This window comes from Pseudomonas sp. AK-TSAG1-1 (genome assembly GCF_056821665.1).
Map to the genome: position 1 here is coordinate 2,559,720 of NZ_CM165965.1, position 57,671 is coordinate 2,617,390.

The following is a 57,671-nucleotide window of genomic DNA, read 5'->3' on the forward strand; positions in this document are numbered from 1 at the left end:
AGCCTGAAGTTCCTTGAGCAAATCGAGGATTTTCAGCTGAACGGTCACGTCCAGCGCAGTGGTCGGTTCATCGGCGATCAGCAGTTCCGGCTCGTTGGCCAGCGCCATGGCGATCATCACCCGCTGGCGCTGGCCGCCGGACAATTCGTGGGGCAGGGCCTTGAGGCGCTTGTGCGGCTCGGGGATGCCGACCATATCCAGCAGCTCCAGCGTGCGCTTGGTCGCGACTTTGCCGCTCAGGCCCTTGTGGATGCCGAGGATCTCGTTGATCTGCTTCTCGATCGAGTGCAGCGGGTTGAGCGAGGTCATCGGCTCCTGAAAGATCATCGCGATCCGGTTGCCACGGATGTGGCGGATGGTTTTCTCGCTCAGCCCCAGCAGATTCTGCCCGGCGTAATTGATGCTGCCGGCCGGATGCCGGGCCATCGGGTAGGGCAGCAAACGCAAGATCGAGTGCGCAGTCACCGATTTGCCCGAGCCGGACTCGCCGACCAGTGCCAGGGTTTCGCCGCGTTTGATGTCGAAACTCACGCCTTCGACCACGCGATGCACGCGCTCGCCGAAACCGAATTCGACGGCCAGGTCGCGCACTTCGATCAGATTGTCCTGATTCATTTCACTTCCTCGGGTCGAAGGCATCGCGAGCGGACTCGCCGATAAACACCAGCAGGCTCAACATCAGGGCCAGCACGGCGAACGCGCTCATGCCCAGCCACGGCGCTTGCAGGTTGGATTTGCCCTGAGCCACCAGTTCACCCAGCGACGGACTGCCGGCCGGCAAGCCGAAGCCGAGGAAGTCCAAAGCGGTGAGGGTGCCGATGGCGCCGGTGAGGATGAACGGCATGAAGGTCATGGTCGAGACCATCGCGTTAGGCAGGATGTGGCGGAACATGATCGCGCCGTTGCGCATGCCCAGCGCCCGTGCGGCGCGCACGTATTCGAGGTTGCGCCCACGCAGGAACTCGGCACGCACCACATCGACCAGGCTCATCCACGAGAACAGCAGCATGATCCCCAGCAGCCACCAGAAATTTGGCTGGACGAAGCTGGCCAGAATGATCAGCAGGTACAGCACCGGCAACCCCGACCAGATCTCCAGAAAGCGCTGCCCGGCCAGATCGACCCAGCCGCCATAGAAACCCTGCAAGGCCCCGGCAATCACGCCGATGATCGAACTCAATACCGTCAACGTCAGGGCGAACAGGACCGAAATACGGAAGCCATAGATCACCCGTGCCAGCACGTCACGGCCCTGATCGTCGGTGCCCAGCAGATTGTCTGCCGAGGGTGGCGCGGGTGCCGGGACTTTCAGGTCGTAGTTGATGCTCTGGTAGCTGTAGGGAATCGGCGCCCACAAGACCCACGCATCCTTGGCCTTGAGCAGTTCGCGGATGTACGGGCTCTTGTAGTTGGCTTCCAGCGGGAATTCGCCGCCGAAGGTGGTTTCCGGGTAGCGCTTGATCGCCGGGAAGTACCAGTTGTTGTCGTAGTGCACCACCAGCGGTTTGTCGTTGGCGATCAGCTCGGCGCCCAGGCTCAGCCCGAACAGGATCAGGAACAGCCACAGCGACCACCAGCCACGCTTGTTGGCCTTGAACAGTTCGAACCGGCGGCGGTTGAGAGGGGACAGGTTCATCTCAATGCTCCCGGCTGGCGAAGTCGATGCGCGGATCGACCAGGGTGTAGGTGAGGTCGCCGATCAGTTTCACCACCAGCCCCAGCAGGGTGAAGATGAACAGGGTGCCGAACACCACCGGGTAATCGCGATTGATCGCCGCTTCGAAACTCATCAGGCCGAGCCCGTCGAGGGAAAAGATCACTTCCACCAGTAACGAGCCGGTGAAGAAAATGCCGATGAACGCCGACGGGAAACCGGCAATCACCAGCAGCATGGCGTTGCGGAACACGTGGCCGTAAAGCACGCGATTGCGCGTCAGGCCTTTGGCCTTGGCGGTGACTACGTACTGTTTGTTGATCTCGTCGAGGAAGCTGTTTTTGGTTAGCAGGGTCATGGTTGCGAAGTTGCCGATCACCAGCGCGGTCACCGGCAGCGCCAGGTGCCAGAAGTAGTCGAGGACCTTGCCGCCCAGGCTCAGCTCATCGAAGTTGTTCGAGGTCAGCCCGCGCAACGGGAACCAGTCCAGATAACTGCCGCCGGCAAACACCACGATCAGCAGGATCGCAAACAGGAACGCCGGAATCGCATAACCGATGATGATCGCCGAACTGGTCCAGACGTCGAAGTGACTGCCATGCCGCGTGGCCTTGGCGATCCCCAGCGGGATCGACACCAGGTACATGATCAGCGTGCTCCACAGCCCCAGTGAGATGGAGACCGGCATCTTTTCCTTGATCAGGTCGATGACCTTGGCGTCGCGGAAGAAGCTGTCACCGAAGTCCAGCTTCGCGTAGTTCTTGACCATGATCCACAGGCGTTCCGGGGCCGACTTGTCGAACCCGTACATGTGCTCGATTTCCTTGATCAGCGCCGGGTCCAGGCCTTGCGCGCCGCGATAGGCGGAACCGGCCACCGAGACCTCGGCACCGCCACCGGCGATGCGGCTGGTGGCGCCCTCGAAGCCTTCGAGCTTGGCGATCATCTGCTCCACCGGGCCGCCGGGCGCGGCCTGGATGATCACGAAGTTGATCAGCAGGATGCCGAACAGGGTCGGGATGATCAGCAACAGTCGCCGAAAAATATACGCCAGCATCTGATTACTCCGTGCCCACAGGGTCGGCTTGCAGTTTGGTTTCGACTTCTATGGCGGGTTTCGCGTCGGGCTTGACCCACCAGGTGTTAATCCCGATGTCGTATTTGGGCGAGACTTTCGGGTGACCGATGTGGTTCCAGTAGGCCACGCGCCAGGTCTTGATGTGCCAGTTGGGCACCACGTAGTAACCCCATTGCAGCACCCGATCCAGCGCCCGGGCATGGGCCACCAGGCTGTTGCGCGAATCGGCGTTGATCAGGTTTTCCACCAGATGATCGACGATCGGGTCCTTCAGGCCCATGGTGTTGCGGCTGCTCGGTTTGTCGGCGGCGGCGCTCATCCAGAATTCGCGCTGCTCGTTACCCGGCGAGTTGGATTGCGGGAAGCTGCCGACGATCATGTCGAAGTCCCGCGAGCGCACGCGGTTGATGTACTGCGAAACGTCGACGCGGCGGATCACCAGATCGATGCCGAGGTCGGCGAGGTTACGCTTGAACGGCAACAGCACGCGTTCGAATTCGGTCTGCGCCAGCAGGAATTCAATGACCACCGGTTTGCCCGTGGCGTCGACCATTTTGTCGTCGACGATCTTCCAGCCGGCCTCTTGCAGCAGTTGATAGGCCTCGCGCTGCTGGGCGCGGATCATGCCGCTGGCGTCGGTCTTCGGGTTCTCGAACGCTTCGCTGAACACCTGGGCCGGGAGCTTGCTGCGAAACGGTTCGAGGATCGCCCGTTGTTCGGCGTCCGGCAGGCCGGTGGCGGCCATTTCCGAGTTCTCGAAATAGCTGCGGGTGCGAAAGTAGGCACTGTTGAACAGTTGTTTGTTGGTCCATTCGAAATCGAACAGCAGGCCGAGCGCCTGACGCACGCGCACATCCTGGAACACCGGGCGGCGCAGGTTGTAGACAAAGCCCTGCATGCCGGTCGGGTTGCTGTTGGCGATCTGTTCCTTGATCAAGCGACCTTCGGTGACCGCCGGAATGTTGTAGGCGTTGGCCCAGTTCTTCGCGGTCATTTCCAGCCAGTAATCGAACTGGCCGGCCTTCAGCGCTTCGACGGCGACGGTGTTGTCGCGGTAGTAATCGGTGGTCATCACGTCGAAGTTGTAGAACCCGCGATTGACCGGCAGGTCCTTGCCCCAGTAGTCCTTGACCCGCTCATAACGCACCGAGCGCCCAGCCTTCACGTCGGCGACCTTGTAGGGGCCGCTGCCCAGCGGAATCTCCAGGTTGCCCTTGGTGAAATCGCGAGTGGCCCACCAGTGCTTCGGCAGCACCGGCAACTGTCCGAGAATCAGCGGTAACTCACGATTGTTGTTGTGCTTGAACTTGAACAGGACCTTGAGCGGGTCTTCGGCGATGGCCTCTTCGACATCGCTGTAGTAGCCGCGAAACAGCGGCGAGCCGTCCTTGGTCAGGGTCTGGAAGCTGAACACCACGTCTTCGGCGCGCACTGGATGGCCGTCATGAAAACGTGCTTCCGGGCGCAGGTAGAAGCGCACCCAGCTGTTGTCCGGGGCTTTTTCGATTTTGGCGGCGATCAGGCCGTATTCGGTGAACGGTTCGTCGAGGCTGTGCTTGGTCAGGGTGTCATAGATCTGCCCGACGTCATCGGCCGGTACACCTTTGCTGATGAACGGGTTGAGGCTGTCGAAGCCGCCGAACCCGGCCTGACGGAAGATCCCGCCCTTGGGCGCGTCGGGGTTCACATAGTCGAACTGCTTGAAATCGGCCGGGTATTTCGGCGGCTCGTTGTACAGGGTCACGGCGTGTTGCGGGGCGGCGCAGGCCAGCCCGGCGAACAGCAGACCGCTGGCCTGCACGAGCAGGGCGCGGATGGGCTTCATTTATTGTTCTCCGAAGATTTCAGCCACCACGCGCTCAGGCCCAGGGTGTAGGGCGGCGTGGTAACGAAAGCCAACCGGTTGCGGTAGGCCAGTCGGTGATAATTGAGGTACCAGTTGGGAATGCTGTAGTGCTGCCACAGCAGCACGCGGTCGAGCGCCTTGCCGGCGGCGACCTGTTCATCGCGGGTTTGCGCGGCGAGCAGTTGTTCGAGCAGGTGATCGACCACCGAGTTGGCGATGCCGGCGTAATTCTTGCTGCCTTTGACCCCGACCTGGCTGGAATGGAAGTACTGCCATTGCTCCAGACCCGGGCTGAGGGTCTGGTTGAGCGTCATCAGGATCATGTCGAAATCGAACTGGTCCAGACGTTGTTTGTACTGGGCGCGATCCACCGTGCGCAGGCGCGCATCGACGCCGATGCTGTTGAGGTTCTCGATGTACGGCTGCAGGATCCGCTCAAGGTTCGGATTGACCAGCAGCAACTCGAAACTCAGCGGCTGTCCTGCGGCGTTTTGCAGACGCTGGCCGTTGAGTTTCCAGCCGGCTTCGGCGAGCAATGCCAGCGACTTGCGCATGGTTTCCCGCGGGATGCCGCGACCGTCGGTTTGCGGCAACGTGAACGGCTCGGTGAACAGCTTGGCCGGCAGTTGCTCCTTGTACGGCTTGAGCATCAGCCATTCATGCCCGACCGGGAGCCCCGTCGCGCAAAACTCGCTGTTGGGGTAATAACTGGTGGTGCGTTTGTAGGCGTCGCTGAACAACGCGCGATTGGTCCACTCGAAGTCGAACATCAGGCCCAGCGCCTCGCGAGTCTTCACATCGGAAAACGTTGCGCGGCGGGTATTCATGAACAGACCCTGGCTCTGGGTCGGGATCTGGTGCGGGATCTGCGCCTTGATCACTTCGCCACGGCGCACGGCCGGGAAGTTGTAGCCGTTGGCCCAGTTCTTTGCCTGATGTTCGATGTAGATGTCGAATTCACCGGCCTTGAACGCTTCGAAGGCGACGTCGCTGTCGCGGTAGAACTCGACCTCCATGCGATCAAAGTTGTACTTGCCGCGATTGACGGCGAGGTCCTTGCCCCAATAGTCCTTGACCCGCTCGAAGATCAACTGGCGACCTGGCGTTACCGAGGTGATGCGGTACGGCCCGCTGCCCAGCGGCGGTTCGAAGGTGGTGGCCTTGAAGTCGCGACCTTTCCAGTAATGTTGTGGCAGCACCGGCAGCTCGCCCAGACGCAGGATCAGCAGCGGATTGCCCGAGCGCTTCATCACGAACCGAATGCGTTGCGGGTTGAGGATGTCGACGCGTGAGACTTCCTGCAGGGCGGTACGGTACAGCGGATGACCTTCCTTGAGCAGTAACCGATAGGAGAACGCCACGTCGTAGGCGGTGATCGGCGTGCCATCGTGAAAGCGCGCCTCTGGGCGCAGGTTGAACACCACCCAGCTGCGATCTTCGCTGTATTCCACCGATTGTGCGATCAGGCCATAGCTCGATGCCGGCTCGTCACCAGACGGCGAATACTGGCCGGTGCCGACCATCAGCGGTTCGTTCAGTTCGTTGATGCCGTACTGCAGGAAGTTCGGTGTAGTGACCGGGCTGGTGCCCTTGAAGGTGTACGGATTGACCGTGTCGAAGGTGCCGAACGCCATCACCCGCAACGTACCGCCCTTGGGCGCTTGCGGGTTGACCCAGTCGAAGTGGGTAAATCTGGCCGGGTACTTGAGCGTGCCGAACTGCGCATAACCATGACTTTCGGTAATCGTCGCGCTTGCGGGTGAGCTCAAGGCCAGGCTGATCAGGAGCAGGAGGAGGGGACGCTTCAAGTCAGATCCGGTCCAGGCGGCTTGGGCTTTGTGGGCCGTACAGTAACAGCTTGTCTGGACAGGAAAAAGACAGCGGTTTAATGCGCTGTTAATCGTGTTCTATCGCTTTTGCTTTTGTGGGAGCCAAAAGCAAAAAAAGCCCCTGAATGTCAGGGGCTCTTCTGTCAGTGCGGCTGGTAAACCGTGAGCATCTGCCCAGGTTTCAACGCCTTGCCGGCACCCGGGTTCCAGCGCTTGAGATGCTGCATCTCGACGTTGAAACGCTTGGCCACTACGTACAGGGTGTCGCCACGCTTGACCTTGTACTGGGTCTGCTGCTGGCTGTCGGCCTTGCCTTTGGTCTTGCTGTTGGCGGCGATCACCGTGTTGACCCGGCCACCGCTGCGCGCCGGGGTGCGCTTGGTGGTGTCCTGCATCACCAGGGTCTGGCCGACCTTGAGGTTCTTGCCAGTCAGCTTGTTCCAGCGCTGCAGATCCTTGACTTCGACCTTGTTGGCCTTGGCGATGGAGCCGAGGTTGTCACCGCGTTTGACCCGGTAGGCGCGCTTGAGCTTCGCCACTTCGCTTGGGTCGGCGCCGTCGAACACCGGCTTCAGCGAACGCGGACTGATCAGTTCTTCAGGCCGCATGGTCTGCAGGCTGGCGGTCAGCAGTTGCGCCTTGGACGTCGGCACCAGCAGATGCTGAGGGCCATCGACGGTGGTGCGTTGCTTGAACGCCGGGTTGAGCTGGAACAGTTCGTCTTCGTCGATGTTGGCCACTGCCGCGACCTTGGACAGGTCCATGCGCTGGTTGATTTCGACGACCTGGAAGTACGGTTCGTTGGCGATCGGGTTGAGGTTCACCCCGTAGGCTTCCGGGGCCAGCACCACTTGCGACAAGGCCAGCAGTTTTGGCACGTAGGCCTGGGTTTCCGCCGGCAACGACGACAGGTTCCAGTAGTCGGTGGGCAGGCCGAGCTTCTCGTTGCGCTCGATGGCGCGGCTGACGGTGCCTTCACCGGCGTTATAAGCCGCCAGGGCCAGCAGCCAGTCACCGTTGAACATGTCGTGCAGACGGGTCAGGTAATCCATCGCGGCGGTGGTCGAGGCGGTGATATCGCGACGGCCATCATAAAAACGGGTCTGGCGCAGGTTGTAGTAGCGGCCGGTGGACGGGATGAACTGCCACAGGCCCGACGCGTCGGCCCGGGAATAGGCCATCGGGTTGTAGGCGCTCTCGATCACTGGCAACAGGGCCAGTTCCAGTGGCATGTTGCGCTCTTCAAGACGCTCGACGATGTAATGAATGTAGAGGCTGCCACGTTCGCCGGCGTTCTCGAGAAAGGACGGGTTGCTGGCAAACCACAGGCGCTGTTGCTCGATGCGCGGGTTCACGCCCAGGCCGTCCTGCAGCTGGAAACCGCCGCGCATGCGCTCCCAGATGTCCTGAGGCACCTGTGGGCTTGGCTTTTCAGTCAGCCAGATCGGCTTCTGCTTGGCTCGCGCAGCAATGTTCGGCGTATGGCTCGCTTCAGTCTGCGGAGCATGGCTGGAGCAGCCCGCCAGCGTGGCGGACACAGCCACCGCGATGGCTTGCGCCAAGCGGGTCAACGTGTCTGAATTGACGGACTTACGTATGGATGACGACATTGGCTGGAAGTAAGTTCCGGGCAAAAATGTCGGGCGATTCTAGAAAGCGCACCCCCTGCGGTCAACCATTCAGAATTTTTGTACCGAGTGGTGAGTCACTTAGAACGTATCTTTCCAGGCCCGCAGAGCCGCAAAAACCTCACTCGGCGCCCGGTTTTGAGCGCCTGCCCGTTCGTCCACTTTTTGTGTAACCAATGTTTCAGCGGTGCGCAAAAACGGATTGGTGAGCTTTTCCAGGGCCAGGGTCGAGGGCAGGGACATGACGCCTTTCTCGCGTTTTTCGCTGACCTCTTTCAGACGGGCGGCGATGTCCGGGTTGCTCGGTTCGACCGCCGCGGCAAACTTCAGATTGCTCAGGGTGTATTCATGGGTGCAATACACCAGCGTATCCTCGGGCAGGGCGGCGAGACGGCTGAGCGACTGGTGCATTTGTTCCGGCGTGCCTTCGAACAAGCGTCCACAGCCGGCGGCGAACAGGGTGTCGCCGCAAAACAGCAGGCCGTGGTGGTAATAGGCGATGTGGCCGAGGGTGTGACCCGGCACCGCATAGACATCGAAGTCCCAGCCGAGGACGCTGACCGTGTCGTTGTCCTGGAGCGCCACGTCGCGCCCCGGAATGTTCTCGCTGGCCGGGCCGTAGACTTTGGCGCCGCTCGCCGCTTTCAGACGCTCGACGCCACCGACGTGATCATGGTGGTGATGGGTAATCAGAATGTCGCTCAGCACCCAGCCCGGGTGCGCGGCCAGCCAGGCCTGCACCGGCGCGGCATCGCCCGGGTCGACCACGGCGCAGCGCTGGGTGCGGTGATCCTGTAACAACCAGATGTAGTTGTCGGTGAACGCGGGCAGGGCACTGATCTGTATCATCGTCGGAATTCGCCAAGCGGAAAACATTGGCGCATCTTAGAGCTTCTAGCGGCGTTGGAGAATGACATGACCGATAAAGCGTTCGCTCAGGCCGATCCCGACTGGCTGGCGTTGATCGGCGCGGCCCGTGAATGGCTGGCCGGCCCGCTCGGGCAATTTCTGCTGGATGAAGAACGGCGCATGCTCGAAGACGAGTTGGGCCGCTTCTTCGGCGGTTATCTGGTGCATTACGGACCCTCGGCCCAGACCCCGCCGTCAGCGCCGCAGGTGCAGCGCAACGTGCGCCTCGGTGCGCCGTTGCCGGGTGTGGAGATCGTCTGCGAGGAGCAGGCCTGGCCGTTGAGCGAGCACGCCGCCGACGTGGTGGTGTTGCAGCATGGCCTGGATTTCTGCCTGTCGCCCCACGGTTTGCTGCGTGAAGCGGCGAGCAGCGTGCGGCCCGGCGGGCATTTGCTGATCATCGGCATCAATCCTTGGAGCGCTTGGGGGCTGCGTCATGTTTTCGCCCACGACGCCTTGCGCCAGGCGCGCTGCATCTCGCCGTCACGGGTGGCTGACTGGCTTAATCTGCTGGGCTTTGCGCTGGAGAAACGCCGCTTCGGGTGCTATCGTCCGCCGCTCGCGTCGCCCAAGTGGCAGGCCCGACTGGCCGGCTGGGAACGCAAGGCCGGTGACTGGCAACTGTCGGGCGGCGGCTTCTATTTACTGGTCGCGCGCAAGATCGTGGTCGGCCTGCGTCCGGTGCGTCAGGAGCGCCGCGAGCCGATGGGCAAGCTGATTCCGCTGCCGATGGCCAAGGTCAACCGCCGTCGTATCGAACCGTAAACCTTCTTTTTATAGTGGCCGGACTTGCTCCGGCCGCGGCCATCGTCGATCCGTGATTGACGGGGCCAGGCATTTTTCTGGATAGAGTGGCATGAGCGAAAGCGTCGATAGCGTAGAACTGTTCACTGACGGCGCCTGCAAGGGCAATCCCGGCCCCGGCGGCTGGGGCGCCTTGCTGGTGTGCAAGGGCGTCGAAAAGGAACTGTGGGGCGGCGAAGCCAACACCACCAACAACCGCATGGAACTGCTCGGCGCCATTCGTGGCCTCGAAGCCTTGAAGCGGCCGTGCGAAGTGCTGCTGGTGACCGACTCGCAATACGTGATGAAGGGCATCAACGAGTGGATGGCCAACTGGAAAAAACGCGGCTGGAAAACCGCAGCCAAGGAGCCAGTGAAAAACGCCGACCTGTGGAAAGAGCTGGACGAGCAGGTCAACCGGCACAAGGTCACCTGGAAGTGGGTGCGCGGGCACATTGGTCATCACGGCAACGAGCGGGCTGACCAGTTGGCCAACCGGGGTGTTGACGAAGTACGCGGTTACAAGCAGAGCTGATTCCCTCCATTGCACCGAGTCGTGGCCTTCGCGAGCAGGCTCGCCCCACATTGGAATGCGGTTACCTGTGGGAGCGAGCCTGCTCGCGAATGGGCGCGATACGGTCTGACTGAAACACCCCGCCGAGCGTGTTAACATCGCCGCCTTTGCACGATTGACCCCGTTGAGAATTGAACACTGATGGCCACCAGATCCGTTGTACTCGATACCGAAACCACCGGCATGCCGGTGACCGATGGTCACCGGATCATTGAAATCGGCTGTGTCGAACTGATCGGTCGGCGCCTGACGGGCCGGCACTTTCACGTTTATCTGCAACCGGATCGCGAGAGTGACGAGGGCGCGATCGGCGTCCACGGCATCACTAACGAGTTTCTCGTCGGCAAGCCGCGCTTCGCCGAAGTGGCCGACGAGTTCTTCGAGTTCATCAACGGCGCGCAGCTGATCATCCATAACGCGGCGTTCGACGTTGGCTTCATCAACAACGAATTCGCTCTGATGGGCCAGCACGATCGTGCTGACATCACGCAGCACTGCAGCATCCTCGACACCCTGATGATGGCCCGGGAACGTCACCCGGGGCAGCGCAACAGCCTCGATGCATTGTGCAAGCGTTATGGCGTCGACAACTCCGGCCGTGAACTGCACGGCGCCTTGCTCGACTCGGAAATTCTCGCCGACGTCTACCTGACCATGACCGGCGGCCAGACCAGTCTGTCGCTGGCCGGCAATGCCTCTGACGGTAATGGCACGGGCGAGGGCGCGGACAACTCCGCCACTGAAATCCGCCGCCTGCCGGCTGATCGTCAGCCTGCGCGGATCATTCGTGCGACGCAAGAAGAGCTGGCGGCGCATCAGGTGCGGCTGGAAATCATTGCCAAATCCGCTGGCGGCCCGGCGCTGTGGACGCAGATCGCCGAGGCTGATGCTCAGGCCTGATCCCCTCTGTGGCGAGGAAGCTTGCTACCTCGTCACAAAAAGCACTGCTCTCTGGGCTGCTCGGCCACTGTGCTCAATGAAGCCAACTGGCCACCCTCGCCACTTTCGCTGCAACCCTCTACCCTGAGTGCATTGGCAGACATTGATCCGCCGCCTCAGGACACTGAGCCTCATGTACAAAGATTTGAAGTTTCCGGTGTTGATCGTCCACCGCGACATCAAGGCCGACACGGTCGCCGGTGACCGTATCCGTGGCATCGCCCGTGAGTTGGAGCAGGAAGGTTTCAATATCGTTTCGGCCATCGACTACACCGAAGGGCGGTTAGTGGCGTCGACCCATCACGGTCTGGCGTGCATGCTGATCGCTGCCGAAGACGCCAGCACCCATTCGCACTTGCTGCAGAACATGGCCGAGCTGATCGGCCTGGCCCGGGTGCGGGCGCCGGATCTGCCGATCTTTGCCCTGGGTGAACAAGTCACCCTGGAAAACGCCCCGGCCGATGCCATGGCCGAACTCAATCAACTGCGCGGCATTCTCTATCTGTTCGAAGACACTGTGCCTTTTCTGGCCCGGCAAGTGGCGCGGGCGGCGCGCAAGTACCTCGATGGCCTGCTGCCGCCATTTTTCAAGGCGCTGGTGCAGCACACCGCTGATTCCAACTATTCCTGGCACACCCCCGGGCATGGCGGTGGCGTGGCGTATCACAAGAGCCCGGTCGGGCAGGCGTTTCACCAGTTCTTTGGCGAAAATACCCTGCGTTCGGATTTGTCGGTATCGGTGCCGGAGCTCGGCTCGCTGCTCGATCACACCGGGCCACTGGCTGAGGCGGAAGAGCGTGCGGCGCGCAATTTTGGCGCCGATCACACCTTTTTCGTGATCAACGGCACCTCGACCGCCAACAAGATCGTCTGGCATTCGATGGTCGGCCGTGATGATCTGGTGCTGGTAGACCGCAACTGCCACAAGTCGGTGCTGCACGCGATCATCATGACCGGGGCGATTCCGCTGTACCTGTGTCCGGAACGCAACGAGCTGGGGATCATCGGGCCGATTCCGCTAAGCGAATTCAGCCGCGAATCGATCCAGGCCAAGATCGACGCCAGTCCGCTCACCAAGGGGCGCGCGCCGAAAGTCAAACTGGCGGTGATCACCAACTCGACCTACGACGGCTTGTGCTACAACGCCGAGCTGATCAAGCAAAGCCTGGGCAACAGTGTCGAAGTGCTGCATTTCGATGAGGCGTGGTACGCCTATGCGGCGTTTCACGAGTTCTTCGCCGGGCGCTATGGCATGGCCACTTCGCGCACCGCAGACAGCCCGCTGGTGTTCACCACCCATTCCACGCACAAGCTGCTCGCCGCGTTCAGCCAGGCCTCGATGATTCATGTGCAGGACGGCGGCGCGCGGCAACTGGATCGTGACCGTTTCAACGAAGCGTTCATGATGCACATTTCGACCTCGCCGCAATACAGCATCATCGCCTCGCTGGACGTGGCCTCGGCGATGATGGAAGGGCCGGCCGGGCGTTCGCTGTTGCAGGAAACCTTCGACGAGGCCCTGAGTTTCCGTCGTGCGCTGGCCAATCTGCGCCAGCATATCGCTGCGGATGACTGGTGGTTCTCGATCTGGCAGCCGCCGGGTGTCGAAGGCATCGACCGGGTGCAGACTCAAGACTGGCTGTTGCAGCCGGACGCCGACTGGCACGGCTTCGGCGAGGTCAGCGACGACTACGTGCTGCTCGATCCGATCAAGGTGACGCTGGTGATGCCCGGCTTGAATGCCGGTGGCGCGCTGAGCGAGAAGGGCATTCCGGCGGCGGTGGTCAGCAAGTTCCTCTGGGAGCGCGGGCTGGTGGTGGAGAAGACCGGGCTGTATTCGTTCCTGGTGCTGTTCTCGATGGGGATCACCAAGGGCAAATGGAGCACGCTGCTCACCGAGCTGCTCGAGTTCAAGCGCAGTTACGACGCCAACGTCAGTCTGGCGAGCTGCCTGCCCTGTGTCGCGCAGCAAGATACCGCGCGCTATCGCGGCATGGGTCTGCGTGACTTGTGCGATCAACTGCACGCCTGCTACCGCAGCAACGCCACCGCCAAACACCTCAAGCGCATGTACACGGTGCTGCCGGAAATCGCCATGAAGCCGGCCCACGCCTACGATCATCTGGTGCGGGGCGAGGTCGAGGCCGTGCCGATCGATGAGCTGGAGGGACGGATCGCCGCGGTGATGCTGGTGCCGTATCCACCGGGCATTCCTTTGATCATGCCCGGCGAGCGCTTTACCGAATCGACTCGCTCGATCATCGATTACCTGAAATTTGCCCGCACGTTCGATAGCAGCTTCCCCGGTTTTGTCGCTGATGTGCATGGACTGCAACATGAAGATGAAGGCAATGGACGGCAGTACACCGTCGATTGCGTCAAGGAATGAGGACTTTTCCGAGTATGCAACCGGTCATGAATCCAAAATACCCAGGGCTGTCGGTGCGCGTTGCCGACGATGGTTTTGCCGCCTACATCTGGGGCAGCGACTTCAGTTTCGAAGTGGCGTCCTACGGCGCGGCGGTGATCGGTCAGCCCGTGGCGCAGTGGGCAGTGACGCCGATTGTGCCGTACCGCAAATGCTATGGCATCGATCCCGAGGAGTTCAGCAGCTATCGTGATGCCGCCGACAGCGCGATTTTCATGGCTTATCTGGACGACGAGCCGGTCGGTCATCTGGTGATCAGCACCAATTGGAACGGCTTCGCGCACATCGACGAACTGGCGGTGCATGCACCGGCGCGCCGACATGGCGTGGCCAAGGCGTTGCTGGATGTGGCGCAGTTCTGGAGTCGCAAGAAGAAGCTGCCGGGGATCATGCTCGAAACCCAGAACAACAACCTCGGTGCCTGTCGCCTGTATGAGCGTTGCGGCTACGAGATTGGTGGCGTCGACCACTTGCGTTATCGCGGCATTGATCCGAACACCGCCGAAATCGCGTTGTTCTGGTATCGACTGTTCGATAACCCGTTGGAAAACCCGCTCAACTCGCCAGCATCACCTCGGCTTGTTCCGTGACGATCGTCAGCAGGGTCTGAATCGCCGCCGGCGTGGCGCTGTGCTGGTAGGTCAGTGCATACAGGCTGATCGGCACCGCCGGTGACAATGGGCAGACGTCCAGTCCGCCCGCTCGCGCGCCGAGGGCGGTGAACGGGTCGACGATGGCCAGTCCTTCACCGGCCTCGACCATGCTGCGCATCATCTGATGGGTTTGCACCCGGGTCTGGATGCTCGGCGCCGGGTGCAGGGCCTGGAGTTTGTTGTCCAGTGCCGGGTTCAGTGGGTCGTGGCCTTCGAGGCCGACCATCGCCTGCCCGGCCAGGTCCTGCAGGGAGATGTATTTCTGCTTCGGCTGCAGCCAGCCGTGGGGCGCGAGCAATTGCAGCTTGCCTTGGGCCAGCGGCCGGGCGTGGATGTCGGGGTGTTCGGGGTCGTGCAGGCTCAGGCCCAGATCGCTTTCGCGCAACAGCAGGCTGCGCACGATGTCGCACGTGGCAGCGCTGAGCAGACGGCACGGCGCATCAGGCAAACGCCGACGCAGCAGCGCGATGCTCTGTGGCAACAGGTGTTGCGCCAGCGGCGGGGTACCGATGATGCGCAGGGGCGCGGCGAGGTATTGCTTGAGGCTGCTGGCAAGGCGCTGCACCGGCTCCAGCGCTTCATAGACGTGAGCGATCTCGACTTGCAGCGCCCGCGCTTCAGGCGTCGATTGCAGCCGGCCGCGAACGCTGGCGAACAACATGAACCCCAACTGACTCTCGGCTTCGCGCAATCGCTCTTCGACCTCGGTCACCGGGAGCTGCAGCCATTCGGCAGCGGTGCCCAGGTGACCGGTCTGCAAGAGCGCCTGAATCACTTCGATATGACGTAAACGCATGCGTGAAGTCCATGTTCAGCAGGTGGGGTCAGTGGCTGAATCCTACCCCAAGTCTGCGCATATGACTTCTGCTCATAACGCGCGGTTATTGAGCGACGGTTGGCTCGGGTTCGCGGATCAGGGTGATGTCCGACTGAACCAGCAAAAACTCGCTGTCACTGAGCTTTTTGACGCGATCGCCAATGGCCAGCTTGTAGGTGGTGACAGGCTCCATGCCGGTGAGACCGTCTGCCGACGGGGTGGATTCCTGGAACTCATGCACGGAATAAACGCGGCCTTCCGCATCTCTTGCATGGAACTGACCGACGAGTACTGCTGCCATCTGCTTAGAACCTCTGGAGATAAAACGCTTGATTTGCGGCTTGGTAGACCGTCATCAAGCCCTGTAAGTTTTCCTACAGGAAAAAAATAATCAACGCGGAGGAATTTCCCTCGCTCACTGGTGAAACCGTCATCGAATCATCTATAACTACACGCTCTTCCCACGGACAGTCGAGAGTCTTCCATGAGCAATGTCTACAACGTCGCTGTAGTCGTCGGCAGCCTGCGCAAAGCATCGATCAACCGCAAAGTCGCCCTGGCGCTGGCCGAGCTGGCGCCGGCGAACCTCAAACTGAAGATTGTCGAAATTGGCGATCTGCCACTCTACAACGAAGACATCGACGGCGATTCACCGCCGGCAGCCTACAGCACTTTCCGCCAACAGGTGGGCTCTTCCGACGCGGTGCTGTTTGTCACCCCGGAATACAACCGCTCGGTGCCGGCGCCGTTGAAGAATGCGATTGACGTGGGATCGCGGCCCTATGGCCAAAGCGTCTGGGGTGGCAAGCCGGGAGCGGTAATCAGCGTCTCGCCGGGGGCCATCGGTGGTTTTGGTGCCAACCAGCATCTGCGTCAATCCTTCGTGTTTCTCAACGTGCCGTGCATGCAGCAGCCGGAAGCGTATCTGGGCGGCGCGGGCTCGGCGTTTGACGAAGCGGGCAAGCTGAGCGATTCGGTCAAGCCGTTCCTGCAGAACTTCATCAATGCGTATGGGCAGTTTGTGGAACAACACAAAAAATAATCTGGTCAGATCTGCGGTAAAACAGAGATCCTGTGGGAGCGGGCTTGCTCGCGAAGGCGGTGTGTCAGATGACAATTTTGCATCCGACACTCCGCCTTCGCGAGCAAGCCCGCTCCCACATTGGGGTCTCCACTCATTTGAAATTTGAAGGCTGTCGCGAATGCTCGCTGCGTCACTGATCTTCCTGCTGACCATTACCCTTGTCATCTGGCAGCCCAAAGGCCTCGGGGTCGGTTGGAGCGCGACGCTCGGCGCGGTGCTGGCGCTGATCTGCGGCGTCGTGCACCTGAGCGATATTCCGTTGGTGTGGCAGATCATCTGGAACGCCACCGGCACGTTCGTCGCACTGATCATCATCAGCCTGTTGCTCGATGAAGCGGGTTTCTTCGCCTGGGCTGCGCTGCACGTGGCGCGTTGGGGGCGGGGCAGTGGACGCAAGCTGTTTGCCTTCATGGTGCTGCTCGGCGCGCTGGTGTCGGCGCTGTTCGCCAATGACGGCGCCGCACTGATCCTCACCCCGATTGTGATTTCGATGCTGCTGGCACTGCGCTTTTCACCGGCGGCGACCCTGGCGTTCGTGATGGGCGCCGGTTTTATTGCCGACACGGCGAGCCTGCCGCTGGTGGTGTCGAACCTGGTCAATATCGTCTCGGCGGACTTCTTTCACATTGGCTTCAACCGCTATGCCGCGGTGATGGTGCCGGTCAACTTCGTCAGTGTGGCCGCGACGCTGGGCGTGTTGCTGTGGTTCTTCCGTCGTGACATCCCCAAGGTTTACGACCCCGAACAACTCGACCAGCCGCACACGGCAATCCACGACAAAGCCACGTTCTACGCCGGTTGGGTGGTGCTGGTGATCCTGCTGATCGGCTGCTTCTTCCTCGAACAACTGGGCATTCCGATCAGCGCGATCTCGGCGGTCTGCGCCGCGCTGCTGCTGGCGATTGCCGCCCGTGGCCACAAGATTTCCACGCGCAAGGTGCTGAAAGAAGCGCCGTGGCAGATCGTGATTTTCTCGCTGGGCATGTACCTGGTGGTCTATGGCCTGCGCAATGCCGGGCTGACCGGGTATCTGGCCGGTTGGCTGGACGTGTTCGCCGGGTATGGCGTGTGGGGCGCGGCGCTGGGCACCGGGGTGCTGACGGCGTTGTTGTCGTCGATCATGAATAACTTGCCGACGGTGCTGATCGGCCTGTTGTCGATCGATGCCAGTCAGGCCAGCGGTGTGGTCAAGGAAGCGATGATTTATGCCAACGTGATCGGCAGCGATCTGGGGCCGAAGATCACCCCGATCGGCAGTCTGGCGACCTTGCTCTGGCTGCATGTGCTGGCACGCAAGGATATCCGGATTGGCTGGGGGTATTACTTCAAGGTCGGGATTGTGCTGACGGTGCCAGTGCTATTGATTACCTTGGCGGCTTTGGCTCTGCGGCTTTCCATCTAGACCGCGTTGAGCCCTTCGCGAGCAAGCCCGCTCCCACATTTTGAACTGCATTCCAATTGGAATGCGGTCCCCCTGTGGGAGCGGGCTTGCTCGCGAAAGGGCCGGAACAGGCGCTACAAAAACTCACGCCTGGCCAGGTACATTCGGCCAAAGATCCGACACCAGAAACAACCGCTCCGCCTCTTCCCATTCGCCCCGTGCGTTCTCGATCAGGCGCACCATCAGTTGCGCCGGGGCCAGCGGTTCCAGGGCCTCCAGCCACATCTGCAGATGGTCAGCGTTCCAGGTCTGATCCGCCGGGTAATGCGCCGGCGCCAGCCACGCATGCCGGGGCAGGGGTTGCCAGCGCCCGGGCGGGCGCTGGTCGACAAACGCCGGCCAGTCCTTCTGGTGCAGCCAGCTCCCACGCAGGTGCTGCGGATGCGCGCCTTTTGGTGGTTCGGCCTGACCGGGCCACGGATACAGCAGATAACCGCCCAGCCACAACTGCGCACTGAACACTTCAATATCCAGCTTCGCCAGCACCGCGCGGCTTTCCGGACGCGCCGAGATCGGCAGTTGGTGTTCCGCCAGGTGCGCCAGTTTACGGTCCAGTCGATCGTGACAGCCCGGGCCCAGCCACTGCGCCGTATCATGTCCGTTGCCATGCTGCGGGCCGAGGTAGAGCTTGATCGCCAGTTCCAGGTGATGCACGCCGTCACGATCGCGCAGCAGCATGTCCAGTTCGCCGAGGGTGTGGCCCTCGCGGCGAATCGGCAGGTTGGCGGCAATCAGTTCAATGCCCGGCGCATGCTCCACGGCAAACTGCCACAACCGCTCGTAATACAGCCCCAGCCGCCGGGTGCGCGCCTGGGACAGCCAATGCAGCAAGCCATAACTGTCGCGATCGAGTTGCCGCAGCCACTGCTCCAGGCGCTGCGGATCGCTCACCCAATCGCTGCCGGCCAGTGGGTGGCGCTGCGGCCACGGCGTCGTTGCGAGCATTGGCGGGGCGAGAATCACCCACGCCAGATCCCGCACCTCCGGATGGCGTAATTGGTGTGGCAACTGGAGCAGCTCGGGAAACAGGATCATCTTGCGAGCATAGCCTGAAACACGAGCGCACCCTTGAGGCTGAAAGGATTTTGTCTATGGCGGGCTTTCGCCCATAATCGTGTTTTTCGCGTTTTCGATTGTCCGCAGAGGTCCCATGGAGCAATTTCGTAATATCGGCATCATCGGTCGCCTGGGCAGCTCCCAGGTGCTGGATACCGTCCGCCGACTGAAACGCTTTCTGCTCGATCGTCACCTGCACGTGATTCTCGAAGACACCATCGCCGAAGTCCTGCCGGGCCATGGCCTGCAGACCTCATCGCGCAAGATGCTCGGCGAAGTCTGCGACATGGTCATCGTCGTCGGTGGCGACGGCAGCCTGCTCGGCGCTGCACGGGCGCTGGCCAAGCACAATATTCCGGTACTGGGGATCAACCGTGGCAGCCTCGGCTTTCTGACCGACATTCGTCCCGATGAGCTGGAAGTCGAAGTGGCCAAGGTGCTCGACGGCCATTACCTGGTGGAAAACCGCTTCCTGCTGCAAGCCGAAGTTCGCCGCCATGCCGAGGCCATCGGCCAGGGCGATGCGCTCAACGACGTGGTGCTGCACCCGGGCAAATCGACGCGGATGATCGAGTTCGAGCTGTACATCGACGGCCAGTTCGTCTGCAGCCAGAAGGCCGACGGCCTGATCGTCGCCACCCCGACCGGTTCCACCGCTTATGCGCTGTCCGCCGGCGGGCCGATCATGCATCCCAAGCTGGACGCCATTGTGATCGTGCCGATGTATCCCCATATGTTGTCGAGTCGGCCAATTGTGGTCGATGGCAACAGTGAGCTGAAAATCGTCGTGTCGAAAAACATGCAGATCTACCCGCAGGTCTCCTGCGATGGGCAGAACCACTTCACCTGCGCGCCGGGCGACACCATTACCGTCAGCAAGAAAGCGCAGAAGCTGCGGCTGATTCACCCGCTCGACCACAACTACTACGAAGTCTGCCGGACCAAGCTCGGCTGGGGCAGCAAGTTGGGTGGTGGAGGAGACTGATGCTCGATCCCGCGCGCAGTTATGACTTGATTGGTGACGTGCACGGATGCGCCCTGACCCTGGAACACTTGCTTGACCGACTCGGTTATCACAAGCAAGGCGGGGTCTGGCGGCATCCATCGCGCATGGCCGTGTTCGTCGGCGACATCATTGACCGTGGCCCGCGGATCCGCGAGGCACTGCACATCGTCCACGACATGGTCGAGGCCGGACAGGCGCTGTGCATCATGGGCAACCACGAATTCAACGCACTGGGCTGGAGCACGCCGGCCCCTCCGGGCAGCGGCAAGCAGTTTGTCCGCGAGCACACGCCGCGCCATGCGCGTCTGTTGCACGAGACCCTGACCCAGTTCGAGGGCCACTCCGGCGACTGGCACGATTTCCAGCGCTGGTTCTACGAGTTGCCGCTGTTTGTCGATGCCGGGCGGTTCCGCGTGGTCCACGCCTGCTGGGATGCCGGGCTGATCGAGCCGCTGCGCGCGTTGTTCCCCAATGGCTGCATCGACGAACACTTCCTGCAGGCTTCGGCAGTCCCGGACAGCTTTGCCTGCACCGTGTTCGATCGCCTGTTGCGCGGCACCGACATGCGCCTGCCGGATGGGCTGACCATGACCAGCGGCGACGGTCTGGTGCGTTCGTTCTTCCGTACCAAGTTCTGGGAAGACGACCCGAAAACCTACGGCGACATCGTCTTCCAGCCGGATGCACTGCCGGAGCCGGTGGCGCAGAAGCCGCTGACCTCCAGCGAAAAAAACAACCTGCTGCGCTACGGCGTCGATGAGCCTTTGCTGTTCGTCGGCCATTACTGGCGCAGCGGCAAACCGGCACCGATCCGCCCGAACCTCGCGTGTCTCGATTACAGCGCGGTGCTCTACGGCAAACTGGTGGCCTATCGTCTGGATCAGGAAACACGCCTGGATCCGCATAAATTTGTCTGGGTCGATGTCGAGCGGCCGGAGGTGCTGCAATGAGTGCGGTAGCGGTATTGCGTCTGCCGTTGGCGGTAGACCTGAGCGGTTTTGTCAAACTGTTGCAACGCATGCAGGTGCCCCATCGGGTCAGCGAGGAGGCGGGGGAGCAGGTGCTGTGGGCACCGTCGGAAATCAGTGAGGATGTGCGTTCGCTGTACGAGCGTTTTCCGGCCGGCGATCCCGATCAGCAACTGGACATCCCGCTGGCCCCGACCTTCAAGCGTCCAAGCTTCGCCGAGCAACTCAAACACGCCAGGGCCACCGGTTTCATCCTGCTGCTGAGCCTGCTGGTCGGCGGCCTGACGTACCTGGGTGACAACCTTGAGACCGTGCGCTGGCTGAGCTTCCTCGACTTTCGCGTCGTCGGCGATTACATCCACTTCACACCACTGGCCGACAGCCTCGCGGCGGGGCAGTGGTGGCGGCTGTTTACGCCGATGCTGTTGCACTTCGGCATCCTCCACCTGGCCATGAACGGCATGTGGTACTGGGAACTGGGGCGGCGCATCGAATCGCGCCAGGGCAGCATCAATCTGCTCGGCCTGACGCTGCTGTTCAGCCTGGTGTCCAACTACGCGCAGTTTGCCTGGAGCGGCCCGACCCTGTTCGGCGGCCTGTCCGGCGTGTTGTACGGGCTGCTCGGTCACTGCTGGATCTTCCAGTTGCTGGCACCGAACCCGGCGTATCGCCTGCCGCGTGGCGTGCTGGTGATGATGCTGGTGTGGCTGGTGATCTGCATGTCCGGGCTGGTCTCGATGATCGGTTTCGGCCAGATCGCCAACGCCGCCCACGTCGGCGGGTTACTCATCGGATGCTTCACCGGTTTGTTGGGTGGTTTGTATAACCGCCGTAAACTGGCCGCCTAAAATTTCAGTGAATAAAGAGCACGGAGACCCTGATGTCCTCTTTTAACGACATGATCAACAACATTACCCCGGACATCTACGAGAGCCTGAAACTGGCCGTGGAAATCGGCAAGTGGTCCGACGGTGGCAAGCTCACCGCCGAACAGCGTGAGCTATCGCTGCAGGCGATGATCGCCTGGGAGATCCAGAACCTGCCTGAAGACCAGCGTACCGGTTACATGGGCCCGCAAGAGTGTGCGTCGAAGTCGATCGAAGTGCCGAACATCCTGTTCAAGTCGGACGCTATCCATTGATCGAGATTGGCCGCGGTGCAATCAGCAAAATGTCGGCGCGCCTGGACGGGCCGAATGTGCAATACGCGTTTCGTCTGGATGACGTCGAGGTGCCGGTCAATCCCATGATCGGCACCACGGTGCGTCTGGAATACCTGGGGGCGATCCATTGCACCCATTGCGGGCGCAAGACCAAAACCAGTTTCAGCCAGGGTTACTGCTATCCGTGCATGACCAAACTGGCGCAGTGCGACATCTGCATCATGAGCCCGGAGCGCTGCCACTTCGAGGCCGGCACCTGCCGCGAGCCTGCGTGGGGCGAGAAATTCTGCATGACCGATCATGTGGTGTATCTGGCCAACTCGTCGGGGATCAAAGTCGGTATCACTCGCGCGACGCAACTGCCGACCCGCTGGCTCGATCAGGGCGCGAGTCAGGCATTGCCGATCATGCGCGTGGCGACTCGGCAGCAGTCTGGCTTCGTCGAAGACCTGTTTCGCAGCCAGGTGGCGGACAAGACCAACTGGCGCGCGCTGCTCAAGGGCGACGCGGCGGCGGTGGATCTGGCCCAAGTACGCGATCAGCTGTTCGCCAGCTGCGCCGAAGGGCTGCAGGGGCTGCAACAGCGATTCGGCCTACAAGCAATTCAGACGATTACTGATGTAGAACCTCTCGAAATCCGCTATCCGGTCGAGCAATACCCGGCCAAAATCGTCAGCTTCAACCTGGACAAGAACCCGATTGCCGAAGGCACGTTGCTGGGGATCAAGGGCCAGTACCTGATCTTCGACACCGGCGTGATCAACATTCGTAAGTACACGGCTTATCAGCTCGCCGTGCATCAATAAGGATTCCAGCATGCGCACCGAACAACCGAAGATGATTTACCTGAAGGACTATCAGGCGCCCGAGTACCTGATCGACGAGACGCACCTGACCTTCGAGCTGTTCGAGGACCACAGCCTGGTTCACGCGCAACTGGTGATGCGCCGTAACCCGGCGCGCGGCCCGGGCCTGCCGCCGTTGGTGCTGGATGGGCAGCAGCTGGAGTTGCTGTCGGTGACCCTGGCTGACCAGGAACTCGGCGCCGACGACTATCAGCTGACGGAAAACACCCTGACCCTGCAGCCGGCCAGCGCCAGCTTCACCGTCGACACCAGCGTCCGGATCCACCCGGAAACCAACACCGCGCTGGAAGGCCTGTACAAGTCCGGCACGATGTTCTGCACCCAGTGCGAGGCTGAAGGCTTCCGCAAGATCACCTACTACCTCGACCGCCCGGACGTGATGAGCAAGTTCACCACCACGGTGGTCGCCGAGCAGCACAGCTACCCGGTGCTGCTGTCCAACGGCAACCCGATCGCCTCCGGCCCGGGCGAAGATGGCCGGCACTGGGCGACCTGGGAAGACCCGTTCATGAAACCGGCGTACCTCTTCGCGCTGGTGGCCGGTGATCTGTGGTGCGTCGAAGACACGTTCACCACCATGACCCAGCGCAACGTCGCGCTGCGCATCTATGTCGAGCCGGAAAACATCGACAAGTGCCAGCACGCGATGAACAGCCTGAAGAAGTCGATGCGTTGGGACGAAGAGGTCTACGGTCGTGAGTACGACCTGGACATCTTCATGATCGTCGCGGTAAACGACTTCAACATGGGCGCCATGGAGAACAAAGGCCTCAACATCTTCAACTCCAGCGCCGTGCTGGCCCGCGCCGAAACTGCCACCGACGCCGCGCACCAGCGGGTCGAGGCGATCGTCGCCCACGAATACTTCCACAACTGGTCGGGCAACCGCGTGACCTGCCGCGACTGGTTCCAGCTGTCGCTCAAGGAAGGCTTCACCGTGTTCCGCGACGCCGGCTTCTCCTCGGACATGAACTCGGCCACGGTCAAGCGCATTCAGGACGTGGCGTACCTGCGTACCCACCAGTTCGCCGAAGATGCCGGGCCGATGGCCCACGCGGTGCGTCCGGACAGCTTCATCGAGATCTCCAACTTCTACACCCTGACCGTGTACGAAAAGGGCTCGGAAGTGGTCGGCATGATCCACACCCTGCTGGGCGCCGATGGCTTCCGCAAGGGCAGTGACCTGTACTTCGAGCGCCACGATGGCCAAGCCGTGACCTGCGACGATTTCATCAAGGCCATGGAAGATGCCAACGGGGTCGACCTGACCCAGTTCAAGCGCTGGTACAGCCAGGCCGGCACACCGCGTCTGGCGGTGAGCGAGTCCTACGACGCGGCGGCAAAAACCTACAGCCTGACCTTCCGCCAGAGCTGCCCGGAAACCCCGGACAAGGTGGAAAAACTGCCGTTCGTGATCCCGGTCGAACTGGGCCTGCTCGACAGCAAAGGCAACGAGATTGCCCTGCGTCTGGCCGGTGAAGCGTCGGCGCAAGGCACCAGCCGCGTGATCTCGGTGACCGAAGCCGAGCAGACGTTCACCTTCGTCGACATCGCCGAACAGCCGCTGCCATCGCTGCTGCGCGGTTTCTCGGCGCCGGTGAAGCTGAGCTTCCCGTACAACCGCGACCAGTTGATGTTCCTGATGCAGCACGACAGCGACGGCTTCAACCGCTGGGATGCCGGTCAGCAACTGTCGGTACAGGTGCTGCAGGAGCTGATCGCCCAGCAGCAGAAGGGCGAGAGCCTGGTGCTCGATCCGCGTCTGATCTCGGCGTTGAAAACCGTGCTGTCCGATGAGTCGCTGGATCAGGCCATGGTCGCCGAAATGCTCTCGCTGCCAAGCGAAGCCTATCTGACCGAAATCAGCGAAGTGGCGGACGTCGAGGCGATCCACAACGCTCGCGAATTTGCCCGCAGACAATTGGCGGACAACCTGTTCGAAGCGCTGTGGCTGCGTTATCAGGCCAACCGTGATTTGTCGAAGCAAACCCCTTACGTGGCCGAGGCCGAGCATTTCGCTCGTCGTGCGTTGCAGAACATTGCGCTGTCGTACCTGATGCTCAGCGGCAAGCCCGAGGTGCTGGCCGCCACCCTTGAGCAGTTCGAAAACAGCGACAACATGACCGAGCGCCTGACCGCGCTGGCTGTGTTGGTCAACTCGCCGTTCGACGAGCAGAAAGCGAGGGCGCTGGCGAGCTTCGCCGAGCACTTCAAGGACAATCCGCTGGTCATGGATCAGTGGTTCAGCGTGCAGGCCGGCAGTACTTTGCCGGGCGGTCTGGAGCGTGTTAAAGCCTTGATGCAGCACAAGGCGTTCAACATCAAGAACCCGAACAAGGTGCGCGCGCTAGTCGGTGCGTTTGCCGGGCAAAACCTGATCAACTTCCATGCCGCCGATGGTTCGGGCTACCGCTTCCTCGCGGACCTGGTAATCGAGTTGAACGGCTTCAACCCGCAGATCGCTTCGCGCCAATTGGCACCGCTGACCCGCTGGCGTAAATACGACACTGCGCGGCAGGCGTTGATGAAGGCCGAACTGGAGCGGATTCTGGCTTCGGGGCAGTTGTCGAGCGATGTGTACGAGGTGGTGAGCAAAAGCCTGGCGTAACCCGTAACGAAATGTGGGAGCGGGCTTGCTCGCGAATACGGTGTATCAGACACAGAGATGTCGACTGATGCACCGCATTCGCGAGCAAGCCCGCTCCCACCGTTTTTATTGGGGCGAACACGTATTCTGTCCCCCGAACTGGAGCGGATTCTGGCTTCGGGGCAGTTGTCGAGCGATGTGTACGAGGTGGTAAGCAAAAGCCTGGCGTAACGCATAACGAAATGTGGGAGCGGGCTTGCTCGCGAATACGGTGTATCAGACACAGAGATGTCGACTGATGCACCGCTTTCGCGAGCAAGCCCGCTCCCACCGTTTTTATTGGGGCGAACACGTATTCTGTCCCCCGAACTGGAGCGGATTCTGGCTTCGGGGCAGTTGTCGAGCGATGTGTACGAGGTGGTGAGCAAAAGCCTGGCGTAACCCGTAACGAAATGTGGGAGCGGGCTTGCTCGCGAATACGGCGTGTCAGACACAGAGATGTCGACTGATGCACCGCATTCGCGAGCAAGCCCGCTCCCACCGTTTTTATTGGGGCGAACACGTATTCTGTCCCCGCCACAGATCCTTGGCAGGAGTGAGCCTGTTTGCGAATACGGTGTGTCAGACAAGGAGATGTCATCCGATACACCGCAATCGCGAGCAGGCTCACTCCTACAGGGGGGGGGGCGTCTAGTCGGCTACTTCAGGTCAAACCGATCCAGGTTTGTCACCTTCGTCCAGGCTGCCACGAAGTCCTTCACGAACTGTTCTTTGGCATCCGAACTGGCATACACCTCGGCCAATGCCCGCAGTATTGCGTTGGAACCAAACACCAGATCAACCCGCGTCGCCGTCCATTTCACGCTGCCCGTTTTGCGGTCGCGTCCTTCGAACTCGTCCGCCGCCGGTGACGTCGGTTTCCACTCCACGCCCATATCGAGCAGGTTAGTGAAGAAGTCGTTGGTCAGCGCTTCGGTGCGTGTGGTGAACACGCCATGCCGGCTCTGCCCGACGTTGGCTCCCAATACCCGCAGACCACCCAGCAGCACGGTCATTTCCGGGGCGGAAAGGGTCAGCAGTTGGGCCTTGTCGATCAGCAATGCTTCGGCTGAAACGGTGTATTTGCCCTTGCTGTAGTTACGGAAGCCATCGGCAATCGGTTCGAGGAAACCAAACGACTCGACGTCGGTTTGCTCCTGAGTCGCATCCGTGCGCCCTGGATTGAACGGCACAGAAACCGAGTGCCCGGCGTTTTTCGCCGCTTGCTCGACCCCGGCATTGCCCGCCAGCACGATCAGGTCCGCCAGCGAGACTTTCTTGCCGGAGGCGCCGGCATTGAACTCGTTTTGAATGCCTTCGAGGGTCTTCAGCACCTTGTCCAGTTGCTCAGGCTGGTTGGCCTGCCAGGAGCGTTGAGGCTCCAGACGCAGACGGCCACCATTGGCGCCACCGCGTTTGTCGGAACCGCGAAACGTAGACGCCGCGGCCCACGCGGTGGAGACCAGTTGCGACACCGAGAGGCCGGATGCCAGCACTTTGCTTTTCAGCGCCTGCGCATCGTTGCTGTCGATCAGCGGGTGAGTGGCGTCAGGAATCGGGTCCTGCCACAGCAGTTCCTCGTTGGGCAGTTCCGGGCCGAGGTAACGCGAGAGCGGGCCCATGTCCCGGTGGATCAGCTTGTACCAGGCGCGGGCGAAGGCGTCTGCCAGTTGATCCGGGTTGGCCAGGAAGCGCCGGGCGATCGGCTCGTAAATCGGGTCGAAACGCAGGGCCAGGTCGGAGGTGAGCATGGTCGGCGAGAGTTTCTTGCTCGGATCGTGGGCATGCGGAACGGTGCCGGCCCCGGCGCCGTTTTTCGGTTTCCACTGGTGCGCACCGGCCGGGCTTTTGAACAGTTCCCACTCGAAGCCGAACAGGTTTTCCAGATAGTTGTTGCTCCACTGGGTCGGGGTGGTGGTCCAGGTCACTTCAAGACCGCTGGTGATGGTGTCGGCGCCCTTGCCGCTACCGAATGCGTTGCGCCAGCCAAGGCCTTGTTCTTCCAGCCCGGCGGCTTCCGGCTCAGGCCCGACGTTGTCGGCGGGGCCGGCGCCGTGGGTCTTGCCGAAGGCGTGACCGCCGGCGATCAGGGCTACGGTTTCTTCGTCGTTCATGGCCATGCGGCCGAAGGTTTCGCGGATGTCGCGACCCGATGCGACCGGATCTGGATTGCCTTCAGGGCCCTCCGGGTTCACATAAATCAGGCCCATTTGTACGGCGGCCAACGGGTTTTCCAGATTGCGTTCGCCCTGATCGGTGCGGCTTTGCTCTTTGCCGTGCAAATCGGGTTCGGCTACCAGCGTGCCGTCACCGGGTTCCTGCATGGCGGCCTTGTCTTTGCCATAACGGCTGTCGCCGCCCAGCCATTCATGTTCCGACCCCCAGTACACGTCTTCATCCGGCTCCCACACATCAGGACGGCCGCCGGAATAACCGAAGGTCTTGAAGCCCATCGATTCCAGCGCGACGTTGCCGGTGAGGACGATCAGGTCGGCCCAGGAAATGTTTTGCCCGTACTTCTGTTTGATCGGCCACAGCAGGCGGCGGGCCTTGTCGAGGCTGACGTTGTCCGGCCAGCTGTTGAGCGGGGCGAAACGCTGTTGTCCGGAACCGGCACCACCGCGGCCATCGGCGGTGCGATAGGTGCCGGCACTGTGCCAGGCCATGCGGATGAACAGCGGGCCGTAGTGGCCGAAGTCTGCCGGCCACCAGTCCTGAGAGTCGGTCATCAGCGCGCGAAGATCTTGTTTCAGCGCCTGGAAGTCGAGGCTCTTGAAGGCTTTGGCGTAGTCGAAGTCCTTGCCCAGCGGATCGGACTTGGGCGAGTGCTGGCTGAGGATCTTCAGGTTCAGTTGATTCGGCCACCAGTCACGGTTCGTCGTACCACCACCGGCGGCGTGGTTGAACGGGCATTTCGATTCGTTTGCCATGTTCGGGTCCTTATCAGGTCTTCTACGGCCGGCTCGTGCCGACTTCGGACTAGTAAGGCTAGACCCGACTCGGGCAGTCAGCTAATAGGCCGACTATTGGAGGCTGATAGCCGCAGTCTTTCAGCGCCTTCATGCGCTTTTGCAGGCTGCCGGGCCGTTTGACCAAAGCCGCAAATCCGCGTCCTTGAGCGCTTGCTGCACAACAAATTGCAAGAATCGGGATGACAGAAAGAAATGTTATTGTATAACATAAAAAAGATTTCATTCTGTTTCTGCCGGTAATCATCAGCAAAACGCCGGCAGCGATTCTCATTGTTCTGCTCATGGAAGTTCTGAAATGCCTGCCCGTTCCCAGCCCCTTCAACGACGCCTGACGCCTCTGGCCGCCGCGCTGCTGCTTGCCTCGCCGGTGTTCGCCGCCGAACCGCTCGAGCTGCAACCACAAGTCATCACCGGCAATCCACTGGGCAGCCAGACCCTGGCATCGCCCTCGACCGTCCTCAGTGGCGACGACCTCACGTATCAGCAGAAAGGCAGCCTGGGCGAGACCCTGAACAAGCAGCCCGGCGTGTCCTCGTCATACTTCGGCCCGGGCGCGAGTCGGCCGATCATTCGGGGTCAGGACGGTGACCGCATTCGCATCCTGCGCAACGGCGTCGGCGCGCTGGACGCTTCGTCGCTGTCCTACGATCACGCGGTGCCGCTGGATCCGGTCAATGTCGAGCGCATCGAAATCGTCCGCGGCCCGGCAGCGCTGCTGTACGGCGGCAGCGCGATCGGCGGGGTGGTCAACACGTTCGATAACCGCATTCCTACCGAAGCCATCGACGGCATCCATGGCGCCGGCGAGCTGCGCTACGGTGGCGCCGACACGACCCGCAGCAGTGCGGGGAAACTGGAAGCGGGCAACGGCCAGTTCGCCTTGCACCTGGATGCCAGCGCCCGTGAATTCAACGATCTGAAAATCCCCGGTTACGCCAAGACCGGCGCTGCGCGCGCCAACGACGACGGTGATTCGCGCAAGCATCGGCTGGCCAACAGCGACGGGCGCCAGGACGGCGGCGCTGTTGGCGGTTCCTACACCTGGGATGACGGTTACGCCGGTCTGTCCTACAGCAATTACGATTCGAACTACGGCTCACCCGCCGAAGATGTCGTGCGCATCCGCATGCAGCAGGAGCACTACGCGTTTGCTTCGGAAATCCGCAACCTCGACGGCCCGTTCAGCTCAATCAAACTCGACGCGGGTTACACCGATTATGAGCATCGGGAAATCGAGGGCGGTGAAGTCGGTACAACCTTCAAGAACAAGGGTTACGAAGCACGGGTTGAGGCTCGGCACCGGCCGCTGGGGCCGTTCAATGGGGTGATCGGCGCTCAGGTCAGTCGCAACGAATTTTCGGCGCTGGGCGAAGAGGCATTCGTGCCGCACACCGATACGGATGCCGGCGCACTGTTCATTCTGGAAGAGTTACAAGCCACCGAGCGACTGCTGTTCACCCTCGGCGGGCGACTGGAACACACCACGGTCGATCCGGATGCCAAAGGCAACGAGCGCTTCGCCAACGCCGACCGCTCCAGCAGCTTCACCGCCGGCAGCCTGTCGTCCGGCGCGGTGTACACGCTGACGCCGATCTGGTCGGTCGCCGCGACACTGGGCTACACCGAACGCGCCCCAACGTTTTATGAGTTGTACGCCAACGGCGCGCACGTCGCGACCGGCACCTATGAAGTCGGCGACGCCGGACTGTCGAAAGAAAAAGCGGTGTCCAGCGACCTGGCGTTGCGCTTCGACAATGGCACGCACAAGGGCAGTGTCGGCGTGTTCTATAGCCATTTCTCCAATTACATCGGTCTGCTAGGCACGGGTCGCACGCTCAATGACGAAGGGGAACAGGACGCCGGTGGCATTCCCGAATACACCTACTCGGGCGTGCGCGCACGTTTCAGCGGCATCGAAGCGCAGGATCGCTGGACGCTTGGCGAAAATGCGTACGGCAAGTTTGCCCTGGAACTGTCGGGCGATTACACCCGTGCGAAGAACCTCGACAACGGCCAAGACCTGCCGCGCATCGCGCCGTTGCGCTTGAACAGTGGTTTGTTGTGGGAACTGGATCGCTGGCAGGCGCGGATCGATATCGAGCACGCCAGCTCGCAACATCGCGTGCCGGCCAACGAAAGCAGCACCGATGGCTACACCACGCTGGGCGCCAATGTGGGTTATCACTTTGATGTCGGTCAGAGCAAATGGCTGGCTTTCGTCAACGCCGAGAACCTGACCAACCAGACCGTGCGTTACGCCAGTTCGATCCTGCGCGACGTTGCGCCGGCAGAAGGGCGCAGCATTCAGGTGGGGTTGCGCACGACGTTCTGATTGGACTCGGCGATTGCCAACGTCACGCCAGGTGCGTGACGTTGGCAATACCTCAACTCGATTGCGCGGTGTCGTCGTCCGGCAGCGCATCCAGTGGATCTTCCTGCCCTGGCAACTCAGTGATCACACTGAAATCCGTGACCTCGACCGCCCCCAGCCCATAGCCCAGCAAGTGGAACGAGAAGGCCTTGCGCTGTTTCGGGTTGTCGAAACTGAAATCCATCTCCAGTGGCTGGTCCGCCGTGGCGACCATCTCGGTCGGCAGTCCCAATTGCACGTCCTGTTCGAACTCCTTGGCCTTGAGCTGAATGTACGCCGTCTGCTGTGGATCGACTGAACGCACGGTCAGGCGCACGCGAGTGTGCGAGCCCTTGGGCATTTCCAGGTATTGCGCACCGATCAGGTTGTCGGCCCAGTCATCCTTGATCTGCGCCTGCAGCGGGATCACGTTGTTGCTGCCGAACTGATAGCGCTGATTGAGCGGTGTGCGCAGCAGCGACAGGTCCAGCGCCATGGCGCGCGCCGCAATCTGTCGGGCCTGCTGGCTGCTTTCGTTGCCCTTGAAGGTGGCGCTGTCGGCAATGAACCCGGCACTTTCGTAGTAGCGGCAACGGCGCGGCATGTCGCACTCGGAGAACGTCCCCTGACCGTTGTGGTAGCGCAGTTTGCCGTTGGTGTAAGACATGATTTCACGCCCGCTGGCGTAGTCGCGAAACAGCGAGCGGCCGCTCAATGCCGTAGGCACCGGCAGGTCGAAATAGTCGAGGATCGACGCGCTCAGATCGACATGCCCATAGACTCCGGCATTCAGCCGCGGCAGTTGTTCGTGTTCCGGCGCCAGCGTCAGGTTGAAACCCCAGGACGATGCCAGGCGCACGCCATCGATGCCGTGGGATTCATCCGAGGTGATCACCACCAGCGTGTCCTTGAGCACGCCCTGGCGTTCGAGACCGCTGAGGAACTGCTCCAGCGCATCGTCGAGATAACCGACGGCGGCCTGTTTCGGTGTGTCGTAACGCTCCAGGTATTGCTCCGGTGCGGAGTAGGGCTGGTGCGTGCCGACGGTCAGCAGGGTGAGCATCCACGGTTGTTTCTGCTTCTTCAGTTGGCTGACGTAATCCAGTGCGCCTTCGAAGAACGCCTTGTCATCCTTGCCCCAGGGGAATTCCAGGTAGTTGGCGTTGGTGAACCACTCCAGACCATGGGTCGCATCGAAGCCGATGTGCGGCATGATCTTGTCTTTGGCCATGAAGCGCAGCCCGGCGCCTTGCAGGTAGTGGGTGCTGAACCCGTTCTGCCGCAGTTGCGCCGGCAGGCATGCCTGATTGCGTTCGTGCTGGGTGAGCATTTCCACGCCCTTGGGCGTACCGTTGTTGAGTTTGTCGTAATCGCCACAGAGCATGGCGTACAGGCCGCGAATGGTCTGGTGGGTATGCAGTACGTAATCGGGCGTGTTCATGCCGCGCTCGGCCCAGCGGCTGAGGTTGGGCATCAGGTCTTCCTGATAATGGCTGCCGATCGCCTCGCGGTTGGCGCGGATGTAGGCGCCGGGAATGCCTTCCAGCGTAATGATCAGTACGTTGCGCGCCTGCCCCGGCGCGGCCAGCAGTTTGTGTCCGTTGAGGTCCAGATCCGTCAGCCCGGTCATCTGCGGCGCGGGTTCTTCGGCGTCACCGTCCAGCCATTCTTCGGCCTGCAATTGCAGATCGGCCACCTGCGTGGCGAGCAAGTGGTGCGGCAGGTTGTACAGGCGCCACGGGTCTTGATCGTTCGGCCACAGGTTCTGCACACCCCAGTGCGCGGCAAACAGCAGCGCCGGTGCCGCCCACAGCGAGCGGGGCAGCGCGGGCGCGGGTTGGGCGCGATTGGCGAAACGGGTCGCTAGCCAGAAGATCAGCGCCAGTCCCAGAATGATGCCCACGGCAGGATGGGCAAGACCGCCCCCCGTGGAGTTTTCCACGAACTGCGGGTCAATCAGGTAATGCAGATCGGCCGGGTTCGGCAGTCGGCCGACCGCGCTGACCAGCTCGGTCGTAGCCACCGCCAGCAGGCCCCAGAACAACAGCAACGGCAACGCCAACCACCACGCACGGCGATGCAGCAACACCAGCAGCAGGCTGCCGATCGCCAGATCGGACAAGTAGCCCAGCGACGATGACCAGCCCAGCGCCGCGCGCAGGCACACCGGTACGATCAGTACCAGCAGAATCAGAGAAAAGAGGCGGGCGTGTGGTTGCCGCAACCAACGAAAAAGAACGCTCACAAAAAGATCTTCCAGCCATCAAACCGTCATAAAAGTGTGCGCGATGATACCAAGGGTGGGCTGTCTGATCGCCCTTTTAAACACATGCCTGATCTGCTCTCGTCAGCCCGGCAGATGCCCTCACGCCGTGCCAGGCGTTCGTGTCAGCCGAATAGGGGACCGATGACGAGTGGTGTGCTCCGGTGGATTTATTGTTTCAGACTGTTTAAGGGGCGCCGTCGCAAGCTCCGGTCGATGTGCTTTGTGGACAGGGTGATAGGCACTCAGTAGCATTTGCGCCCAACGGATTTTCCCTTTGCACGTCGCCCGGCGTGGAACTCTCAAGGAATCGACATGCGCGACACCCCCAATGGCCAACAACGAACGGTCGTGACCCTGGTCAACGGCGAGATTCACCAAAAAACCCGGATCAGTTCCAGCTCGGGGATGTCTCGGCAAAGTGTGCGTGACGCATTGGCTCGAAAGCATTGATGACGACAGGCCAGAATTAGCCATGCAAGCGTTCAAGAGTGGAAAGGTCGTCGTCGAGTTCGCTGATTTCAGAGGAACGATGGTTCGCCATGAGCAGTTTTTGATGCCTGACAGCGGGCGTCAGGATCGATATTGGGTCAGGACTGCACAGGGTGACCTGCCGCTGGATCTGTTCAACAAGGACCTGCCGGTCAAGCGGGGCCATGAGATATCGGTGCTCTACGGTTGCGTGCCGGGCGGCGAGCTCAGGAGCGCGATCTGTGTGTTCAACCACTGCGAGGGCCGACTCACGCCGCTGTCGGAGGGGAAAGCACTTCACGAAGAGTTGTTTCCTCGCAGCCGGAAGAACCTCCCGTTTATTGCCTGCCTGGCGACTTCCGCAGTGGCGGGGGCCTACTTCGATTGGTGGGGCGCGTCTGCGGGATTTGTCGTTTACTACCTGCTGAAAGCCGAGAGCGCCAAACGCAACATGCTTCTGGTCAATGGTCTGAATCTGCATCTGGAGAAATTGAGCAAGGGTTATGTGCGTGAAGCGACTCGGCGCAGGATCACGCGGTTGCTCGCGCGAAATCTTTGAACCAAGGGATGTGGGACAGTTATTCGCCGACGACTCATTTATGAACACAGCGACTGCGTTTGGGCGGCCAGACACATGATCACCCGCGCGATTGCGCCAACGTGTAACGCGCAAAAAAAGGGGCGGCCTGATCAATCGATCGGGCCGCCCCTTTTTCATTGCCGCAAAGTCGGATCAATGCATCTTGCTGTGATCGTGACCTTCCATAGTGGTCAGCGAACGGACTTGGGCTTTGACTTCAACGGTCTCTTTCTCGCCCTTGGCGTTTTCCACGGTGAGGGTCAGCGGCACGCTTTCGCCTTCCTTGAGCTGGCCGTTCAGGCCCATCAGCATCACGTGGTAGCCGTTCGGGTCGAACTTGACGGCTTTGCCGGCCGGCAGGTCAACCGATTTGACCGGGCCCATGCTCATCACGTCGTTCTTCATCGACATTTCGTGGATCTGCACATCTTTGGCCACTGGCGAGGCAACGCTCAGCAGTTTGCTGTTGCTGTCGGCGGTGACGGTCATGAACGCGCCGCTGGCCGATTGGGTCGGCACGGTCGCACGCACCCAGGCGTCGTCGACCTTGGTCTGGGCGGAAACCTGAAATGCCAGGCCCAGCAGGGACAGACCGAAAACGGCGCGTTTGATGTTGTTCAGAACGGGGTGCATCAGCAGACCTCCATAACGGTGAGCAAATCTTCCGTGCACTCTTGTGCCGAAAGCGATACAGACAGACCCATGCGCAGCTGGCCGCGCGAGTCGTAGACGTAACTGGTGGACGTGTGAGAGATGGTGTAAGTGTCGCCCGCCGGCACCTTCTCGTAGAACACGTCGAATTCCTTGGCGGTGGCCTTGGTTTCTTCCAGCGTGCCGTACAGCGCGACGAAGCTCGGGTCGAAGGCTTTGACGTAGGCGTCGAGGATCTGCGGCGTGTCGCGCTCCGGGTCCAGGGTGATGAAAATCACCTGCAGACGGTCGCCGTCCTTGCCCATCAGTTTCTTGATTTGCGCCGCGCGGGCGAGGGTGGTCGGGCACACCGCTGGGCATTGGGTGAAGCCGAAGAAGATCATCGGCATCAGGCCACGGAAGCTCGACAGCGACATGGTTTCGCCGTCGGTGTTCTTCAGTTTGAAGGTGCGTCCGAGGATCTTGTCACTCAGGTCCTTGCCGTACTTGTACGACAGTTGGCCACGGGTGTCGCAGCCGGCGAGCAGGCCCAGGCCCAGCACGCCCATTCCCGCAAGCACCTTGCGGCGAGTCAACAAAGCCGTCATCTAATACCGCCTTTTGCAGCCCGTCAGTCAGCAGGACTGGCGGGGGGTTAACCGTAAAAGCGGCGCATGATACCAAACTGCAGGCAGACGCCGGCCGCGGATCGCCGCGCAGCGTAGGATCGGGCGACAAAAGGTGTAAGAAAAAGTGACGAGTGACTACTGAACGCTGACCTCATCGGCCCGCCAGCCGCCGCCCAGCGCGGTGTACAGGTTGACCTCGGCGACCAGTTGCGCCAGCCGGTCAGTGATCAGACCCTGTTGCGAACTGAACAGTGAGCGCTGTGCGTCGAGAAACGTCAGGCTGCTGTCGACGCCGTTCTGGTAACGGTGTTGCGCCAGGTTGTAGTAGTCCTGCGTGGCCTGCACCAGGTCGCGCTGCGCCTGCAGTTGTTGCTGGTACGTGCCTCGTGCCGCCAGTCCGTCGGCGACCTCCTGGAACGCGGTCTGAATCGATTTCTCGTATTCGGCGACGGCCACATCTTTTTGCAGTTTCGAATAATCCAAGCTCGCGCGCAGGCTGCCGGCGTTGAAAATCGGCAGGTTGATTTGCGGCTGGAAAGTCCACGCACCGGACCCTGCGCTGAACAGCCCGGCGAGATCGCGGCTGGAGGTGCCGGCGTTGGCGGTCAGGCTCACACTGGGGAAAAACGCCGCACGCGCCGCGCCGATATTGGCGTTGGCGGCCTTAAGTTTCGACTCGGCCTGAAGAATGTCCGGGCGCCGTTGCAGCAGGTCCGACGGCAACCCGGCCGGCAGTTGCTGCACCAGATCGCTGGACAGCGGCTGCGCGGGCAACGTCGCGGGGACCTGAGTGCCGACCAACAGTGTCAGGCTGTTCAGATCCTGAGCCACTTGGCGTTGATAGCGCGCCAGATTGGCTCGCGAGCTGTCGACGCTGGTCTTGGCCTGCGCCTGTTCCAGCGCCGAGGACTTGCCGGCATCCCGGTTGCGGGTGGTCAGGCGCAGGCTCTGTTCGTCGGCCGCGAGGGTCTGGCGGGTCAATTCGAGCAGCTCCTGATCGGCACGCCAGGTCAGGTAGGCATTGGCGACGTTGGCCACCAGGCTCAGCTCGGCACTGCGCCGCGCCTGTTCGGTCGAAAGCCAGGTCTGCAACGCCTGCTCGCTGAGGCTGCGTACCCGGCCGAAAAAATCCAGTTCATAGGCGCTGACGCCCAGATTCACCCCATAGGTCGAATTGATCAGCGCTTTGCTGCGGGTCACGCTGGGCGGCACGCGCTGGCGCGATTCACTGGCGTTGGCCGACACCGCCGGCAGCAGGTCGGCGCGCTGGATCCGGTACTGCGCCTGAAACGCCTCGACGTTCAGCGCCGCCACCCGCAAGTCGCGATTGTTGACCAGTGCGCTTTCGATCAACTGTTGCAGCGCCGCGTCGTTGAACAGCGTGCGCCAGTCTTCAGTGCGCGTTGCAGGCTGTGTCTGTGCCGGGTAAACGGCGCCTTGCGGATACTGCGCAGCGCTCGGCGAGGCAGGGCGCTGGTACTCGGGAATCAACGAACAACCGGCCAACACAACGGCCAGGGACAATAAGGAAATGCGCAACATCGAACGTTCTCATGCAGAAAAAAGGCGTGCCCGTTTCGGCACAGTCGGGCCAAGGCACTGCAGCCCCTCGGCCCAATGGAAAATCCTGATTGCGCTTGTCGGGGATCAGGCCCCGGCCATCCACCGTGCCAGGCCATGCCGCCCGCTGACCCCGAGTTTGGCGGTCGCACGTTTGAGATAAGTCTCGACCGAACTGCTCTTGACCCGCAGCTTCTCGGCCAGCTGCGGCACGGTGCCGCCGGTCAGCAGACCGAGGCAGACTTCTTTTTCCCGCGCCGACAGGACCACGCCGCCCAGCGCCAGACGCTCATCGAACACCTGCTGCAAGGGTGCCTGTTCCAGATCGGCCAATGGCTGGCGTGGCTGTTTGGCGATGATCTGCCGACTCAGGTGCGCGTGGCGCTCGATCAGCGGCAACAGCGTGTCGGACAGGCTTTTGAGAAACGACAGCTCCGGCAGGGAAAACACCCGTTGCGTATGCGGCCGATAGAACGAGATGACACAACGGCGGTTGGAGGTGCGCGATACCAGATTGCACTGGTGCACGCTGTGCTGCGGATGTCTGGGCTGGAGCGATGCTTTGAGTTGAATCAGCAGTGAATCATTCATCTCGATCATCTTCTGCAACAGCGGATGATCGTCCGGGCGTTGCAACGGATCCGGCGGCGGGAAGGTCTGCGGCAGGCCCGCGCTGCCCAGCGCCTTGATCTCGACCACGCTGGCCTGGCGTTCGTCCAGCGTCCATTCGCTGAGATCGACCCGGTTGACCGGCACCAGGGTGTCGACCAACTGGAACAGGTTGCTGGCGAAATGATCGTCGCCGGTGCTGGCAATCAGTTCTCCCAGTTGCCAGTAGAAATGCGGGTTTTCCATGTTGCGAATGCTGCCGGTCAGATTCATATCCTTGTCATCCCTGGTTCCGAGTCATCACCGAGTCGTCCGCTGTTTATGCAAAAGCCGCCCACGCAATCATCTCTCCTTGAAACTGATCTGGGGCGGGATTTAAGCCTATGGTTTTGCCCTGCGTCTGTAGGGGAAACCGGGGACACAAAGTGCCATCATTTCTGAAAGTTGGCGCCGGGCTTCTGACGGTGTTTGGTACAGGTGCCGTGCTTTGTGTGACTGTTTGGTCACGTTAAAGCCCCGGAAACCGGGGAAGTTGTGCTGTTGTGTGCTGGCTGAGCAGGTCGATGGCAGCGCTAGCGTGTGGCATTTTTCCTACAAGCTTTTCAGTGTTTCCTCTCCGAACTTTTAGAAACTTCCGGCCCTATCAGGCACAACAAGGGCTGACAGCCCCGTGCGGCGGACCGGATTGTCCGGGTTTCACGTGTCATGTCAGCGCCGGGGGCGATGCTTGAATAGGCGCAAAATCACATGAGAAGGATCTTATGCCGCCTATTTCTGCCCCTGCGGCGGACACCCCGTCCGCATCGCTCCAGACGTATCCGCTGACTGCTGCGCAGTTGGACATCTGGCTGGATCAGCTGAGTCGCGGCGATTCGCCGTTGTACAACATCGGCGGGTATATGAACCTGAGCGGCCCACTGGATCCGGCTTGCATGCAGGCGGCCCTCGAAGGTCTGGTGGCCCGGCATGACGCCATGCGCACGGTCCTGTTGCCGGGCGCCGGTGTCGATGGCCTGCCTTTGCAGCGATTTGCCCACGCTTTGCCTGCACCGATGCCGATTCACGATGTGTCGGCGCACGCCGACCCGGAGTCGGCAGCGCGGGCATTGATTCAGCAGCGCATCGATCAGCCCTTCGTGCTGGATGGCGGTCCCCTGTTCCGTTTCCTGCTGATCCGCCTCGACGAGCAGCGGCATTGGTTGTCGATTCTGGCCCACCATTTGATCGTCGATGGCTGGAGCTTCGGAGAAATGCTCAAGTCGCTGGACGAGATCTACAACGCCTTGGCGCACGGCCGGCCCGCACCGGCCACCGCGCCGTCGTACATCGACTTCATCGAAGACAATGCGCGCTATCACGGCTCGCCCCGCTATACGCTGGACCGTGCCTACTGGCTGGACAAGTACCGAGAATTGCCCGAGCCGCTGCTGCTGCCGCGCCACCAACAGAGTCTGGCCGGCGCCGCTGCCCAGACTCAGGTCCTTGCGCAGCCCCTGCCGGCGCTGCTGCACCAGCGCATGAAACAGGTGGCGCGGGAGTTTGGCGCTTCGGCGTTCCATGTCCTATTGGCGGCGTTGCACGTGTATTTCAGCCGCACCGCGCAGCGTGACGAATGGGTGGTGGGGCTGCCGATCCTCAACCGCTCCGGTGCACGCTTCAAATCCACCCTCGGGCTGTTCGCGCAAATCAGTGCAGTGCGCATGGGCTTTGGCCGCGAACAGACATTCGGTGAGCTGATCAGGGCTATTCGCGATGAACTGAAAAAGGATTTCCGTCATCAGCGCTTTCCCTTGAGTGAGATGAACCGCGCCCTGGGCCTGTTGCGCGAGGACCGTTCGCAACTGTTCGAACTGACCGTTTCCTACGAGCAGGACACCCACGATTACCGCTATGGCGAGGCGCTGGCGCGGGTTACCAAGGTCTCCAACGTGGAAGAGGCGACGCCACTGGCGGTGCACCTGCTGAGTAATCTGGCCAACGATGACGCGCGCCTGTACCTGATTTACAGCGAGGCGTATTTCAGTGCCGAGGAGGTCAAGGCTCTGGCCGAGCGCTGGCTGCTGATCCTGGAACAAGGACTGGAGGCGGTGAACCTGCCGGTCATGGAGTTCAGCCTGAGCACTCCTGAAGAAGTCGCGCTGCTGCAACAATGGAATGCGACGCGGGTGGACTATCCGAGCGTAACCACGATTGAGCAGCGCATCGAGGCTCAAGCGGTGCAACGGCCGCAGGCGTTGGCGGCGGTTCACCAAGGGCAATGCCTGACTTATGCCGAGCTCAATCAGCGCGCCAACGCGCTCGCTCATCATCTGCTCGATCTCGGCGTGCGCCCGGATGACCGGGTGGCGATCATCGCGCGGCGCGGGCTCGACACGCTGGTCGGGCTGTTGGCGATTCTCAAGGCTGGCGCCGCCTATGTACCGCTCGACCCGGCGCACCCGGCCGAACGCCTGAGCTATCTGCTGGATGACAGCGCGCCGCTGGCGGTGCTGACTCAAAGTGCATTGCGCGGGCATCTGCCGGCGTTGTCGGTGCCGGTGATCGAGCTGGATCGCCAGACCTGGTCCGCCGCCAACCTTGGCGCGCCGAAAGTGCCTGGACTGACCCCGGCAAACCTCGCCTATGTGATTTATACCTCCGGCTCAACCGGCCTGCCCAAAGGGGTGATGGTCGAGCACCGGACCTTGTGCAATCTGGTGGATTGGCACGCTGACGTTTTCGACTTGAATGCCGGCAGCCATACCTCAAGTCTCGCCGGGTTCGGTTTTGACGCGATGGCTTGGGAAGTCTGGCCGGCGCTGTGCGTGGGCGCGATCCTGCACCTGGCGCCCGCCAGCGATGGCAGCGAAGACATCGATGCGCTGCTCGACTGGTGGCGTGCGCAGCCGCTGGATGTCAGCTTTTTGCCAACCCCGATTGCCGAATACGCGTTCAGTCGGCAACTCGATCACCCGACCTTGCGCACCCTGCTGATCGGTGGTGATCGCCTGCGTCAGTTCCCGCGCCAGCAATCGTTCGCGGTGATCAACAACTACGGCCCGACCGAAGCCACGGTGGTGGCGACCTCCGGGCGTATCGAAGCCGGGCAGGCGCTGCACATCGGCAAACCCGTTAGCAACGCCACGGTGTATCTGCTCGATGAGCAGCAGCAACCGGTGCCGCTTGGCGTGAGCGGTGAGTTGTACGTCGGCGGTGCCGGGGTCGCCCGTGGTTACCTGAACCGTGCGGACCTGACCGCCGAACGCTTTCTGCGCGACCCGTTCAGCGCTGAAACGGGGGCGCGGATGTACCGCACCGGCGACCTTGCACGCTGGCGCGCCGACGGTCATCTGGAATATCTGGGGCGCAATGACGACCAAGTGAAAATCCGTGGTGTACGCATCGAGCCGGGGGAAATCGAGAGCGCACTCGCCAGCCATGCGGCGGTACGCGAAGCCGTGGTGCTGGTGCGCGACGGGCAGTTGTTGGCCTGGTTCACCGAGCAGGCGCCGCTGGATATCAATCAATTGCACGGGCACCTCAAAGAGCGCCTGACCAGCGCCATGCTGCCGAGCGCCTACGTACGCCTGCCGGCTCTGCCGCTGACCGCCAACGGCAAGGTTGACCGCAAGGCGCTGCCGGTGCCCGGGCCGGACGATCTGATTCGTCGCGAATACGAAGCGCCGCAAGGCGAGGTCGAAATGGCCTTGGCGCAGATCTGGGCTGAAGTGCTGCAAGTCGAGCGGGTCGGGCGTCACGACCATTTCTTTGAACTGGGCGGGCATTCGTTACTGGCGGTGATTCTGATCGAGCGCATGCGCCAGCTCGATTTGAGCAGCGACGTGCGCGTGCTGTTCAGCCAGCCGACCCTGGCGGCACTGGCCGCCTCGGTCGGCAGCGGGCGCGAAATCGAGGTGCCGGCCAATCGCATCGCCGCCGATTGCACGCACATCACTCCAGCGATGCTGGCGCTGGTGCAACTGGAGCAGGCGGACATCGAGCGAATCATCGCCACGGTGCCGGGCGGAGCTGCCAACGTGCAGGACATTTATCCGCTGGCGCCGTTGCAGGAAGGCATTCTCTACCACCACATCACCGCCGCGCAGGGCGATCCGTACCTGCTGCAATCCCAATTGGCGTTCGACAGTATCGAGCGCGTCGAGGCCTTCGCCACTGCGTTGCGCCAAGTCATGGCGCGTCATGACATTCTGCGCACGGCGGTGGTCTGGGAAGGCTTGAGCACGCCGGTGCAGGTGGTGTGGCGTGACGCGCTGCTGCCGTTGCAGGAGGTCGAACTTGATCCGCTTGACGGGCCGATCCTCGAGCAGTTGCACGCGCGCTTCAACGCCCGGCGTTATCGTCTCGACGTCAGTCAGGCGCCGCTGATGCGTCTGGTGTATGCCCGTGACCCGGCGCTGGGCAGGGTGGTGGGGATTCTGCTGTTCCATCACTTGGCGATGGACCACATCGCCCTCGAAGTGATGCGCGGCGAGTTGCAGGCCAGTCTGTCGGGGCAGGCTGTGGCGCTGGCGCCGCCAGTGCCGTATCGCAATTACGTGGCGCAGGCGCGGCTTGGCGTCAGCGAGCAGGAGCACGAGGTTTTTTTCCGCGAACAACTGGCGGACATCGATGAACCGACCCTGCCGTTCGGCCTGCAAGAAGTGCAGGGCGACGGGCGCGGCATCGACGAGGCGCAGCAGGCGCTGCCGACAGACGTCTATCAGCATTTGCGCCATCAGGCGCGCCAGGCCGGTGTCAGCGTCGCGAGCCTGATTCATCTGGCGTGGGCGCGGGTGCTGGCGGCGACGTCCGGTCAGCAACGTGTGGTATTCGGCACGGTACTGATGGGACGCATGCAGGGCGGCGAGGGTGCTGACCGGGCGCTGGGGGTGTTCATCAATACCTTGCCGCTGCGCATCGACGTCGACGCCGGAGTGCTGGACGCCGTGCGTGTCACCCACGCGCGGCTGACCGCGCTGCTCGGGCACGAACACGCTTCATTGGCGCTGGCCCAGCGTTGCAGCGGGGTGGCGTCGCCGTCGCCGCTGTTCAGCGCGCTGCTCAATTACCGGCACAGTGATGAATCGGAGTTGCTGGAGCCGTCCCGGCAGTCCTGGCAAGGCATCGAAACCCTGGCCAACGAAGAACGCACCAACTATCCGCTGACCATGAGCGTGGATGATTATGGCAACGGCTTGCGCCTCACCGGCCGGGCTGTGGCGCAGATCGGCGCGCAGCGGATCTGCGGTTACATGCACGCGGCGTTGAGCGGCCTGGTGCAGGCGTTGGAGCAGGTGCCGCAACAGCCGTTGAACCGCTTGCCGATTCTGCAAGCCGATGAGTTGCAGCGCTTGCTGGTGGACTTCAACGCGACGCAAGTCGAGTGCCCGCTGGAGCAACCGCTGCATGTGATGTTCGAAGCACAAGTGCGGCGCCGACCTGACGCGGTCGCCGTGCAGACGGCGGAACAGCGCCTGAGCTATCGCGAACTCAACGAACGCGCCAACCGCCTGGCCCATCACCTGCGCGAACTTGGTGTACAGCCGGATGCGCGAGTGGCGATCTGCGTCGAGCGCGGGCTGGATCTGGTGGTTGGTCTGCTCGGCATTCTCAAGGCGGGCGGCGCCTATGTGCCGTTGGACCCGGACTATCCGCTGGAACGTCTGAACTACATGTTGCTGGACAGCGCGCCGGTCGCGCTGTTGGTGCACGGCGCCACACACCAACTGCTCGGTGACCCGGGTGTGGCGTTGATCGACCTGGATCGCGGCAGTTGGGAACAGCAGCCGACAGGGAATCTTCAGGTACCAGGCCTCAGCGCTTCGAACCTCGCTTACATGATCTACACCTCGGGTTCTACGGGCCTGCCGAAGGGCGTGATGATCGAGCACCGCAGCGCCTGCAACATGGTGCACTGGGGTTCGCAACTCAGTCCGCCAACCGAACACGGCGCACTGCTGCAAAAGGCGCCGTTCAGCTTCGACAGTTCGGTATGGGAGATCTTCTGGCCGCTGTGCTCCGGCATGCGTCTGGTGCTGGCGCGGCCCGACGGCAACCGCGATTCGGCGTACGTGGTGCAGACCATCCGCCAGCAACAGGTGACGGTGGTCAAGTTCGTGCCGGCGTTGCTGCAGCAGTTCATCGAGCAGGAGGGTGTCGAGCAATGCACCAGCCTCACCGACGTGCTTAATGGTGGCGGCGAACTCAGTGCTGCGCTGGCGCGGCAGGTGCGCGCGCGGCTGCCGTGGGTGCGTTTGCACAACGTCTATGGCCCGACTGAAACCACGGTCGACAGCACCGGCTGGACGCTGGAACCGGCAATGCCGGTGCCGGACAGCGTGGTGCCGATTGGTAAAGCGTTGAGCAACACGCGTTTGTATGTGCTTGACGCTTACGACCAACCGGTGCCGCAAGGCGTCAGCGGTCAGTTGCACATTGGCGGTGTCGGCGTGGCGCGCGGTTATCACGGCTTGCCCGAGATGCAGGCCGAGCGTTTCATCGACAGCCCGTTTGTAGCGGGTGATCGGCTGTACCGCACCGGCGATCTGGTGCGTTACAACAACGACGGCGAACTGGAGTTTCTCGGCCGCAACGACTTCCAGATCAAGCTGCGTGGCTTGCGTCTGGAGCCAGGAGAAATCGAGGCGCGGCTGATCGAGCATCCGGCAATTCGCGAAGCGGTGGTGATGGTGCGCGACGAGCGTCTGGTGGCCTGGTACAGCGTGCGCTCTGGCGTAGATGAACCCAGCCTGGAGACCTTGCGCGCCCATGTGCTGGAGCGTTTGCCGGAGTACATGGTGCCCGGTGCGTTCGTGCGGCTCGACGCCTTGCCGCTGACACCAAACGACAAGATCGACCGCAAAGCCCTGCCGGAACCGGGTGCGGATGCAGTGATCAACCGGCCTTACGTGGCGCCGCAGGGTGACGTCGAAACCACGCTGGCGCAGATCTGGGGCGAGGTGCTCGGCGTCGAACAGGTCGGGCGGCACGACAACTTCTTCGAACTGGGCGGGCATTCACTGCTGGCGGTGAGTCTGGTGGCGCGCATGCGTCAGAGTGGTCTGCACACCGACGCCCGGGCACTGTTCAGCCAGCCGACGCTGGCGGCGCTGGCGCTCAGCACCACCGATCAGGCGCAGCAAGTGCTCATTCCACAAACCACCATCCCGAGCCTCAACCGCAAACGCCGGCTCTGACCCGGAACTGATTGTGCAAACCAAATCCTGTGGAAGGGGGCTTGCTCCCGAATGCGCTGTAACAGTCGCCATCAATATCGACTGAACCAGCGCATTCGTCGGAACGCCGCCCGGAGCAAGCCCGCACCCACAGGGAGGATCTGCGGCGCCAATGCCGGCCGCTTGTCCCCGCTTCCCATGTCAGCCCCCCAGGCCTCGATGTTTTAGCTTTTCCCGGCTGCGCGCATCTCGCACGGACTCGCGGCTGCGCGCTCCTTTTTCTCGTATTTACAGCAGGTTATCCCATGCATTTCAGCGAACTGATGGCTGTTATTTCCACCCATGCGATCCGCCTTCAACAGGAAGATGAAGACTTGGTCATTCTGGGCAGCGACGACGCGCTGGACGATGCGTTGTGGGACAGCCTCGCTGCGCACAAGGCGCAATTGCTGGAGCTGGTCGCCCGTCACGGTGGCGACTGGCTGAGCCCGGCATTTCGCATCACCCCGGACATGCTGCCGCTGGTGCAGCTGGATCAGCTCACCATCGATCGGCTGGTCGCCAACATACCCGGCGGCGCTGCCAACCTGCAGGACATTTACCCGTTGGCCCCGCTGCAGGAAGGCATGCTTTACCTGCACTTGTCGGCGCCTGCTGGTGATCCGTATGTGTCGCAGGCGCGGTTCGCCTTTGACAGTCGCGAACGCCTGGACGCCTTCGCCGAGGCGCTGCAATGGATGATCGAGCGGCACGATATCCTGCGCACCTCATTCGTCTGGGAGCGCCTGGATGAACCGTTGCAAGTGGTGCAACGACATGCACCGCTGCACTGCGAAGAAATCGCCCTGGATCCGGGCGTGGATGTGCTGACGCAACTGCTGGAGCGCCACGATCCACGGTCCTTCCGGCTCGACGTGCAGCAGGCACCGCTGCTGCGTCTGGTTCACGCCGCAGACCCGATCAACGGGCGCGTGGTCGCCTTGCTGCTGTTCCATCACCTGATCATGGACCACGTCGCCCTCGACGTGGTGCGCCGGGAAACCCGTGCGCATTTGCTCGGCCAGGCCGCGCAGGTCGGGCCGGCGGTGCCGTACCGCGATCACCTGGCCAAGGCGCGCCTGAGCCTGGATGAACAGGTTCACGAACAGTTCTTCCGCGAGATGCTCGCCGACATCGACGAGCCGACCTTGCCCTGTGGTTTGCAGGATGTGCAAGGCGACGGCCAGGGCATCGAAGAAGCCTTGCTGATGCTCGACACCGATTTCAGCCGGCAACTGCGCGGCCAGGCGCGTCAGCTCGGGGTCAGCGTCGCCAGCCTGATGCACTTGGCGCTGGCGCGGGTGCTCGGGCAGTTGTCGGGGCGCACGGCGGTGGTGTTCGGCACCGTACTGCTGGGGCGGATGGAGGCGGGTGAGGGCGGCGAGCAAGCGCTGGGGATGTTCATCAACACCTTGCCGCTGCGAGTGGATGTCGGGCAGGACGGCGTGCGTGCCGGGGTGCTGGCCACTCATCGGCGCCTGACCGCATTGCTCGGCCATGAGCAGACGTCACTGGCGCTGGCCCAGCGCTGCAGCGCGGTGGCAGTGCCGACGCCGTTGTTCAGCGCAATCCTCAACTACCGCCACAGCAGCCGCGAAGAGATTGCTGACGTCAGCGAGCTGGTTCCGGGTGTGCAGGTGCTGGGCGCCCGCGAGCGCACCAACTATCCGCTGACGATCAACATCGATGACCTCGGCGAGGACTTGCGCATCACCGCGCTGGCGGATGCAGCGCTGGGCGCCGAACGCATTGCCGGCTATCTGCACACGGCATTGCGCAGCCTGTTGCAAGCCTTGCAAACGACCCCGGATGCGTCGCTGCAACGGCTGAATATTCTGCCGGCCGCCGAGCGTGAATACCTGGTGCATGGGGTCAACTCGCCGTTGCCACAGTTCCCCGAAACACCGTTGATTCATCAACAGTTCGAAGCCCACGCACTGGCGCGGCCCGAGGCCACCGCGCTGATTTTCGAAGAGCAGACGCTGCGCTACGGCGAACTCAACCGCCGCGCCAATCAACTTGCGCATCACCTGCTGGCGCGGGGCATTCGCCCGGATCAGCGCGTGGCGATCTGTGTCGAGCGTGGCCCGCAAATGATCATCGCTCTGCTCGGCGTGCTCAAGGCCGGCGCCGGTTATGTGCCGATCGACCCGGCGTATCCGCTGGAGCGCATTGCCTACACCTTGCAGGACAGCGCCCCGGTGGCGGTATTGACCCAGGCCGATACGCTGGACAGGGTTGGCGCGCTCAACGTGCCGATCATCGATCTGGACAGCGTGCAGTTGCAGGCTGAACTCAGCAGCAATCCGCACATTCCCGAGCTCACTCCAAGTCATCTCGCCTACGTGATCTACACCTCGGGTTCCACCGGGCTGCCCAAAGGCGTGATGGTCGAACACCGAAACGTGGTGCGGCTGTTTTCGGCAACCCATGACTGGTTCAACTTCAATCCGCAGGACGTGTGGGCGCTGTTCCATTCCTTCGCCTTCGATTTCTCGGTGTGGGAAATCTGGGGCGCGCTGGCGTTTGGCGGCCAGTTGCTGCTGGTGCCGCAGGCGGTCAGCCGCGCGCCGGACGACTGCTACGCGTTGCTGTGCCGCAGCGGCGTGACCGTGCTCAATCAGACCCCAAGCGCCTTCCGTCAGTTGATCTCGGCGCAGGGCCGCAGCCCGTTGCAGCATTCGCTGCGTGAAGTGATCTTCGGTGGCGAGGCCCTCGAACCGGGTGTGCTCAAACCCTGGTACGCCCGGGTCGGCAATGCCGGCACACGCCTGGTGAACATGTACGGCATCACCGAAACCACCGTGCACGTCACTTATCGACCGTTGGTGGCGGCGGATGCGCAATCTGTTGGGCGCAGTCCGATTGGCGTGGGCATTCCCGACCTGCAACTGTACGTGCTCGATGCGCAGCGCGAACCGGTGCCCACCGGCGTGATCGGCGAGTTGTACGTGGGCGGTGCTGGGGTTGCCCGTGGCTACCTCAATCGCGAGGCGCTGACCGCGGAACGCTTTATTGCCGACCCGTTCAGCGGGCGTGCCGAGGCGCGTCTGTACAAGACCGGCGACCTCGCACGGCGGACCGCAGATGGCAGCCTTGAATACCTGGGGCGCAACGACGATCAGGTGAAGATCCGGGGCTTCCGCATCGAGTTGGGCGAGATCGAAGCACGCCTTGCAGCTTGCGCCGGTGTGCGCGAGGCGGTGGTGATCGCACGCGAAGACAGCCCCGGCGATCAGCGGCTGGTCGCCTACTGGCTGGCCGCCGAAGGGCCTGAGCCGAGCGCCGCGCAATTGCGTGACGAGTTGCTGCTATCGCTGGCCGAGTACATGGTGCCGAGCGCCTTTGTGCGCCTCGAGGCGTTGCCGCTGACCACCAACGGCAAGCTCGACCGCAAAGCCTTGCCGCAACCCGACAGCGATGCCTTCGCCCGTCGCGGCTTCGAGGCCCCGGTGGGCGACGTGGAAACGCTGATCGCCGGCCTCTGGCAGACCCTGCTCGGTGTCGAACAGGTCGGGCGGCATGACAATTTCTTTGAACTTGGCGGCCATTCGCTGCTGGCGGTGAAACTGATCGAGCGCATGCGGCAGCACGATTTGCAGTGCGACGTGCGCGTGCTGTTCGGCCAGCCGAGCGTGGCGGCGCTGGCCGCGACCCTGGGCAGCGGCCACACCGTTGCGGCCCCGGCCAGTCTGATCGGCCCCGACTGCACGCAAATCACCCCGGACCTGCTGCCGTTGGCGGTGCTGGATCAGGCCGGGATCGACCGCATCGTGGCGACGGTCCCCGGCGGCGTCGCCAATGTGCAGGACATCTATGCGCTGGCGCCGTTGCAGGCGGGGATTCTCTATCACCACCTGGCAACCAGTGCCGGGGATCCGTACGTGCTGCAGGCGCAATTCGCCTTCGCCGGCCTGGCGCAGATCAAGGCTTTCGTCCGTGCACTCAACGCGGTGATCGAACGTCACGACATCCTGCGCACCAGCGTGGTCTGGGAAGGCCTTGAAGAACCGATGCAAGTGGTCTGGCGTGAAGCGCCACTGGCGCTGGAGCGCGTCGACGCCGACCTGCTGGAAGGCGACGTGCTGGAGCAGATGCAGGCGCGCTTTGACCCGCGCCACTATCGCCTCGACCTGCGCCGCGCACCGCTGATGCGCCTGGCCTACACCGAAGACCGCGAACACCAGCGCTGGATCGGCATCCTGTTGCTGCATCACATCGTGCTCGACCACACCGCACTGGAAGTGTTGCTGGCGGAAATGAACGACAGTCTGCAGCCAAGTGGTCGCGACCTGCCGACGCCGGTGCAGTACCGCAACTACGTCGCACAGGCGCAACAGCAGGCCAATGCCCAGGCGCATGAAGCGTTCTTCCGCGACATGCTTGGCGACATCGACGAGCCGACCGTGGCCTTCGGTCTGCAGGACGTGCATGGCGACGGCAGCACGGTTGTCGACACCGTACAGGCACTGGATTCAAGCGTTGCCCGCCGTTTGCGTGAACAGGCGCGGCGGCTCGGCATCAGCGCGGCGAGCCTGGTGCATCAGGCCTGGGGTCAGGTACTGGCGCAGGTCTCGGGGCGCGAAGAGGTGGTGTTTGGCACCGTGCTGCTCGGGCGCATGCAGGGTGGCGAAGGTGCCGAGCGGGCCCTGGGCATGTTCATCAATACCTTGCCGCTGCGGGTCAGTGTCGGCGCGACCGCGGTGCAACAGGGCGTGCGTGCTACCCATGAACGTCTGGCGCAACTGCTCGCGCACGAACAGGCATCACTCTCGTTGGCCCAGCGTTGCAGCGGCGTTTCTGCGGCGCTGCCGCTATTCAGCACCTTGCTCAACTACCGCCATAGTTCTGAGAAATCGGCAGGCGTGGCCTGGGACGGGATCGAAATTCTCAGCTCCCGCGAGCGCAGCAACTACCCGCTGGTGGTCAACGTCGACGATCTGGGCGAAGGCTTCCGACTGACGGTGCAGGCCTTGCCGCAGGTCGATGGCACGCGGGTCGGCGATTACCTGCAAACCGCGTTGCACCATCTGCTGCTGGCGCTGGAAGACAACCCGGCGACGCCGCTGCAACAGTTGTCGATTCTCTCGCCGAGCGAACGTCAACGGGTGTTGGTCGGTTTCAACATCACCGGTCGCGAGTATCCGCGCGAGCAGACCGTGCATCGCTTGTTCGAAGCCCAGGCTGCACGCCGTCCCGCAGCATTGGCGGCGGTGCAGGGCGAACAGCGCCTGAGCTACGAGCAACTGAACCAGCGCGCCAACCGCCTGGCCCATCATCTGATCGGCCTCGGCGTGCAGCCGGGGCACAGCGTTGCGACCTTGCTTGAGCGTTCGCTGGAGTTGCTGGTGTGCCAACTGGCAATCAGCAAGTGCGCCGCGGTGTACGTGCCGCTGGACATCAACGCCCCGGCCGACCGGCAGGGCTACATGGTGCAGGACAGCCGCGCGGTGCTGCTGTTGACCCGCAGCAGCGAAACCGTCGGCTACCCGGCGCGGCGCCTGGACCTCGACACGCTGACGCCGGCCGAGTATCCGGCGCACAACCCGAACCTGCCGCAGTCCGCCGAAGCGCTGGCGTACATCATGTACACCTCCGGCTCCACCGGCGCACCGAAAGGCGTGCTGGTGCCGCACCGGGCGATCAGCCGATTGGTCATCAACAATGGCTACGCCGAGTTCAACGCCAGTGATCGGGTCGCCTTCGCCTCCAACCCGGCGTTCGATGCCAGTACCTTCGAAGTCTGGGCGCCGCTGCTCAACGGCGGCGCGGTAGTGGTGATCGATCAGAACCAGGTGCTGTCCCGCGAAGGCTTGCTCAACGAGCTGCTGGCGCAAGCCGTCAGCGTGTTGTGGCTGACCGCCGGGCTGTTTCACCAATACGCTGATGACCTGATGCCGGCGTTCCGTCGCTTGCGTTATCTGCTGGTCGGCGGTGATGTGCTGGACCCGGCGGTGATCGCCCGGGTTCTGCGTGACGGCGCGCCGCAGCACCTGCTCAACGGCTACGGCCCGACCGAGGCCACGACCTTTTCCACCACCCATGAAATCCGTGCGCTGGAGGCCGGCAGCATTCCGATTGGCCGGCCGATCGGAAACGCCCGCGCCTACGTGCTCGATGCGCGTCAGCAGCCGTTGCCGGTGGGCGCCGTCGGCGAGCTGTACATGGGCGGCGCGGGGGTGGCGAAGGGGTACCTGAACCAGCCACAACTGACCCGCGAGAAATTCCTCGCCGACCCGTTCAGCGAAGTCCCGGGTGAGCTGATGTACCGCACCGGCGATCTGGTGTGCTGGTTGGCCGACGGCACCTTGCAATACCTGGGACGCAACGATCAGCAGGTGAAAATTCGCGGCTATCGCATCGAGCTGGGCGAGATCGAAAACCGCCTGGCCGAATGCGCCGGTGTGCGCGACGCCGTGGTCCTGCTGCGTGAAGACGTGCCCGGGGACAAACGACTGGTGGCCTGGTTCACCGCGCAGGACAACGCTCACGCGCCGGCAATCAGCGACCTGCACGAACAACTGCAAGGTCGGTTGCCGGACTACATGTTGCCTTCGGCCTACGTACGCCTTGAAGCCTGGCCACTGACCGCCAATGGCAAGCTGGACCGCAAGGCCTTGCCGGCGCCGGATGAAGGCGCGCGGCTCAGCCGCGAATTCGCCGCGCCACAGGGCGAGGTCGAAATCGCCCTGGCGCAGATCTGGAGTGATCTGCTCAAGGTCGAGCGCATCGGCCGCCACGACCACTTCTTTGAACTGGGTGGGCATTCGCTGTTGGCGGTGAGCCTGATCGAACGCATGCGCCAACTCGGCCTCAGCGCCGATGTGCGCGTGCTGTTCAGCCAGCCGACCCTCGCCGCACTGGCCGCCGCCGTGGGCAGCGGCCGCGAGATCGAAGTGCCGGCCAACCGCATTCCGGATGGCTGCACGCACATCACCCCGGACATGCTGACCCTGACCGAACTCGATCAGCCGAGCATCGAGCGCATTGTCGCCACGGTGCCGGGCGGGGCGGCGAACGTGCAGGACATCTATCCGCTGGCGCCGTTGCAAGAGGGCATTCTTTACCACCACTTGAGCGCCGAGCAGGGCGATCCGTACCTGCTGCAATCGCGGCTGGCGTTCGACAACCTCGACCGTTTGCAGGGTTTCGCCGACAGCCTGCAAAAAGTCATCGCCCGTCACGACATTCTGCGCACGAGCGTGGTCTGGGAAGGGTTGGCGAGCGCGCAGCAAGTAGTCTGGCGCCAGGCGCCGCTGGTGGTGCAGCACGTGGCGCTGGACCCGGCGCAGGGCGATGTCCTTGAACAGTTGCACGCGCGCTTCGATGCCCGGCACAACCGTCTCGACCTGACCCAGGCGCCGCTGATGCGCATCGTCTACGCCGAAGACCCGGCGCAGCAACGGGTGGTGGCCATCGTGCTGTTCCAGCACTTGATCCTCGACCATACCGCCATGGAGGTGGTGGGGCAGGAAATGCGCGCGTTCATGTTCGATCAGGCCGACCGCCTGAGCACGCCGATGCCGTACCGCAACTACGTGGCGCAGGCGCGACTGGGCGCCAGTGAGCAGGAACACGAGGCATTTTTCCGCGACATGCTCGGCGATATCGACGAACCGACGCTGCCGTTCGGTCTGCACGACGTGCAGGGTGATGGCGGTGACATCGAAGAGGCGCAGCAAGCGGTCGATCCCGAACTGACCTGGCGTCTGCGTGAGCAGGCCCGGCAACTCGGTGTCAGCCCGGCGAGCCTGATGCACCTGGCCTGGGCGCAGGTGCTGGGCGTGCTTGCCAACCGCCGCGACGTGGTGTTCGGCACGGTGCTGATGGGCCGCCTGCAGGGCGGCGAGGGCGCCGACCGTACGCTGGGGGTGTTCATCAACACCTTGCCGTTGCGCGTGGACGTCAGCGAAGGCGTGCGCAGCGCGGTCAAGACTACCCACGCACGGCTGACCGCGCTGCTGGCCCACGAGCATGCGCCACTGGCGCTGGCCCAACGCTGCAGTGCGGTGTCCGGCGCGCCGCTGTTCAGCGCCTTGCTCAACTACCGGCACAGCGCGGCCGAAGCGCAGCCGCGTGACGGTCAGGGCATCTGGGAAGGTGTGCAGTTGCTCGGTGGCGAAGAGCGCAGCAACTACCCGCTGACCCTCAGCGTCGACGACCTGGGCGAAGGTTTTGCCTTGGCAGTGCTGGCGCTGGCGCAGATCGGCGCGCAGCGCATCTGCGGCTACATGCACACCGCGCTTGAGCATCTGGTGAACGCGCTGGAACAGGCGCCGCAACGCCCGCTCAACCGCTTGCCGATTCTTTCGGTGGAGGAATACGAGCACTTGCTGGTCGGTTTCAACCCGACAGCGGCGGCATACCCGCGCGGCGCGACGATTCAGGCCCTGGTGCAAGTGCAGGCCGAGCAGCAACCGCAGGCGCTGGCGGTGGTGCAAGGCGCGCAGCAACTGACCTATGCGCAACTCAATCAGCAGGCCAATCGCCTGGCCCATCACTTGCTCGGCCTCGGCGTGCAACCGGACGACCGGATTGCCGTGTGCCTGCAACGCGGCCCGCAGATGCTGGTCGCGATGCTGGCAATCCTCAAGGCCGGCGCCGGTTATGTGCCGGTCGATCCGGCATACCCGGCCGAACGCATCGCGTACCTGTTGCAGGACAGCGATCCGGTGGCGGTGCTGGCGCAGGCCTCGACCCGCGACCTGCTGGGCCGGGTGCCGGTGATCGATCTGGACAACCCCGTCTGGCAGGCCCTGCCGGACTCCAATCCACTGCTGCCGACGCTGACCCCGGCGCATCTGGCCTACGTGATCTACACCTCCGGCTCGACTGGCCAGCCGAAAGGTGTGATGGTCGAACACGCGACCGTGGAAAACCTGGTGCACTGGCACTGCGAGGCGTTCGACCTGCGCGCCGGCAGCCACACCGCCAGCGTCGCCGGATTTGGTTTCGACGCGATGGCCTGGGAAGTCTGGCCGGCGTTGTGCGTCGGCGCGACCCTGCACCTGCCGCCGCCGTCGATCAGCAACGAACACCTGGATGACTTGCTCGACTGGTGGCGCGGGCAGCCATTGCAGGTGAGTTTCCTGCCGACGCCAATCGCCGAATACGCGTTCAGCCGTGAACTGCAGCACCCGACGTTGCGCACGCTGCTGATCGGCGGCGATCGCCTGCGCCAGTTCAATCGCGAGCAAAGCTTTGCGGTGATCAACAACTACGGGCCGACCGAGGCCACGGTGGTTGCAACCTCCGGACAGGTCAATGCCGGACAGTTGCTGCACATCGGCCGGCCGATGAGCAATGCCAGGGTTTATCTGCTTGATGACCTGCAACGCCCGGTACCGGTCGGGGTCGCCGGCGAGTTGTACGTCGGTGGCGCGGGCGTGGCCCGGGGTTACCTGAACCGTCCTGAGCTGACTGCCGAACGCTTCCTCGAAGACCCGTTCAGCGACGAACCGCAGGCGCGCATGTACCGCACCGGCGACCTGGCGCGCTGGCTGGCCGATGGCAACATCGAGTACCTGGGGCGTAACGACGATCAGGTCAAACTGCGTGGCGTGCGTGTGGAACTGGGGGAAATCGACGCCGCGCTGTCCAGCCATCCGGCGGTGCAGGATGCGGTGGTGCTGGTGCGCGAGGCGCGCCTGATTGCCTGGTTCACTGCGCGCACGGCGGTCGACATCGAAGACCTGCGGCTGCATCTGCAGGCACGCTTGCCGCAGGCACTGGTGCCCGCCGCTTACGTGCGCCTGCCAGCGCTGCCGCTCACCGCCAACGGCAAACTCGACCGCAAGGCTTTGCCCGAACCGGATCAGGACGCCTGGCTCAGCCGCGAATATGAGGCGCCGCAAGGCTCGGTGGAAACTGCGCTGGCGCAGGTCTGGGCCGAGGTGTTGCAGGTCGAACAGGTCGGGCGACACGACAACTTCTTCGAACTGGGCGGCCATTCGTTGCTGGCAGTGACCCTGATCGAGCGCATGCGTCAGCTCGGCCTGAGCACCGACGTGCGCGTGCTGTTCAGCCAGCCGACCCTCGCCGCACTGGCCGCCGCCGTGGGCAGCGGTCGCGAAGTCGCGGTGCCGGCCAACCTGATTGCGCCCGGATGCACGCGCATTACCCCGGACCTGCTGACGCTGGTGCAGCTGGATCAGGACAGCCTCGAGCGCATCGTCGCGACGGTGCCGGGCGGGGCGGCCAACGTGCAGGATATTTATCCGCTGGCGCCGTTGCAGGAAGGCATTCTTTATCACTACATCACCGCCGAGCGCGGCGATCCGTACCTGTTGCAATCGCGCCTGGCCTTCGACAGCCTTGAGCGTTTCCAGGCTTTCGCTGCTGCTCTGCGCCAGGTCATGAGCCGGCACGACATCCTGCGTACCGGGGTGGTCTGGCAAGGGTTGGCAACGCCAGTGCAGGTGGTTTGGCGCGACGCCGAACTGCCAGTGCAGGAAGTCGCTTTCGACCCGGCGGCCGGTGATGTTCTGGCGCAGTTGTACGAGCGTTTCGACGCGCGGCATTACCGGATCGATATCAGTCAGGCACCGTTGATTCGTCTGGTGTATGCGCAGGATCCGGTCAATGACCGGGTCGTCGCCATGCTGCTGTTCCATCACATCGCCATGGACCACACCGCGCTGGAAGTGGTGCAGCAGGAAATGCAGGCGATTCTCTTCGGGCAGGGCGAAGCGCCGATGCCGTCCGTGCCGTACCGCAATTACGTGGCGCAGACGCGTCTGGGCGTCAGCGAGCAGGAACACGAAACGTTCTTTCGCGCGATGCTCGGTGATATCGACGAGCCGACGCTGCCGTTCGGTCTGCTGGATGTACGCGGCGACGGCAATGACATCGAGGAAGTGCGCCAGAGCGTGCCCGAGGCCTTGGCCCTGCGCTTGCGCAGTCAGGCGCGGCAGTTGGGCGTGAGCGTCGCGAGCCTGTTCCACCTGGCCTGGGCGCAAGTCCTGGCAGCGACCTGCGGGCAGGACCGTGTGGTATTCGGCACGGTATTGCTGGGGCGGATGCAGGGCGGTACCGGTGCCGATCGCGGCCTGGGGATGTTCATCAACACCTTGCCGTTGCGCGTGGACCTGGGCGACACCTCGGTGCGGGCCGGCGTGCGTGCGACCCATGCGCAACTCACCGCGTTGCTCGGCCATGAGCATGCGTCGCTGGCGCTGGCCCAGCGTTGCAGCGGGGTGGCGGCGCCGGCGCCACTGTTCAGCGCGATGCTCAATTACCGGCACAGCGTCAACGAACAACAGCAGCAAGCCAATCGCCTGACCTGGCAAGGTATCGAAAACCTCTCCAGCGAGGAGCGCACCAACTATCCGCTGAGCCTGAGTGTCGACGATCTGGGCGACGGTTTTTACCTGACCACGCTGACCCCGGCGCACATCGGCGCTGCGCGGATAGGCGGGTACATGCAGATGGCGCTAGCGGCATTGGCCCAGGCGCTGGAGCAGGCCCCGCAACAGTCGCTCAATCGCCTGACGGTGTTGCAGGCGCCAGAACGGCACAGGTTGCTGGTGGACTTCAATGCCACCGAGGTCGATTTCGATCTGCAGCAGACCATTCACGGGATGTTCGAGGCTCAGGCCCGACGCACGCCACAGGCGATTGCCGCGCAAGCCGGTGAACGTCAATTGAGTTATCGCGAACTCAATGCGCAGGCCAACCGACTCGCCCATCACCTGCGCCTTCAAGGCGTCGGGCCGGACATCCCGGTGGCGATCTGTGTCGAGCGCGGGCTGGAGCTGTTGATCGGTCTGCTCGGCATCCTCAAGGCGGGTGGTGCCTATGTGCCGCTGGATCCGGGTTACCCGGCCGAGCGCCTGAGCCATATGCTGCGCGACAGTGCGCCGCGGGTGGCACTGGTGCACGGCTCGACCCGCACGTTGCTCGGCGATTTCGGCGTGCCGCTGCTGGATCTGGATCAGCACGACTGGCAGGGCCACCAGGACAGCGATCCGCAGGTGCCGGGGCTCAGTGCGGCGAACCTCGCCTACGTGATCTACACCTCCGGCTCCACCGGGACGCCGAAAGGGGTGATGGTCGAGCACCGGGGCCTGTGCAACCTGGTGCAATGGAGCGCGCGCACCTGCCCGACCTCTGCGCAAGGTGCGTTGCTGCACAAGACTCCGTTGAGTTTCGATGCCTCGGTGTGGGAGCTGTTCTGGCCGCTGACTTCGGGCCAGCGTCTGGTGCTGGCACGCCCGGACGGGCAGCGTGACCCTGACTACCTGAGCGAAGTGATTCGCGAGCAACAGATCAGCGTGATCCAGTTCGTGCCGGCCTTGCTGCAGCAGTTCCTCGAAGCCCGGGACGTCGCCGAGTGCCGCAGTCTGACCGACATTTTCTGCGGCGGAGGCGAGTTGACGGCGGCGCTGGTGCACAGCGTGCGCGAGCGTCTGCCGCAGGTGCGCCTGCACAACGTCTACGGGCCGACCGAAGCCACTGTCGACAGCACGCTGTGGACGCTCGAGCCGCACACACCACTGACGGGCGACCTGCCACCGATCGGCAAACCGGTCGCCAATACCCGCCTGTACATTCTCGATGCGCAGCGCCAGCCGGTGCCGCAAGGCGTGATCGGCGAGCTGTATCTGGGTGGCGTGCAGGTGGCGCGCGGTTACCTCAACCGGGCGCAATTGAGTGCTGAACGCTTCCTCGACGACCCGTTCAGCGCAACACCGGGCGCGCGTCTGTATCGCACCGGGGACATCGGTCGTTATCTGCCCGACGGCAGCGTGCAATACCTGGGGCGCAACGATGATCAGGTGAAGATTCGCGGCCTGCGCATCGAACCGGGAGAAATCCAGGCGCGCCTGAGCCAGATCAGCGGCGTGCAGGATGCCCTGGTGCTGGCCCGCGAGGAGGCCACGGGCGGCCAGCGACTGGTGGCGTACTACACCGGCGAACGGCTGGAAATCGAGTCGTTGCGCAGCCATCTGCTCGAGCATCTGCCGGACTACATGGTGCCGGCGCTGTTCGTGCACCTCGACGCCTGGCCACTGAGCCCCAACGGCAAACTCGACCGCAATGCCTTACCGCTGCCTGATCACACCGCG

General features: G+C 62.6%; 34 protein-coding genes and 2 pseudogenes (2 of these 36 cut by a window edge). 19 read left to right on the forward strand and 17 right to left on the reverse strand.

Annotated elements, in window-relative coordinates; all coding sequences use genetic code 11:
- The 7 genes from AC1UK9_RS11590 to gloB all read right to left on the reverse strand — a co-directional run.
- Positions 1 to 615, reverse strand: the 5' end (the start) of a protein-coding gene (locus tag AC1UK9_RS11590; RefSeq protein WP_473015292.1) for an ABC transporter ATP-binding protein. It extends 996 nt beyond the left edge of the window; 615 of the gene's 1,611 nt are visible here — the first part of the coding sequence; it begins with the start codon at positions 613 to 615; its stop codon lies off the left edge, out of view.
- A 1-nt stretch (position 616) separates the two neighbouring features.
- The gene (locus tag AC1UK9_RS11595) at positions 617 to 1,636 is read right to left on the reverse strand and encodes an ABC transporter permease (protein WP_025109087.1); all 1,020 of its coding nucleotides are present in this window, start codon (positions 1,634 to 1,636) and stop codon (positions 617 to 619) included.
- 1 nt (position 1,637) lies between these two features.
- Positions 1,638 to 2,711: a microcin C ABC transporter permease YejB gene (locus AC1UK9_RS11600; protein ID WP_025109088.1), complete on the reverse strand. Its 1,074-nt coding sequence runs from the start codon at positions 2,709 to 2,711 to the stop codon at positions 1,638 to 1,640.
- 4 nt (positions 2,712 to 2,715) lie between these two features.
- Positions 2,716 to 4,557 carry an extracellular solute-binding protein gene (locus AC1UK9_RS11605; RefSeq protein ID WP_473015293.1) on the reverse strand — a complete coding sequence of 614 codons (1,842 nt, stop codon included), beginning with the start codon at positions 4,555 to 4,557 and terminating at the stop codon, positions 2,716 to 2,718.
- Complete coding sequence (locus AC1UK9_RS11610) at positions 4,554 to 6,386, reverse strand: extracellular solute-binding protein (RefSeq protein ID WP_482580126.1); 1,833 nt, start codon at positions 6,384 to 6,386, stop codon at positions 4,554 to 4,556. The genes AC1UK9_RS11605 and AC1UK9_RS11610 overlap by 4 nt, the downstream gene beginning before the upstream one ends.
- Before the next feature lie 164 nt (positions 6,387 to 6,550).
- Entirely contained in the window at positions 6,551 to 8,017 is a 1,467-nt protein-coding gene (locus tag AC1UK9_RS11615; RefSeq protein ID WP_025109091.1) for a LysM peptidoglycan-binding domain-containing protein, read from the reverse strand.
- Between the two features lie 99 nt (positions 8,018 to 8,116).
- Complete coding sequence (gene gloB / locus AC1UK9_RS11620; protein ID WP_025109092.1) at positions 8,117 to 8,884, reverse strand: hydroxyacylglutathione hydrolase; 768 nt, start codon at positions 8,882 to 8,884, stop codon at positions 8,117 to 8,119.
- 66 nt (positions 8,885 to 8,950) lie between these two features.
- On the opposite strand from gloB, the gene AC1UK9_RS11625 reads away from it, so the two are divergent.
- From AC1UK9_RS11625 to AC1UK9_RS11645, 5 genes are all read left to right on the forward strand, one after another.
- A complete protein-coding gene (locus AC1UK9_RS11625) occupies positions 8,951 to 9,709 on the forward strand; it encodes a methyltransferase domain-containing protein (protein WP_025109093.1) in 759 nt (252 codons plus the stop codon).
- Positions 9,710 to 9,800: 91 nt separating this feature from the next.
- Entirely contained in the window at positions 9,801 to 10,262 is a 462-nt protein-coding gene (gene rnhA / locus AC1UK9_RS11630) for a ribonuclease HI (protein WP_003224162.1), read from the forward strand.
- Positions 10,263 to 10,442: 180 nt separating this feature from the next.
- Positions 10,443 to 11,201, forward strand: a complete 759-nt coding sequence (gene dnaQ / locus AC1UK9_RS11635) for a DNA polymerase III subunit epsilon (protein ID WP_482580127.1) — start codon at positions 10,443 to 10,445, stop codon at positions 11,199 to 11,201.
- Between the two features lie 172 nt (positions 11,202 to 11,373).
- Positions 11,374 to 13,629, forward strand: a complete 2,256-nt coding sequence (locus AC1UK9_RS11640) for an Orn/Lys/Arg family decarboxylase (RefSeq protein ID WP_473015299.1) — start codon at positions 11,374 to 11,376, stop codon at positions 13,627 to 13,629.
- Positions 13,630 to 13,643: 14 nt separating this feature from the next.
- Positions 13,644 to 14,258 (forward strand): GNAT family N-acetyltransferase, encoded by a 615-nt coding sequence (locus AC1UK9_RS11645; RefSeq protein ID WP_482580129.1) that lies wholly within the window; start codon positions 13,644 to 13,646, stop codon positions 14,256 to 14,258.
- Here the strand turns inward: AC1UK9_RS11645 and AC1UK9_RS11650 are convergent.
- Complete coding sequence (locus AC1UK9_RS11650; RefSeq protein WP_482580130.1) at positions 14,224 to 15,117, reverse strand: LysR family transcriptional regulator; 894 nt, start codon at positions 15,115 to 15,117, stop codon at positions 14,224 to 14,226. The two genes, AC1UK9_RS11645 and AC1UK9_RS11650, sit on opposite strands and share 35 nt — an antisense overlap.
- 85 nt (positions 15,118 to 15,202) lie before the next feature.
- Positions 15,203 to 15,439, reverse strand: a complete 237-nt coding sequence (locus AC1UK9_RS11655; RefSeq protein WP_025109098.1) for a hypothetical protein — start codon at positions 15,437 to 15,439, stop codon at positions 15,203 to 15,205.
- A 183-nt stretch (positions 15,440 to 15,622) separates the two neighbouring features.
- On the opposite strand from AC1UK9_RS11655, the gene AC1UK9_RS11660 reads away from it, so the two are divergent.
- Positions 15,623 to 16,180 (forward strand): NADPH-dependent FMN reductase, encoded by a 558-nt coding sequence (locus tag AC1UK9_RS11660; RefSeq protein WP_482580131.1) that lies wholly within the window; start codon positions 15,623 to 15,625, stop codon positions 16,178 to 16,180.
- 160 nt (positions 16,181 to 16,340) lie between these two features.
- A complete protein-coding gene (locus AC1UK9_RS11665; protein WP_025109100.1) occupies positions 16,341 to 17,624 on the forward strand; it encodes an arsenic transporter in 1,284 nt (427 codons plus the stop codon).
- Between the two features lie 123 nt (positions 17,625 to 17,747).
- On the opposite strand, the gene AC1UK9_RS11670 is transcribed toward AC1UK9_RS11665, so the two are convergent.
- Complete coding sequence (locus AC1UK9_RS11670; RefSeq protein ID WP_473015303.1) at positions 17,748 to 18,698, reverse strand: DUF1853 family protein; 951 nt, start codon at positions 18,696 to 18,698, stop codon at positions 17,748 to 17,750.
- Positions 18,699 to 18,813: 115 nt separating this feature from the next.
- Between AC1UK9_RS11670 and AC1UK9_RS11675 the strand changes: the two genes are divergently transcribed.
- The 8 genes and pseudogenes from AC1UK9_RS11675 to AC1UK9_RS11710 form a co-directional block, all read left to right on the forward strand.
- The gene (locus AC1UK9_RS11675; RefSeq protein WP_003224174.1) at positions 18,814 to 19,704 is read left to right on the forward strand and encodes an NAD(+) kinase; all 891 of its coding nucleotides are present in this window, start codon (positions 18,814 to 18,816) and stop codon (positions 19,702 to 19,704) included.
- Positions 19,704 to 20,675 (forward strand): metallophosphoesterase, encoded by a 972-nt coding sequence (locus tag AC1UK9_RS11680; protein ID WP_025109102.1) that lies wholly within the window; start codon positions 19,704 to 19,706, stop codon positions 20,673 to 20,675. Before AC1UK9_RS11675 ends, AC1UK9_RS11680 begins: the two co-directional genes overlap by 1 nt.
- Complete coding sequence (locus tag AC1UK9_RS11685; RefSeq protein ID WP_482580132.1) at positions 20,672 to 21,541, forward strand: rhomboid family intramembrane serine protease; 870 nt, start codon at positions 20,672 to 20,674, stop codon at positions 21,539 to 21,541. Before AC1UK9_RS11680 ends, AC1UK9_RS11685 begins: the two co-directional genes overlap by 4 nt.
- Before the next feature lie 32 nt (positions 21,542 to 21,573).
- A complete protein-coding gene (locus tag AC1UK9_RS11690; protein ID WP_007919229.1) occupies positions 21,574 to 21,834 on the forward strand; it encodes a YeaC family protein in 261 nt (86 codons plus the stop codon).
- On the forward strand, positions 21,831 to 22,661 hold the full coding sequence (locus AC1UK9_RS11695; RefSeq protein WP_473015306.1) for a DUF2797 domain-containing protein: 831 nt from the start codon (positions 21,831 to 21,833) through the stop codon (positions 22,659 to 22,661). The genes AC1UK9_RS11690 and AC1UK9_RS11695 overlap by 4 nt, the downstream gene beginning before the upstream one ends.
- 10 nt (positions 22,662 to 22,671) lie before the next feature.
- Positions 22,672 to 25,329, forward strand: coding sequence for an aminopeptidase N (gene pepN, locus AC1UK9_RS11700; RefSeq protein ID WP_482580134.1), 2,658 nt, complete (start codon positions 22,672 to 22,674; stop codon positions 25,327 to 25,329).
- 132 nt (positions 25,330 to 25,461) lie between these two features.
- A pseudogene (locus tag AC1UK9_RS11705) lies at positions 25,462 to 25,539 on the forward strand (hypothetical protein); the annotation flags it as partial.
- Between the two features lie 132 nt (positions 25,540 to 25,671).
- Positions 25,672 to 25,749: pseudogene (locus tag AC1UK9_RS11710) on the forward strand (hypothetical protein); the annotation flags it as partial.
- Positions 25,750 to 26,006: 257 nt separating this feature from the next.
- Here AC1UK9_RS11710 and katG read toward each other — a convergent pair.
- Together katG and AC1UK9_RS11720 are read right to left on the reverse strand one after the other, a co-directional pair.
- Positions 26,007 to 28,277 (reverse strand): catalase/peroxidase HPI, encoded by a 2,271-nt coding sequence (gene katG / locus AC1UK9_RS11715; protein ID WP_473015308.1) that lies wholly within the window; start codon positions 28,275 to 28,277, stop codon positions 26,007 to 26,009.
- Positions 28,278 to 28,335: 58 nt separating this feature from the next.
- Entirely contained in the window at positions 28,336 to 28,590 is a 255-nt protein-coding gene (locus AC1UK9_RS11720; protein ID WP_482580135.1) for a hypothetical protein, read from the reverse strand.
- A gap of 24 nt (positions 28,591 to 28,614) precedes the next feature.
- Between AC1UK9_RS11720 and AC1UK9_RS11725 the strand changes: the two genes are divergently transcribed.
- Positions 28,615 to 30,651 carry a TonB-dependent receptor gene (locus AC1UK9_RS11725; protein ID WP_482580136.1) on the forward strand — a complete coding sequence of 679 codons (2,037 nt, stop codon included), beginning with the start codon at positions 28,615 to 28,617 and terminating at the stop codon, positions 30,649 to 30,651.
- A gap of 52 nt (positions 30,652 to 30,703) precedes the next feature.
- Here AC1UK9_RS11725 and AC1UK9_RS11730 read toward each other — a convergent pair whose 3' ends face one another.
- Positions 30,704 to 32,914 (reverse strand): LTA synthase family protein, encoded by a 2,211-nt coding sequence (locus AC1UK9_RS11730; protein WP_482580138.1) that lies wholly within the window; start codon positions 32,912 to 32,914, stop codon positions 30,704 to 30,706.
- 493 nt (positions 32,915 to 33,407) lie between these two features.
- On the opposite strand from AC1UK9_RS11730, the gene AC1UK9_RS11735 reads away from it, so the two are divergent.
- On the forward strand, positions 33,408 to 33,962 hold the full coding sequence (locus AC1UK9_RS11735) for a hypothetical protein (RefSeq protein WP_482580139.1): 555 nt from the start codon (positions 33,408 to 33,410) through the stop codon (positions 33,960 to 33,962).
- 174 nt (positions 33,963 to 34,136) lie between these two features.
- On the opposite strand, the gene AC1UK9_RS11740 is transcribed toward AC1UK9_RS11735, so the two are convergent.
- The 4 genes from AC1UK9_RS11740 to AC1UK9_RS11755 form a co-directional block, all read right to left on the reverse strand.
- Positions 34,137 to 34,616 (reverse strand): copper chaperone PCu(A)C, encoded by a 480-nt coding sequence (locus AC1UK9_RS11740; protein ID WP_482580140.1) that lies wholly within the window; start codon positions 34,614 to 34,616, stop codon positions 34,137 to 34,139.
- The gene (locus tag AC1UK9_RS11745) at positions 34,616 to 35,221 is read right to left on the reverse strand and encodes an SCO family protein (protein WP_473015313.1); all 606 of its coding nucleotides are present in this window, start codon (positions 35,219 to 35,221) and stop codon (positions 34,616 to 34,618) included. The genes AC1UK9_RS11740 and AC1UK9_RS11745 overlap by 1 nt, the downstream gene beginning before the upstream one ends.
- Positions 35,222 to 35,377: 156 nt before the next feature.
- Positions 35,378 to 36,784 (reverse strand): efflux transporter outer membrane subunit, encoded by a 1,407-nt coding sequence (locus AC1UK9_RS11750; RefSeq protein ID WP_029977436.1) that lies wholly within the window; start codon positions 36,782 to 36,784, stop codon positions 35,378 to 35,380.
- Between the two features lie 105 nt (positions 36,785 to 36,889).
- A complete protein-coding gene (locus AC1UK9_RS11755; protein ID WP_025109113.1) occupies positions 36,890 to 37,684 on the reverse strand; it encodes a helix-turn-helix transcriptional regulator in 795 nt (264 codons plus the stop codon).
- Between the two features lie 488 nt (positions 37,685 to 38,172).
- Here AC1UK9_RS11755 and AC1UK9_RS11760 point away from each other — a divergent pair, with 488 nt between their 5' ends.
- Together AC1UK9_RS11760 and AC1UK9_RS11765 are read left to right on the forward strand one after the other, a co-directional pair.
- Positions 38,173 to 44,586: an amino acid adenylation domain-containing protein gene (locus AC1UK9_RS11760; RefSeq protein ID WP_482580141.1), complete on the forward strand. Its 6,414-nt coding sequence runs from the start codon at positions 38,173 to 38,175 to the stop codon at positions 44,584 to 44,586.
- 284 nt (positions 44,587 to 44,870) lie between these two features.
- Positions 44,871 to 57,671 carry the 5' portion of an amino acid adenylation domain-containing protein gene (locus AC1UK9_RS11765; RefSeq protein WP_482580142.1) on the forward strand. It continues 258 nt past the right edge of the window, so only the first 12,801 of its 13,059 coding nucleotides appear in the window; the start codon lies at positions 44,871 to 44,873; its stop codon lies off the right edge, out of view.

Bases quoted from the DNA above. Each gene is read 5' to 3' on its own strand.
- AC1UK9_RS11595 (WP_025109087.1), bottom strand. From the start codon at position 1,636: ATGAACCTGTCCCCTCTCAACCGCCGCCGGTTCGAACTGTTCAAGGCC.
- AC1UK9_RS11600 (WP_025109088.1), bottom strand. From the start codon at position 2,711: ATGCTGGCGTATATTTTTCGGCGACTGTTGCTGATCATCCCGACCCTG.
- AC1UK9_RS11605 (WP_473015293.1), bottom strand. From the start codon at position 4,557: ATGAAGCCCATCCGCGCCCTGCTCGTGCAGGCCAGCGGTCTGCTGTTC.
- AC1UK9_RS11615 (WP_025109091.1), bottom strand. From the start codon at position 8,017: ATGTCGTCATCCATACGTAAGTCCGTCAATTCAGACACGTTGACCCGC.
- gloB (WP_025109092.1), bottom strand. From the start codon at position 8,884: ATGATACAGATCAGTGCCCTGCCCGCGTTCACCGACAACTACATCTGG.
- AC1UK9_RS11625 (WP_025109093.1), top strand. From the start codon at position 8,951: ATGACCGATAAAGCGTTCGCTCAGGCCGATCCCGACTGGCTGGCGTTG.
- rnhA (WP_003224162.1), top strand. From the start codon at position 9,801: ATGAGCGAAAGCGTCGATAGCGTAGAACTGTTCACTGACGGCGCCTGC.
- dnaQ (WP_482580127.1), top strand. From the start codon at position 10,443: ATGGCCACCAGATCCGTTGTACTCGATACCGAAACCACCGGCATGCCG.
- AC1UK9_RS11640 (WP_473015299.1), top strand. From the start codon at position 11,374: ATGTACAAAGATTTGAAGTTTCCGGTGTTGATCGTCCACCGCGACATC.
- AC1UK9_RS11645 (WP_482580129.1), top strand. From the start codon at position 13,644: ATGCAACCGGTCATGAATCCAAAATACCCAGGGCTGTCGGTGCGCGTT.
- AC1UK9_RS11650 (WP_482580130.1), bottom strand. From the start codon at position 15,117: ATGCGTTTACGTCATATCGAAGTGATTCAGGCGCTCTTGCAGACCGGT.
- AC1UK9_RS11655 (WP_025109098.1), bottom strand. From the start codon at position 15,439: ATGGCAGCAGTACTCGTCGGTCAGTTCCATGCAAGAGATGCGGAAGGC.
- AC1UK9_RS11660 (WP_482580131.1), top strand. From the start codon at position 15,623: ATGAGCAATGTCTACAACGTCGCTGTAGTCGTCGGCAGCCTGCGCAAA.
- AC1UK9_RS11665 (WP_025109100.1), top strand. From the start codon at position 16,341: ATGCTCGCTGCGTCACTGATCTTCCTGCTGACCATTACCCTTGTCATC.
- AC1UK9_RS11670 (WP_473015303.1), bottom strand. From the start codon at position 18,698: ATGATCCTGTTTCCCGAGCTGCTCCAGTTGCCACACCAATTACGCCAT.
- AC1UK9_RS11675 (WP_003224174.1), top strand. From the start codon at position 18,814: ATGGAGCAATTTCGTAATATCGGCATCATCGGTCGCCTGGGCAGCTCC.
- AC1UK9_RS11680 (WP_025109102.1), top strand. From the start codon at position 19,704: ATGCTCGATCCCGCGCGCAGTTATGACTTGATTGGTGACGTGCACGGA.
- AC1UK9_RS11685 (WP_482580132.1), top strand. From the start codon at position 20,672: ATGAGTGCGGTAGCGGTATTGCGTCTGCCGTTGGCGGTAGACCTGAGC.
- AC1UK9_RS11690 (WP_007919229.1), top strand. From the start codon at position 21,574: ATGTCCTCTTTTAACGACATGATCAACAACATTACCCCGGACATCTAC.
- pepN (WP_482580134.1), top strand. From the start codon at position 22,672: ATGCGCACCGAACAACCGAAGATGATTTACCTGAAGGACTATCAGGCG.
- katG (WP_473015308.1), bottom strand. From the start codon at position 28,277: ATGGCAAACGAATCGAAATGCCCGTTCAACCACGCCGCCGGTGGTGGT.
- AC1UK9_RS11720 (WP_482580135.1), bottom strand. From the start codon at position 28,590: ATGAGAATCGCTGCCGGCGTTTTGCTGATGATTACCGGCAGAAACAGA.
- AC1UK9_RS11725 (WP_482580136.1), top strand. From the start codon at position 28,615: ATGCCTGCCCGTTCCCAGCCCCTTCAACGACGCCTGACGCCTCTGGCC.
- AC1UK9_RS11735 (WP_482580139.1), top strand. From the start codon at position 33,408: ATGCAAGCGTTCAAGAGTGGAAAGGTCGTCGTCGAGTTCGCTGATTTC.
- AC1UK9_RS11740 (WP_482580140.1), bottom strand. From the start codon at position 34,616: ATGCACCCCGTTCTGAACAACATCAAACGCGCCGTTTTCGGTCTGTCC.
- AC1UK9_RS11745 (WP_473015313.1), bottom strand. From the start codon at position 35,221: ATGACGGCTTTGTTGACTCGCCGCAAGGTGCTTGCGGGAATGGGCGTG.
- AC1UK9_RS11750 (WP_029977436.1), bottom strand. From the start codon at position 36,784: ATGTTGCGCATTTCCTTATTGTCCCTGGCCGTTGTGTTGGCCGGTTGT.
- AC1UK9_RS11755 (WP_025109113.1), bottom strand. From the start codon at position 37,684: ATGAATCTGACCGGCAGCATTCGCAACATGGAAAACCCGCATTTCTAC.
- AC1UK9_RS11760 (WP_482580141.1), top strand. From the start codon at position 38,173: ATGCCGCCTATTTCTGCCCCTGCGGCGGACACCCCGTCCGCATCGCTC.